The organism is Marinifilum fragile JCM 15579, from assembly GCF_001310955.1.
In the GTDB taxonomy this organism is placed as follows: domain Bacteria; phylum Bacteroidota; class Bacteroidia; order Bacteroidales; family Marinifilaceae; genus Marinifilum; species Marinifilum fragile.
Genome location: NZ_BAZX01000014.1, coordinates 1 through 57,671, shown reverse-complemented (window position 1 = coordinate 57,671; position 57,671 = coordinate 1). Strand labels below are relative to the sequence as shown.

The following is a 57,671-nucleotide window of genomic DNA, read 5'->3' as shown; positions in this document are numbered from 1 at the left end:
CAATTTTGTACTGGAATGTAGTATCCTTTTCAGTAACAACTTCTTTTACACCATGGTGAGTTTCACTCCACCAGCGGTTGTAAATGTTGTTATCGTGGTTACCTGCAGCTGATACAGCAACTTTAAAGAAATCAGGATATACAAGCATTGCAGCAGTAGACATGAATCCACCTCCTGAGTGACCGAAAATACCAACTCTGTTGATATCAATGAAATCATGGCGATTTGCCAAACGTTCCAATGCAACCTTCTTGTCAAGAAGAGGGTAGTCTCTCATGTTCTGATATCCGTAGTTGTGGTACCATTTTGAACGATCTGGGTGACCTCCTCTGTGTCCTACGGTAACTACAATGAAACCGAACTGCGCCATACGATCTGCACGATCCATGCGAGAAGAGAAGCTTTTGTAAACCGCTTCGGTTTGTGGACCAGGATATACGTAGGTTAAGATTGGATATTTCTTGTTCTCATCAAAATCGAATGGCTTGTACATTACACCGTATAGATCAGTTACGCCATCACCAGCTTTCACGGTAAAGATTTCCGGAAACTTGTAGCCAGCTTCGAATAGTAATGAAAGGTCAGCAGTTTCCAAATCCATAATCTTGTTGCCACGTGTATCGTACAATTTCGATTCAGGAGTTGTATTTACTCTTGAAGAGTTGTTTACAAAGTAATGGTTTTGATCATTCAGGCTTACTTCATGGTTGAAATCTCCTTTGTTCAGCAATTTCAAGCCAGTACCATCAAAGTTTACTCTATACAGGTGAGCATAGTAAGGATCTTCGCCTTTTTCATGACCATTGGCTGTGAAATAAAGCACTCTGTTCTTTTCATCAACACCCTGTACTGCATCGGCATGCCAAGGACCTGATGTAATTTGATTTTTTACATTTCCTTCCGCATCGTAAAGGTAGAAGTGAGCCCAACCATCACGTTCCGACCAGTGAATGAACTCTTTGCCATCGTTAATGCTAACCAGGTTACGCGTTTCGATATAAGTATTTAATCTTTCCTCGATAATTACTTTCACTTCACCTGTTGTGGTATTTGCCGAACAGATGTCAACTCGTTTCATATCACGACTTTGGCGTTGGAAATAAATCAAATCGCTGTTTTTTGAAAGCCATTTAGAGAATTTCAAATCGTCATCCGCATTTGCCTTTTTGCGTGGAGCTCTTAAAATACGAAGAGTTTGATCTTTCCATGCATCAGTTTTAACAACAACAGACTTTTTGCTTTCCCAGTCGAATACTTGCATTTCATATTGAGGAGCTTCTTTTTCTCCTGCCATATGATACTTGTAGGTTTCCAAAGTAGGACGACCTTTGGCAACCGCATTCAATACCCAAAGATCTTTCACTTTTCTTTCATCTTCGCGAATAATTGCAAATTTCTTTGAATCGTGTGAGAAAGTTACATAAGCCGCTTTTCTGTCATCTTTTTCTTTCTCTTTTTCGGTATTGGTCTTACCATATCCAGTATCACCATAAGCATAATCCTTAAGACCATCACTTGTTAATTGATGCTCTACAATGGTAGTGTCTTTCTCGTTTTTCTGAGCTTTTTTGTAATTCTCAGCATCCATCCAATACAGGTTGTGGTGTTTGGCAAAAATTACATACTCCTGGTTAGGAGCAACCGAAGCCCATTTTTTTTGTTCCAATGGCTTTTCAAAATCATCCCAAAGACGCAGTTTTCTGCTTGCTAGTTCGTATTCGAAATGCCAAACTTTAGCAACCATTTTTTTCTTTTTGTCTTTCTTCTTGTCGTCTTTTTCTTCCTCCTGTTTGTCGCCGTTTTCTTCATCTTTTTCTTCTTCTTCGGCCAATTTACTTTTCACTTCGAACTGCAAAACCTTTTCATTCTTAATGAATTTCATTTTTTTAATGTCCATGTGCTTTGCATCGAAAGGATCACCAGTCAAGCGACTCATGTCAGCAGCCATTTTTACAGGATCAAAAAGCTTGCTTTTCATGTTTCTTGCAGGATCTACCAAATAATAGTTCAATCCTTCGGAAGTTTGGTACGAATACCAAAACTTTTCCCCGTTCTTAAGCCAGTGTGGATAAACTTTGGTTGAAAATACCATAGATCTCAACTTGCTAGGAGAGAATCTTGCAGGCAATTCATAATTTGCCTTTGTAACAGGTGTTTTCTGTGCAAAAACACCAATTCCTATTAAAAGAAACAGGAATGTTAGTAAATGTTTTTTCATCTGGTTGAAATTTTTGTGTTTGTCATCCCGATTGTTATCGGGAGGAACTCTCGATGAATTTTAATCATACTTTTTTGAAAAGTTTAGTATGCTAAAATTCATGTTCGTTTCATGATTGGTATTGTTGTTTGTATGCACTAATGCAATTAAGACAATAAAAATAGGGAAGTGAATGACAAAATAGGTGGAAATTTTCACAAATTCGATAAGGATGGGAATTTTCGCGATGTAAAATAAAGAGACACAATATAGAACTGACATTCGTCATATGAAAAAACGATACTAAGCCAGTTCTATTTGTCTTAAAAAGTAGGATTTTTAAGAATGTGCGGACAGTTATATTGTGTATATCTTAACTGAGAAGTTTTATTTTTTGCTAAAATATCCTGTATCATCTGATTTAAAATGAACATCCATCTGTGGAAATGGAATGGAAATGTTGTTCTCGATAAATTTTTTATTTATCAGCATTCTGATATCTGATTTAAGATTTTCTATCCTGAATATATTTCTACTGAAAAACAACAATTCAAAATCAAGGGAAGAGTTTCCAAAGTTAACAAATCTCACCAAGATGGATTCTTTATCAGTAATATCTTTGCTTTCCAGCGCGCTTTCTCTTAATACTTTGGTAACCAATTCTACATCGCTTCCATATGCTACGCCAACACAAATTTTAAATCGTGTTTTTTCTGATTGATGACTCCAATTGATCACCTTATTGCTTGTAATTAGTGAATTGGGTATGATAATGACGATGTCGTCTCGGTTTTTTGCAGATGAAGTTCTCAAACCAATTCTCTCCATCTTAACAACATCACCATCTATTTCCAAAATATCCCCAACCCTAATTGATCTCTCGAAAAGTAAAATGATTCCTGAAACAAAATTATTGAATGTAGTCTGTAAGCCCAATCCAACACCTACGAGTAAGGCAGCCGATCCAGCCAAAAGCACATTCAGTTTAAATCCCAATGTTTCCAGGATAATTAATGATGAAATGATCCATACCAAGTATTTGATAATTTGAAACAATGAATAAAGGTTTCCTTTATCGATACTTAAAAATGATTTTTTTCGGAACAGTGCTTTCTTAATTAGCCAGAGTAAAAAAATGGTGATTAATACTGTGATAAGTGTACTGGTGATTTTTCCAAATGTGAACGAAAAATTTCCAATTTTAAATATCTCGTATTCTAAAAACTCAATTACTTTGTCCATAATCATCTTTTGTTTATTCAAGCATCTTACTTTGTTTCTAATGGCCATATCTCTGTTTATGCCACTTTGAACTTGCAAAATAATAATCCTTTGTAAAAATTACATCAAGTTTTTCTTTTTTTTATGAATGCAATTGGCCTGATGCCCATGATATTCTTCTTTTCTCGTTTTCCCTGATTTTTGTATTTTTAATCATCATGTTAAATCCACAATCAGAATTTATGGAAATACTTGGAATTGATATAGGAGGTTCGGGAATTAAAGGAGCACCGGTTAATGTAGAAACGGGAAAGCAATTGGAGGAACGATTTCGAATCCCAACACCCCAGCCATCTACACCAAAAGCTGTTGCTAATGTGATAAAGAAAATTGTTGAGCATTTCAATTGGCATGGTCCTGTTGGTTGTGGTTTTCCAAGCATCATTTCTCACGGAAAAGCCATGGCCCACGGCAATATGGATAAGTCCTGGGTAGGTGTTCAGGTGGATGAACTTTTCAGCAAGAAAACCGGATTGGATGTTACTGTTGTGAATGATGCAGATGCAGCAGGTTTGGCAGAAATGAAATATGGAGTGGGGAGAGGTAAATCAGGCCTGGTGGTAATGATCACCATAGGCACAGGAATTGGTTCTGGAGTTTTCTATAATGGACAATTGTTACCCAATTTTGAATTGGGCCAATTGAAATACAAGAATGGCAAGAAAATTGAAAAATATGCTGCCGATTCGGTTCGAAAAAAGCAAGACTTGAGTTTTACCGCCTGGGGAAAACGATTCAACGAATTTCTTCATCATGTGAATGTAATATGTGCCCCCGATTACTTTATTCTTGGAGGAGGAGTAAGCAAGAAATTGGATAAGTTCGAAAGCGAAATTGATGTAGAGGTGCCTGTATTGCTTGCCGAATTTCAAAATGGAGCGGGAATTATTGGGGCTGCGGTTAGTGCGAATGGAATAGCTTAAAATGTTCTTCTATTTATAAACAAAAGGATGGCAGAAATTAATCTGCCATCCTTTTGCTTTTCAGAAGTACTTGTAATTATACAGGTTCTTCCTCTGTTTTCTTGCTTACTTCATCGATTATGAATCCCCATGCACCCAGCTTTTTGATGTCATTTGGGTAATGAGCTTTCAACAAATCACGAATTTGCTTGATATCATTAATGATTTCTTTAGCCATCTTCGTTTTTTGTTCATTCATTTCTTCTTTTAATCGATTTGCATCATCTGCTTTTTTCTGATAATCGATCATGTTGTTTACCTTTCCTTCAATTGCGGTAATGTCGATTACTGGATTTAATAAGCTAGCTTCACCATCTGCATCATTTTTTCGTTTAATGTCAGCGAATAAACTAGCTAATGAATTAGCATTGCCTTTGATTTTTATACGTGCCATCTTATTTTAATTTTTATTTAGACAATCTAATTTAACAAAAATTAATACCGATTAATTATAATCATATTGTTTTTATGAAATTTAAAATCGATTTAAATTAATAAACTTATGAATATTTATATGCTGTTTGTGTTGTAATTGTGATTGTATTGTAGGTCTGGTGGGAGCTTGCTATATTGTGTGGTTTGAAATTGCATAGCTAAAATTTAATTGAAATATGAGAAAAATGTAGAGTGAATGTTTAATGATTCGCGTTAAAAGCTGAAGATTTAACGTAAAAACATGAACTTTTAATGTTAAAAGTTGACATATTAAGGTTGAAAATAGAGCTTGCAACGTTAAAAGCTGAGGTTTTAATGTTGAAAACTCAAGTTTTAATGGTTTTGGTAGTTGTTTTTATGCCTAAGGGGTATGCTTTTTCATTGAAAAGTCAACTTTTAACGTTGAAAGCTGAACTTTTAATATTGAAACCTCAGCTTGCAATGTTGCAGACTCAGCTTTCAACATTGAAAACACAAGAATTAAGATTAAAAGAACAGGATTTAAGGTTGAAAGCTCAGGAAATAACATTAAAAGTTCAGCTTTTAATGGGAGCGTAGCCATGCGTTGCGAAGAAAAACGATCCTATTATAATGTCTGTAAATTAATCATAGGAATACTTTGTTGAAGGATTATTGTTTTGTACTTTCATTGGCGGAAAGTAATTAGTGCATCTTATACACCATTTTGGGAGGGGTAAAGTGCATTAATGCACGTTATATGGAATAAAAATAAACTAAGTGGGGATATTTAAAGATGTTAATGAGTGTATTCGATTTGCTAAATTAGCAATATTTAGATTTCCTAATTTAAGGGAACTTATAAGTAATACAGATTTCGAGAAGTGGGAATTAAAAATGAAAAGTTTTGATGATTTTCAAGAATTCCTTTTAGGAGAAAATACCAAATTGAATATTTTGAATACTTCTGTAATGCATGGATTTGGAATTGAAAAATCAAGAAAAGACTCTTTATTTGAACACTACAATAGACTGCTTAATAAAACAGAAAAATTTCTAACCATATTTCCAGAATTAAAGAATAATAGAAGTTTTAAGAATAAATTGATAAATCTTGAAACATTCAATTTTCTTGCGACCTTAAGCGAATTATCATTAGCATCAGAACTTAAAAACAATGGATATTCTGTTGGTTTTGAAAGTAAGTTTATACAGCAAAATAATGGAAAGAAAAAAGATATTGATATTTCTATTAGTGACGCCGAGGAAAATAAAATCCATATAGAGGTATATATGCCAAATAAGCAATTTGATATCTCTGAATTTTTCGACCCAAATCAAGATGATGATATTTTTATAAGCAAGATTAAGTATAAATTATTTGATAAGTTTGGTACAAATGGAGTCTCAGGACTAGATGGGCGAGTATTACTGGCAATTAACAAAGTGTTTTTTGATGCAATTCATATGAAAACAATAATACCATTTTTAAATAATGATGGTTCATTTTCTGAATTAACTAAGATTCTACCTATTGGCATTGATGGACTTTTATTATTTGAAGATGATTTCGGAAGTGATAATTCATTTGCATTCGATAAGATTTTATTAAAGAGTAATTAAAAAAGAACAAATTGATGAGTATCAGTAGAAAGAAAAAAGCTTTGGTGCAAAAAGCATTAGACCATGAATATTACAGATGCATGGATGCATATATTTCATTTAATTATTACTTAAGTAATCCATCAGGTAAAGACATTAAAAGAAACCGAATACTTTGCTACAATTCATATTCAGATTTTTTGGCTCATTTATATGAGTTTTATATTAAAATGATTGAAAGGAGTTCAATATTTCAAGAAACAGGGATATACGAGAATTATGAATCATTTAAATGCAAAGGTTCCTTAAAAAAGACGGATATAATAATAAAAGAGGAAGTCGAAAAATTATTAAGAAATAGAAAGAATAGAATAGAAAATGGATACAAAGATAATTTAGGATTTGATATTGTGTTCTATGACCAGAAAGTACCTAAAGAAATTGGACAACATTTAAGTTATATGAGACATAGAAGAAATCATGTTGACTCTAAAAGAATTTCTGATGATAAAATGTCGTTAGCAACTTTTTATCGGAAATATCATAATTTCATGGTCATTCTTTTTGAAGAATTAAGATGGATTTGGCAAGTTGATGAAGAAAGTTTTTACTGGGTAGATATTGAGGAGTTTGCTAAAGAGATTAAGAATTAAAGCAGTTTTCACGCGGTCATAAAACATCGGACTGATAGTGAGTGATTTGGACGAAATAATATTTAATAAACGGCTTAGCAGCTTGATAAGTTTGTGCTTCAAAATGCGCAACGTTTTATATACCCATCCGTTATGGGCAATAAAAAACAAAGAAGTGATACATAAATTAAGTTTAGAACTATCAAAAGAGCACCCATCCTATTTATGGGCGAAAAGACAATCAGATTCTGTAAATGCTTTAGGACATATTGGAACACATATTGATTGTTATACAGTTTCACCCAAAGAATCAGAATATGAATTAGAAGTGGAATTGATTAGATGCTTTAACTGTATGCCTGAAATTAATGAAATAGAAAAGAGGAATATTCGAGGTAAAGCATTAATTCTATATACAGACGTCTTAAATAAATTTGAATATGGTACAAAAGAATACGGTGAAGCAAATACTTTTCTATCAGAAACAGTTCTTGATTATATTTTGTCTTTAGAACCAAAATTTATTTTAATAGATTCTTGTGGTATTGGAAATCATGGCGATGAGCATATCAGGTTTGATAAGAAATGTGAAACAAATGGCTGTTTTGTTGTAGAAAACATTTTCATGAATCAGACTATTGCTGAATTAATAACCAATATCAGAATCAAAATAGACATTAGTAATCCTTCTACAGGAAAACCATGTCAAGTGTATGCAATTGCTAAATCATAAAAAGCGTATAGCATTGGATACATATCGCATGCAGCAGCCCCTGAGAATTGATAAGGAAAGGGAGAATTTTAACGATAGAACACTAAAGAACAAACCAATGGTTAAAGCGGCACGACGCTATACCCGCGAAACGTTACAGGCAATTATGAAAAAACTCATAATTTATACATTTTTAGTTATTTGTAGCACCTTCTCTTTTGGCCAAAGTTCAGAAAAAGTTAAACTTCAAGAGTGGATTAAAACAAACAATATTGTTTTTAACTCTCCGTCTAGTCCAGAAGGGTTTGAGCATTTCATTAATTGTAATGACATGCATGCTTATAGAAAAACGATAGGAGACACAATTATCATTTATTCACGAGGAAGTTCTGTAGCAGAGAACATCAAAACCTTAAAGAAAACCATAAAAAAAGAAAATTTCAATGTATTATGCTATCCTACACGGACCCAGAATAATGGGACCATAATTATTCAATACATGAGAAAGTGGACATTTCTTAAAAAAAATGAGGCTCTATATCTACTGGATGATTATGATAAGAGAAAAGATGATGAATTTGGAAAAATATTGACTGCTTGGATAGACAAAAAAATAACGGATTCCGAATTTCAAAAGCAAGTCAAAGAAAATGAAAACAAAGACTTTGGCTTCGTACCTCAATTTAAAATGATCTATTTCAAAGGGATATTCGATAATTCTAATGTGTATAAATTCAAAAAAAATCAAAATTTCAAAGAAGAAAAGGTGACACTATTAAGAACTTGGAATCACAGAAACAAAAAGTATTATAAAATAAACTTGAAGACATGGACTGCAGGTAAGTACGTTATTTCAGAGGATTTTGAATTTATTAACACTGAAATTTGTGAAGAATAACTGCCTGTAACAGCGGGTGCTATGTAATGCAGAAACCCACCGCTGCCGCAAGAATCCTTTCTTGTGGCTTACTGATAGGAAATAAATATCATGTAATATACTGCGATAAATAGAACGGTTGCCAACAAAAGTAACCATTTCACAACCAAGTAATATTTCAAAAAAATACGATAAAAGCCTTAAAAGTATGTGAGTTCACAAGCATTTAAGGCTTTATTTTTGATTTTGTTATTTCATCAGAATACACTATTTCATCCTCACAAAATTGCCTTTGGCAAATCCGCTTCCTTGCACAATGGAACATTTGGAAGCTTTTCCATTTCCTACGCTGGCATCGGTAATTTTGATTTCACCAATTTTGGTATCAACACTTCCCAACGAAATGCCTGTGTCAGGATCAATCAGATCTTCTCCTTTGCTGTAAACGGCAAATACATCACCAACTTGCAAACCATCTGCTTCTCCTGAGTTGATAAACACAACACCCCCTTTTTCGGTGATAACTTTGGCTTGCCAAGGAATGTTATTGGCGTTGTTATCTATCATGGCTACTACATCCTCAATGGCTTCGCGTGCTGCTTTTCCAACCAATGATTCATCAAAATCCTTTTGGTCCTTAAAAGCGAGTTTATTGGTTCTCAACTTTAGGCCTTTTGCCGATTTCTTTTTGCGAACGTTCTCAGCAGTAATAATTTCTCCTGTGTTTGTATTTACCATGCGAACATCAACACCAACAACAGCTTGCTGGTTCGATACACCAATTCCTAAACCTTTAACAGCACCGCCGGTTTCTCCTTTTTTGTAACCAAATTCTGATACCGATCCGATTACAGCAATCTCAACACCCAAAACCTGACCCATTTTTGCTGCACTTTGTTGGGTAACTCTACCAGACTGACCAAAATCTTGCTCATTCAGGATCCGATCAATTTCGGCACGTTCCATTACCCTGTAATTGCCTGATTTTACCAGTGCGGTGGTCAGCATATCACTTACTCCATCGCCAACTCCTTTGTTGTTCCACCATCTCCAACTTTTATCAGTTTTATCTTCAAACACAAAGACTGCAATTCGCTTTTTGATTTGTGGTTGTTGCGCTGATATTTTAAAAGCCATGAAAGAAAACAAGATCAGCAGAGCACCTATCTTGATTAGATTTCCGAATTTTTTCATTTTGGTTTAAGTTTAGTTAATATCTTAAAAATCAATAGATAAAGTAAGTTACGGAAATTTGAGGAGCTTGTAAAGGGGCTTCTTTTCGAATGTGGATTTGCCTATACATATGAATGGCATTTTTGAAGCAGATGTTTCTTTGCCGGGTATGAGCCTAAAAAGTAGGGTAATCCCTATGTAAGGAATGGGGATGCCCCTGTTTTAAGGACTTTCTTTTTCATATACTTTCATCAAGTCAAAAATTCAAAGGAATAAGAACAAAACTATTGATGTAAAAAAGATCTGTAAGTCTTGTATTTGCTGGCCTTTTCAAATGTTCTTGATAAGCAAGAAGATGTGTCTTGTTTTGGCTTCGGATAACTTGATCCTATAAATTTTATACAGAAAGAATATCTGTTGGTGAATTTGATCTTGTCCGATAGTTAATGATGACATGAAGTGTGCAACTATAAACTAATACATTATGAGTACAAACGATAAAATAAAGCAATTAACAGATAAGATTTATCTGGAAGGTATTGAAGAGGCAAAGAAAGAAGCAGAGGTAATTATCAGCAAAGCAAAAAAAGAAGCTGAGGGAATTATTGCATCTGCGAAAAAGATGGAAACAGAGCTTAGCAAGCAAATGCAAGAGAAAGCATCAGAAGTAAGAAAGAATACAGAATCGGAATTAAAATTGGCCGCTCGACAATTTACAAGCTCTTTAAAGCATCAAATCTCAAATGAAATTGTAAATGCCCAGGTTGAAACTACGGTACAGGAGGCATTTAAGGATAAAGATTTTGTGCAAAATATGATTCTTAGCATGCTTAACAAATGGAATCCCGAAAGTGCAGAATCAATGAGCGTTAATCTATTGCTTTCTAAGGATGATGAAGCAGACTTGACTAAGTTTTTTAATGAGAAGGCAAAAGAGATATTAAATGCCGGTTTGGAAATCAACTTTATACCAACCATAAAAAATGGATTTAAGATTGCGCCTAAAGACAGTAGTTACCACATTAACTTCACGGATGAGAGTTTTGAAAACTACTTTAAAAGCTATTTGAAAGACAAGACCAAGAAGTTGATTTTTGACTAATCTGTAGGAGTAGAATGTATATGGATTTTACATTATTTAAAAGAAGTTACTACTGCTTGATATCCGGACTTCCTGATTTGGTTCTTGAAAGAAAAAAGGCAGGGGATGGTGATTTAAGTCTGCAGTTTAAAAATGAAATTACAGAACAGCTTCATTCAAAGGATTATGATTTAGCGAAATTGTTGTACTTGCAATACGACAATAAGAACTTCCAGAATCTGCTTTTTAATGAAGAAGATGAATTTATTCCACTGGGGAATTATACCCAGGAATATTTAGAGCAGCAGATCAATGAGCCTACAAGTCTGCTTGAGTACATGCGTGATTTACTTAAGGAATTTAATAGGGAGATTGATCAGCAAAATGATTTGAATAAGCTACAGGAATTCTATTATGAGTATGTGCTGAAGACGAAGAACAAATTTCTGAAAGGGTGGTTTCTGTTTGATCTGAATATGAAGAATATTCTAACGGCTGTGAATTGTAAAAAGTACAATTACGAACTAAGGAAACATTTGATTTTCACTTTCCACAACCAATCATTGCTAAGCTATCTTTTGACAGATTATTCAAATTCGGAAGATTTATTGGAGCATGTTCCATATGCTGATGAAATCCTTCAGATTGCTGAATCTGATATGGACATCACTGAAAAGGAGAAGGAGTTGGATTTAATCAGATGGAAGTTTCTTGATGAGCAAACGCTGTTCAATTATTTTACGATTGAGAATATACTGGCCTATATCATCAAATGTGAGATGGTTGATCGTTGGATGAAAATTGATGACGAATCAGGCAAGGAGCTGTTTACCAAATTGATTCATAATCTTAAAAGTACTTATGAATCTCCGAAGAGTTTAGCTTGAGAAATAGCAGAACAGCTGAAAATTAGGAAGGTTTAAAAAATACAACTTACAATGAATACAAAAGGAAAGGTGGTTGGAATTATTGCCAATCTTGTGACGGTTAAGGTTGATGGACCAGTTTCGCAAAATGAGATTTGCTATATCCACACAAACGAGGTAAAACTAATGGCAGAGGTCATTAGAATCAGTAAGGAAAATACATATATACAGGTTTTTGAAAGCACCAGGGGACTTAAACCTGGAACCGAAGTGGTTTTTACCGGCCATATGCTGGAAGCGACTCTAGGACCGGGAATCCTATCTAAAATATATGATGGATTGCAGCACGATTTGAATAAAATGGATGGTGTGATGCTTCAGAAGGGAGATTACACCGCTGCTTTGGATGATGATAAACTTTGGGAGTTTACTCCTATTGCAAAAGAAGGCGATGCTGTTGTTGCTGCTTCATGGTTGGGTGAAGTTAAGGAAAACTGGATGCCGCATAAAATAATGGTTCCCTTTAAGTTTGAAGGCTCTTACACTGTAAAAAGCATTGTAGCGCAAGGGGAATATAAAATATATGATACCATTGCGGTATTGATAGACGCAGATGGGAATGAGATTCCGGTTTGTATGGTTCAGAAATGGCCTGTGAAACTGCCTATTAAATCTTATAGCGAAAAACCGCGTCCTTTCAAATTGATGGAAACAGGAGTTCGTGTAATCGATAGTTTAAATCCAATTGTAGAAGGTGGTACAGGCTTTATTCCAGGTCCTTTTGGAACAGGAAAAACTGTATTGCAGCATGCCCTTTCGAAACAAGCTGATGCTGATATGATTATTGTTGCAGCTTGTGGCGAACGTGCAAATGAGGTGGTTGAGATTTTTGCTGAATTCCCGGAATTAGAGGATCCAAGAACCGGAAGAAAGTTAATGGAGCGAACCACAATTATTGCAAATACTTCGAATATGCCTGTTGCTGCTCGTGAAGCTTCGGTTTATACGGCAATGACCATTGCAGAATATTATCGTTCCATGGGTTTAAAAATACTTTTACTTGCTGACTCTACTTCTCGTTGGGCTCAGGCTTTACGTGAAATGTCGAACAGGATGGAAGAGTTGCCTGGTCCGGATGCATTCCCTATGGATTTGCCTGCTATCATCTCTAATTTTTATGCACGTGCCGGTTTCGTGTTTTTAAATAATGGCAATTCGGGTTCGGTAACATTTGTAGGAACGGTTTCACCTGCTGGTGGTAACCTGAAAGAACCTGTGACCGAATCAACCAAAAAAGCAGCAAGATGTTTTTATGCCCTATCTCAGGAGAGAGCAGATAGAAAAAGATATCCGGCAATTGATGCTGTTGACAGTTATTCGAAATATATTGAATACCCGGAATTACAGGATTTTATAAAGGAAAATGTTTCTCCTGAGTGGGTTGATAATATACTTCAGGCTAAGAATATTTTGATTAAGGGGAGAGAAGCTTATGAGCAGATCAATATTCTTGGTGATGATGGTGTGCCAGTTGATTATCATGAGGAATTCTGGAAATCAGAAGTTATCGATTTTGTAATTCTACAGCAAGATGCATTTGATAAGATTGATGCTTCTTCTTCAATAGAAAGGCAGCAGTATATGATGAAGAAAGTTCTTGGAGTATACCATGCAAAATTCAATTTTGAGACCTTCGAAGAAGTTAATCCATACTTCAAGAGAATCATCAATGTTTGCAAACAGATGAACTACTCTGAATTTAAATCAGAATCATTTCAGAAATCCGAAAAAGAGCTTGAGGAAATCATCAGCGAGAAGATCATGATGAACTAATTAAGGTTGTGAATAAGTAACATTAATACAAGAAAATGGGAACAACAGCATTTCAAAAAATACACACAAAAATTGAACACATTACGAAAGCAACTTGTTCGTTACGCGCAGAAGGTGTTGGGTACGAGGAAATGGCTTCGGTTGATGGTCGGTTGGCTCAGGTAGTTAAAATTGAAGGAGATTTAATCACACTACAGATTTTTTCGGGAACGGAAGGAATTTCAACGGATGCAGAAGTAATATTTTTAGGGCATGCACCAAAATTAACCGTAGGTGAGGAATTGAGTGGAAGATTCTTTAACGCATATGGAGAACCAATAGACGGTGGCCCTGAAGTTGATGGGAAAGAAATTGAAATTGGAGGTCCTTCGGTTAATCCGGTTAGAAGAGAGCAACCTTCAGAATTGATTGCTACAGGAATTGCAGGTATCGATTTGAATAACACGTTAGTAACAGGACAGAAGATTCCATTCTTTGCAGATCCTGATCAGCCTTTTAATCAAGTTATGGCAATGGTAGCTTTGCGTGCCAAAGCGATAAGATTGTACTTGGAGGTATGGGACTAACCAATGATGATTACCTGTTCTTCAAGAATGTTTTTGAAAATGCAGGAGCACTGGATCGAATCACAAGTTTTGTAAATACTACTGATGATCCTCCTGTAGAGCGTTTGTTGGTGCCGGATATGGCCTTAACTGCTGCTGAATATTTTGCAGTTGAAGAAAACAAGAATGTACTGGTACTTTTAACGGATATGACTCTTTATGCAGATGCTTTAAGTATCGTATCCAACCGAATGGACCAAATTCCATCCAAGGATAGTATGCCTGGTTCGCTTTATAGTGACTTGGCAAGATTGTACGAGAAAGCAGTACAATTTCCTGAGGGAGGTTCCATTACCATTATTGCAGTAACTACCTTATCAGGCGGTGATATTACTCATGCAATTCCTGATAATACGGGATATATTACTGAAGGACAATTGTTCTTGAGAAGAGATACGGATATTGGAAAGGTAATCATTGATCCGTTCCGAAGCTTGTCAAGATTAAAGCAACTTGTTATTGGAAAAAAGACAAGAGAAGATCATCCTCAGGTAATGAATGCATCTATTCGTTTATATGCCGATGCCGCTAATGCAAAAACAAAGTTGGAAAATGGTTTTGATTTAACGGATTATGATGAGAGAACCATAAAGTTTGCAAAGAATTATTCAGAGAAACTCTTGGCTATAGATATTAACATTGATATAGACGAAATGACCAATACAGCATGGGATCTTTTAAACAGTCATTTTTCTGTTTCGGAGATTGGTATTAAAGCTGAGTTGGTAGAAAAATACGGAAATAGAAATGGCAATTAAATTTCAATACAATAAAACAGCTCTCCAAGGTCTTGATAAGCAACTTAAAATGAGAGAGAAGGCTCTTCCTGTGATAAAAAATAAGGAAACAGCCTTGCGTATTGAGGTGAAAAGAGCAAAAGCAAAGGTTAAAGATTTGGATGAGCAACTGTTGCATAAAATGGACGCTTACTCCATATCTCCAGGAATTTGGAACGAGTTCAATTCCAATTTGATTTCGATTGCAGATATCAAAACAAGTACAAAAAAAATAGCTGGGGTTAAAACTCCTGTTCTAGAGAAGGTAGATTTTCATATCGAGGATTACAGCTTGTTTGAAAACCCAAAGTGGTATGCCGAAGGAATCTGTATCCTGAAGAAATTAGGTGAAATTGTCTTGGAGCGAGAGTTTTATAATCGGAAAATGGAGTTGCTGAACTATGCCAGAAGAAAAACTACACAGAAAGTTAATCTTTACGAAAAGGTTCAAATTCCTGGTTATAATGATGCAATCAGAAAGATAAAACGATTTTTGGAGGATGAGGAAAACCTTTCAAAATCTTCGCAGAAAATAGTTAAGAATCGTCAACAAAAACAGGAGGCTGAATCATGATTGTTCCAATGCAAAAATACTCATTCCTTATTTATCACAAGGAATACAAAGATTTCTTGAAGGAACTGCAGGAGCTTGGAGTACTGCATGTAGTTGAAAAGGATAATATTAAAAAGGCAGAAGACGATGTTAAGCATCAATTCGTATCTGATATTGATTCTTTGATTCAATTCCTGCAAAAAAGAGAAATAGCTCAAGGAGTTGATTCCAATGATAAAGATGTACTTAAACTTGTTGAGGATGTAAAGCAGAAACAAAAGGATTTGGCTGCATTGCAACAAGAAATGGATGCTGCAAACAAAGAACTTGAAATTGCAAAACCATGGGGAGAGTTTTCTATGGAGAGCATTCAAAAGCTTAAGGAGCAGGATATTTATCTCAGATTTTACATCGGATCCAAGAAGAAGTTCGAGGAGATACTTCAAAGTAATCTTCCGGTAGAAATGATTTCTGAAAACAATGGTAAGGTTTACTTTATTCTTGTGCAGGAAGGAGTCGAGGAAATTACAATTGATGCTGAAGAGGTGAATATTCCTGGTTTTGGGATGACTGAAATAGAGAATACCATTAAGGAATTGGAATGCAAAATTGATCAAATCAATGAAGCTTTTGATGCTTATGCAGCAAGTTCTATTCCTCGTCTTGAAAAGAGTGAACAGGAGAATCTTCAATTGTTAAAAATCAATGAAGTAGTAAGTAATACATCTTTCGAGCTTGAAGAAAAATTAATGGTGCTGGAAGGTTGGGTTCCGGAAACATGCAAGACCGAGGTTGATGAATTTATAAAGAGAACAAAGGTCTTGCATTATTTAGATCAGGCAAGGTTAAAGGATAAAGTTCCAATACTATTAAAGAACAATCGCTTTAGTAAATTATTTGAGCCGGTAGGTGCAATGTTTTCTTTGCCATCCTATTCAGAATTGGATTTAACTGTATTCTTTGCACCATTTTTTATGTTGTTTTTTGGGTTTTGCCTGGGAGATGCAGGTTATGGACTTTTGTTTGTAATTGGTGCAGGATTGTACAAGTTCAAAGCCAAGAAAGAGGTAAAGCCATTTTTGTCTTTGATTCAGTTATTAGGCCTTGCCACCATAGTTTTTGGAACCATTTCAGGAACCTTATTTGGAGTCAACTTAATCGAAACAGAAATACCGCTAATTGCAGAATACAAATCATTATTTCTGAATCCTGATAAAATGTTTAATCTGGCACTCGGGTTGGGTGGAATACAAATCATTTACGGGTTATTTATTAAAGCAGCGAATCAGATCAAACAATATGGATTTGTTTATTCTTTAGCAACTTTTGGATGGTTAATTACTATTCTGGGAGGACTTGCCTATGCAGTTTTAACAGGTACAGACATCATATCTGAGAATAGTGTGCTCTTGTATTCTATTTTATCGATAGGAGGCTTCTTTATCTTGTTTTTTAGTGATCCTGAAGTAAATGTTTTCTCAAGAATAGGAAAAGGAGTTTGGGATGTATACTCAACGGTAACAGGCGTTTTTGGAGATCTTTTGTCGTATATCAGGCTTTTTGCATTAGGATTATCAAGTGCGATTCTTGGTTTTGTGATTAATGATATTGCGATGCAAATTTTAGGATCGTCTAAAATTTTAGGACCTGTGTTCTTTGTCATTTTCCTATTGATAGGCCATACTTTAAACATACTGATTTCCTCGCTTGGATCATTTGTTCACCCAATGCGTTTAACATTTGTAGAATTCTATAAGAATGCAGGATTTCAGGGTGGTGGTGAAGGGTATAAACCCTTTTCAAATAAACTGTAACAATCAAAATTAAAACGAATAATAATTAATATTTAAAAAGGAGAGATTTATTATGACTACAGCAATTATTCTAGCGTATGTTGGATTAGCTATAATGCTTATTTTTTCAGGAGTAGGAAGCGCAATTGGTGTTTCAAAAGGGGGAAATGCAACGGTTGGAGCATTGAAGAAAAAACCGGAAGGTTTTGGTAGTTTCCTGCTTTTAAGTGCATTACCAGGTACTCAAGGCTTGTACGGTTTTGCTGGTTTCTTTATCATTAATAGTTCAGGTGTAATTTCCGCTGACATGACAATGCTTCAAGCGGTTGCTATTTTAGCTGCGGGTTTAACTTTAGGCTTTGTAGGATTCTTTTCAGCTTTAAACCAAGGTGGTGTTACTTCTAATGGTATTGCAGGAATCGGATCAGGACATGACATTTTTGGTAAAACAATGGTATTGGCTGTATTCCCGGAATTGTATGCGATTATTGCATTTGCTGCAACATTCCTTATCAGTGCAGGATTGTAATCAAGTCTTACACAATAATATTCAGGCATTAATTTTTGGATCATTTAATTAACGCGCATATGCCTGTTGTGAGCCCGGACTATCATCCGGGCTCCTTAATTTTATAGAAACTGCTTGATTTCATGCTAAGGCTACAAAAAAAGAGACACCCAAAGGCATCTCTTTTCATTGATTGAAACATAGGTCTTATATAACATGCAGTGACCTATTGTACCAACAATTATGTATCGGTATTATCTTCTAGCTTGATCGATCAGTTTTAAGTCTGCCAATGCAATGGCAGTAGCAGCTTCAATAATCACTGGGATGCGAAGCGCAATACAGGCATCGTGGCGACCTTCAATCAGCAGTTCTTCTACCTTTCCTTTGGCAAAGTTCATGGTGTTCTGAGTTTTCCCAATTGATGAGGTTGGCTTGATGGCTACACGGAAAACCAATTCATTGCCATTGGTAATTCCACCATTGATACCACCTGCGTGATTGGTTTCTGTTTTTCCAGTTTCATCGATAAAGTTATCGTTGTGCTGGGAGCCTTTCATTTTAGCCGCTTCGAAACCCGAACCAAACTCAATGCCCTTGGTTGCTGGAATGGCAAAAATCAGATGGGAAATCATTGATTCAACCGAATCGAAAAATGGTTCTCCGTATCCGATAGGAAGATGGTTTGCTTTACACTCCACAATTCCTCCAATGGAATCATGTTCCAATAAAGCTTCCTCAATTGCAGCATCAAAATCGGTTCTACCACCTATTTCGGTAAGTTTGGCATCAATGCTAACATCTCCCAATATCTTTTTCGCTACTACACCAGCAGCTACAATTCCCAGGGTAATTCTACCCGAAAAGTGACCGCCTCCTGTGTAGTCGTTGTTCTTTCCAAATTTATGCTGCGCCACAAAATCGGCATGTCCCGGACGTGGACTATCCAATAAATTGCTGTAATCCTTCGATTGGGTATTCTTGTTTCTAAACAGGATGATTAATGGAGCTCCAGTAGTTTTCCCCTCAAAAGTTCCACTTAAAATGGCTGGTAAATCCTTCTCTATACGTGGTGTTGTTCCTCTTGCTCCAGATTTTCTGCGACCTAAATCGTGCATTAAATCTTCTTCTGTAAGAGGAATTCCTGCCGGACAACCGTCAATGGTAATTCCAACCCCTTTACCATGTGATTCACCAAATATGCTTAATCTGAATATTCTTCCGAAATTGTTCATGTTCTATGCTTCTTATGCTATGTGTGCTCTAAATTAATGTTTTTGTCATGATAACATTGTCAATATATTCGCCATCATGTGTTTTTATGAATTTTTCTTGCCTGCCATTCTCTTCAAAACCAAATTTGCGGTACATGTGTAAGCCCGATAGATTGGTACCAAATACCTGTAACCATAAAAGTTCTATATCATCATTCTTTTGGTAGCTATCAATCATTTTCTGAAACAGAAGAGAACCAACGCCATTGTTTTGCCAAGCTTCATGAACACCCATGCCGATGTATCCTGTGTGCTGAAGCATGCTTCTTCGGCTGGATGTTACATCAATATTGCCAATAATTTTACCTTCATATTCCGCAATTAGCAATAAACTGTTTGGAGCAGAATTTAGCTCATTAATCCAGTTTTCAATTTCTGTATCCGACTTATCAAATTCCTCTCTTGTAAAAGGAATGGTAACTCCATTGATATAGGAAAGAATACAATTTCTAAGTGAATGAGCATCCGAAATACTTGCCTCACGAAGTGTAATTTCTTTGCCAGATTTGCTTGTGTGTATAGAAGGCTCGACTTTCATCGTTAGTGTATTATTTTATTCTTTAAAATTCATTTCATTTTTGATTTGAACTCCTTGCTTTGATAATAGTTCGGCAGTCAATCCATTTCCTTTGGTTTTATTTCCCGTAAAGCTGCCATCGTAGATCATTCCAAATCCACAAGATGGACTATTGGCTTTTAAAATGGCTTGTTTGCAATCCAGAATTTTTGCAATCTCGGCTACCTTTTCAGCTCCCAGAAGGAATTGTGCTGTGCAATCAACTCGATCTTTTGTCATCACCTTTAATTGATTGTTCTCTTTCACAATTTCGCAAGGAGTTCGTGGGGTAGACAAGCCTCCTAATTCTTCAGGACACAATGCAATGGCTTTTCCCGATAAAACCAGTTCTTTGATTTCAGCTACCAGGTTGTCATTGCCATCGTATCTGCATTTTACTCCTGCCAAACAGGAACTAACTATGATCATTGATATTGATTTTTATACAAATTGACTTTTGAAATAGAATTCGGCAACGCCGCCACCAATCTTTCTCAAATCCGTGAAAAAATCAGGGTAAGACTTTGCAACACAATCATGATCACCAATTTCGACTGGATATTTGGAATTTAATCCGGCAACAGCTAAAGCCATTGCAATCCTGTGATCGTTATTACTGTTTGTAATGCCGCCAATTAATCTTCCTCCCGGGATTACCATTTCATCGCCTTCAATTCTGATAGGTACAGCAAGTTTTCCAAATTCTTTCTGAAGTACAATACCTCTGTTGCTTTCCTTGTGCTCCAGTCGGTGTACCCCTTTAATTCTTGTATCGCCATTACAATGAACGGCTAAAGCTACCAAAGGAGGGAAAAGATCCGGACAATGAGTTGCATCAAATTCAAAGGCGTTCAATCCTTTCTTTTCAACCGTCAGGCTATTGCCATTCCAATGTAAACTTGCTCCGCATTTTTTCAAAGCATCCAAAATGGCAATGTCGGCCTGGTACGAATATGGATTCAAATTTTCAAGGGTAAGTTTACCTTTCAATGCTCCGGCTACCAGAAGTGGTGCCGCTGAACTCCAATCGGCTTCCACTGTGTATTCTATGGCTTTGTATTGCTGATTTCCTTTGATGGTAAAGCGCTTGTAATTCTCATGACTAATTTCAATCCCAAAATCCTTTAACAAATCAATGGTCATGTTGATATAAGGAATGCTCTTGAGGTTGCTTACCTCCAGAATCGTATCTTCTTTTCTGCAAGGCAATGCCATTAAAAGACCCGTTAAGAACTGAGAACCCAATGCACCATTAATCACAGCTTTATTATTTTTATATCCACCTTCCAACTGGATTGGAAGTAATCCTTTGCCAGGATTTTTACATTCTATGCCCAGTGCTTCCAGTCCTTCAAGAATATTGTGAACCGGACGTTTTAGAATACTTCCACGACCATTAATGCTTACTGGTTCGGGATTTAAAGCCAAAATAGGGGAGAACATTCTTAATGATAATCCTGATTCTCCTACCATTACTGATTTCGGAGCGTTTACTTCATTGCTTTTTACAATGATTTTGTGTCCCAAATCCGTAACATCGGCACCCATTTTTCGAATGATATCTCTTGCTGCTGCTGCATCATCGCATCTGCATGGATTTAGAATGATTGTTTCACCTTTTGCCAAAGCGGCTGCCGCTAATGCTCTTTGCATCATGCTTTTGGAACTGGGAGGAGTGATGCTCCCTTTTACATTTGAATTTTGAATTCGAACTCTCATTGTTTTGTGGTTATTGTATTGGTTTTGGGTCCTTGCAAAGTTGAATGACCTTGCTTTTTAAATCTTCAATTGGAATTGACTTGATGCAAGCTTCTCCAATTTTTGTTAATAAGATAAAGTCAATAGAAGAGCGATTCTTTTTCTTGTCTTTGATCAGAAAATCATTGATGGTTTTCGCTGAAACTTCATGAGTTACTGGTAGCTCAAATTTTCTAAGAAGAGAAAGAACTTCTGAGCTTTCTTCAGTATTCAATCCACACATTTCTTCTGATAATTTTGTGGCTAAAGCCATTCCTACGGATACGGCCTCGCCATGCGTTAAATCAGAATTGTTTTCGATAGCATGACCAATGGTGTGACCAAAATTCAACTTTTTACGCTCACCTCTTTCAAATGGATCGTTGTTTACAACATCAGTTTTGATAGAGACTGCTCTGTAAATCAAATCTTCCATTAGTTCTGGTTCCAACTTCAACAGTGCATCCTTATTGTCTTTCAAAAACTCGAAAAGATCTTTATCCTTAATGAAAGCATGCTTAATCACCTCTCCAAAACCGCTTCTTACTTCGCGTTCAGGCAATGTTTTTAGCAGTTGCGGATCGCAAATTACAAACTGAGGAGGATTGAAAACACCAATCATATTTTTGAGCTTGCCAAAATTGATTCCGTTTTTTCCGCCAACACTTGCATCTACTTGCGATAAAAGGGAAGTAGAGATGAATCCAAACTCTAATCCTCGCATAAAGATAGAAGCAACAAAGCCTGTAACATCACAGACCAATCCGCCACCCATTCCCAATAGGTAGCTGTTTCTATCGGCTCCGGATTCAAGCAATTTTTCTACAATCTTTTCTACCGATGACCAGGTTTTAATCCCTTCGCCACAGCCAATTATGATGTGATCAAAATCATCGATAAAACTTTTGTAATGAGCGTATATATTTTCATCGCAAATTAAAAAGCACTTCTTCTCTGGTAAGTATTTTTTAATGTTAAGATAGGATTCACCAATTAAGATTGTACTGTTCTGATTTTCGATGTGTATGCTTTTCATTTTTTAATAGATGTTAGATTTTAGAGGATAGATATGAGAATTAAATACCTTAACTCTCATATCTAAATTCTTTTATCTCAAGTTACGAATTCATGATGTCTTCCTGCTGGTTGATAGATTCCTGGTGAATTGCTTTGAACAAATTATTAATGAATTGTTCGCTGAATCCTTTTTTCTTACCGTTTTCAAGGCTCTTTTCAAGAATCTGTCCCCAACGTTTATTCTGTAATACTGTAATATTATTCTCTTTTTTGTAATGTCCGATTGTTTTGGCTACCTGCATTCTGTTTTCAAGTAATTCCAAAAGTTTCTGATCGAAATCATCAATCAGGTGTCTCAACTCACCCAATGTATTATTGATTACTTCGTTGTTTGCTTCAGGATCACGAAGTACTAAGTTAGCTAAAAGTTCTTCAAGAGACTTAGGAGTTAGCTGTTGTTTTGCATCACTCCAGGCTTCTTCAGGTTTACAGTGCGATTCAATAATCAAACCTTCGTAGTTCAAGTCCATCGATTTTTGAGTTACTTCTTCCAGGTAAGCTCTGTCACCAGTAATGTGGCTAGGATCACAGAACATAGGTAAATTAGGCAATCTTCTTTTCATCTCAATTGGAATCTGCCACTGAGGATCGTTTCTGTATTTTAACTTTTGGTAAGTTGAGAATCCACGGTGAATTGCAGCCAATTTTGTAATTCCTACTGCACTAAGTCTTTCAATTGCACCAATCCATAATTCCAAATCAGGATTAATTGGATTTTTTACCAACACAGGAATATCTTTACCTCTTAATGCATCAGCAATTTCCTGAACTGCGAAAGGGTTTACAGTGGTTCTTGCGCCAATCCAAAGAATATCAACACCTGCACCAAGAGCCAATTCAACATGTTTTGCGTTGGCAACTTCGGTTGCAGTTAACATTCCTGTTTCTGCTTTAACCTTTTGTAACCAGATTAATCCTTGTGCACCAATTCCTTCGAAACTGTTTGGACGGGTTCTTGGTTTCCAGATACCTGCACGGAAAATAGGAATTCCTGCGGCTTTGATTCCTCTTGCTGTTTCCAACACTTGTTCTTCTGTTTCAGCACTACAAGGACCACCAATAATTAATGGTCTGTCTATATTTTCGATTGGCCAACTACTTAGTTCTGCTATTTCAATTTTTTTGCTCATGCGATTTTGATATTTACTCTTTTTCCGAGTGATTAAAAATTTGGTTTATTTCTTTATACTTATTCCTTTTCAGGCTCTTCTTATTCTTTTTGCGTTCTTGATGGTTTCTGCTTCAGTTCTTTCTTTTTTATCTAAAACTCTGCGAATGTCATTGGCTTCGTTTATTAAATCATCAACTCCACCTAAATCATCGTTTTCAATTCTGTCTTTAAATTCCTGCAGAGTATCAATGTATTTTTGAAGAACCTTTCCAATGTTCTTTTTGTTCTGATGAAAAATTGGAGTCCACATTGCAGCCGAACTTTTTGCCAATCGAACAGTAGAGTCGAAACCACCACTTGCCAATTCAAAAATGTGTTTGTCTTTTTTCTCTTTTTGCAAAACAGTTAGCGACAAGGCGAATGCACTGATATGTGAAAGGTGAGAAACATAGGCAGTTTGTCTGTCGTGTACCTCTGCATCCATGTAAACACATCGCATTTGTAATGTGTGAAACATGTCGCTAATCATGTTAACCGCTTCTTTGTTCGAATCTTCAGGATTACAAATAATAGAGCATTTGCCATCGAACAATCCTGAGTGTGCAGCTTGTGGACCAGAGAATTCGGTACCTGCCATTGGGTGTGCAGGAACATATTGCTTTCTCTTTGGATGATTTGTTATGGATTCTATCAATTGTTCTTTGGTCGATCCTAAATCGGTTACAATCTGCTGATCTACCATGTCCATTATTTGCGGAAGAGATTTAAGACATGCACTTACCGGAATGGCAAGAATTACCAGATGAGATGATTCAACCGCAGTTCTTAAATCCTGTATTTCATCTGCAATACCCAACTTTTTGGCTTGATGTGCATGCATAGGATTATTGTCCACCCCAATCACCTTGTCAGCAAATCCTCTTTGCTTTAAATCCAAAGCAATAGAGCCACCAATTAATCCTAATCCTATAACTGAAACTATCATTTTTTAGTTTTTTCTTGATTTTTCGATACGTTGAATTGCTTCATTGATTACAGATTCGCTGCTGCATAAAGAAATTCTGATGTATCTTTTTCCCTGTTCTCCAAAAATTCCTCCTGGAGTAATAAATACTTTAGCCTGTTTTAAAATCTCATCACTTAATTCGTAACAATCCTTGTATTGATCAGGAATAGATGCCCAAACAAACATTCCACTTTGATCCTGGCTTGGCGTACAATTGATTAGCTTCATTAATGAAAAAACCAATTCTCTTCTGGTTCTGTATACCTGGTTAATTGATTCATACCAGCTTTTATCATGACTTAGTGCTTTAATGGCAGCTTGTTGTACCGGATAGAACATTCCTGAATCCATATTGGTTTTTACTTTTAAAACCGGTTCTAGAAGTTCTTTGCTTCCGCAGATCATTCCAACTCTCCAGCCTGGCATATTGTGCGATTTACTTAATGAATTCAACTCCAGACAACAATCTTTTGCACCTTCAATGTTCATAATGCTCATTGGCTGATCATTCAGGATAAAGCTGTAAGGATTATCATTCACAATCAATATTTTGTGCTTTCTGCCAAATGTAACAATCTTCTTCAACAAATCTTTGCTTGCTCTTGCTCCTGTTGGCATGTGTGGATAATTGATCCACATGATTTTCACCTTTGATAAATCTCCTTTTTCCAGTTCATCAAGATCAGGCTGCCAATTTTGATCTTCGCAAAGCGGATAAGAAATGATTTTACCTCCCAGTAAATTGGTTACCGACCTGTAAGTAGGATAGGATGGATCTGGAATTAAAACTTCGTCACCTTCATTTAAGTAAGCCAAAGAAGTTATCATGATGCCTTCCTTTGATCCCATTAGCGGAAGAACTTCATTATCAGGATTGATATCCACATCAAAATAGGTTTTGTACCAGTTTGAAAATCCTTGGCGCAAGGCAGGAATTCCTTGATAACTCTGATATCCATGACTTTTTGGATGTATACATGCTTCCTTAAGAGAGTTCCATGTGTCTTCGGAAGGAGTTATGTCCGGATCTCCAATCCCAAGGTTTAGAACTTTTACTTCACCCTCGTTCATGCGAGCAATCTCCTTCAGTTTTACTGAGAAGTAGTACTCCTTAATTACCTGGGTTCTGTTAGCTGGTTGAATCATTTCTATGTTTGTTAAAAATTGTGGTTTTGGTTTTGTTCAAAAAAAAATCCTGCTCTTTTCAGGCAGGATCGTTTATACTTTTTACTTGAGTTAATGTATAAGGCATCCCGCCCGATTTGTGTTAAACCAGAAATAATAAAAGTAAAATCGGTATGTAAATGCTCTGTTACTCATGCTTCAATTTATTCATAAAAAAAGGTCTTACCTGTTGGGCAAGACCTTTGATTTATATTCTTCGTATTACTACACATCAATTCTCGCCCTTATCTTATTGGATAAAAGTAAAACCAGAAATAATAAAAGTTAGAAATGTATGTAGATACTGTTTTCATCGCTGTTTTGTGCGTTAATTCTGTGTCAAATGTATGAATTAATTTTTTACTTGCAAATTTAAATTGCTTTACTTAATGAAATGTTAACGTTTGAGTAGGTAAAATTAGATCCCTCTTTTGCCAGTAAAATCAGGTTTTTCAGAGCTTTTTTTAAGAAAATTAAATTTTCTGTTAATATCATTAGATTATGGGGGTGAATTTTGAAAGCAATCGCTTTTTTTAATACTACCCCTTTACAAAGGGGTGTGTCTGAAATAATCTTAGTGTAAAATCTGGATTTTAAAAATTAATAAAAAATATACAATCGCTTTGAAGTGTAATGTTTATAAGGGATACATAGCATTTAAGGGATGAAAAATTAAGAGGTATTGAAAAATTGTATTTGGAATTTGAAAAAATAATTCTTTAGATTTGTAAAGACAAAAAACGAAAAAAATGTTCGGATTGAATAGCAAATATTGGTGGTGGCACAACTGTAATCTCTCAAATACCATGAGCGGAAGTGTCCTCCCTATGTGCTAAAATCAGACGAAAGAAAAGATAAAGCAAGCGGCCTACTGAAACTCAGTAGGCCGTTTTTTTTGTACCAAACTTGGAAAATAACTATTAGTCATGATAAAATTTAAATACCTGAAAAAAGAGATGCTTGCCGATGTGATTACACCAGTGAGTATGTACCTAAAACTTCGAGATCGATTCCCTGGTGCGATTCTATTGGAGAGTTCGGATTATCACAGTCCTGAAAATGCAAGTTCATTTATAGCCTTGGAGCCAATTGCCAGTATTCAGTTAAAGGATGGTGATTTGATTGAGGAAGTTTTTGGAAACAAGCAACATATTGATGCAAGAGGAAAAGGCAAGAGATTTGTTTCGGATCGATTGAAAGCATTTGTAAATCAATTCGATTTGGAAGATAAAGAGAATGTGACCAAGGCCAATGCCTTATTTGGATATACAGCCTATGATGCAGTTCCTTTCTTCGAGGATTTAGAGTTTAATACAAACAAAAAACAGTCAGGAATTCCACAAATGCGCTATTCACTTTATCGCTTTATCATTGAGGTAAACCACTTCAACAATACCTTGAAGATAATTGAGTTGGTGGAGAATGGAAATGAATCCAGAATTCGTGAAGTTTCTGATTTGTTGAGAAACAGAACTTTGCCAGCCTTTACTTTTTCACTGGAAGGACAAGAGCAATCCAATATGGATGACCAGACCTATATGGATATGGTAAGCAAAGGCAAACATCATTGCAGAAGAGGAGATGTTTTTCAGATAGTTTTGTCAAGACAATTTTCACATGATTATAAGGGTGATGATTTTAACTTGTATCGTGCTCTACGATCAATTAATCCATCGCCTTATTTATTCTATTTCGATTATGGATCGTACAGAATTATGGGCTCTTCACCGGAAGCTCAGATCGAAATCAAGAATAAGAAAGCATACATTCATCCAATTGCAGGAACTTTCAAGCGTACGGGTGATTCTGTAAAAGATGCAGCATTAGCCGAGGAATTGCTAAAGGATGAAAAAGAGCAGAGCGAGCATGTGATGTTAGTGGATTTGGCAAGAAACGATTTGAGTCGTGATGCACAAAATATAAAAGTAGAAACCTTCCGCGAGGTACAATACTTCTCGCATGTGATTCATCTGGTGTCGAAAGTGTCAGGAGAATTGCCTGATGATTACAATCCATTCCAGTTGATGGGAGATACTTTTCCTGCAGGAACTTTATCGGGAGCACCAAAATACAGAGCCATGCAATTGATTGATGAATATGAACCAACTGCACGTGGTTTTTATGGTGGTTGTATTGGAGCTTTAGGCTTTAATGGTGAAGTAAACCAAGCCATTATGATTCGTAGTTTCCTGAGTAAGAACAACAGATTGTATTATCAGGCAGGAGCAGGAGTGGTAGAAAAATCGAGTGAAGAGAGTGAATTAAACGAGGTAAGTAACAAGCTGGCAGCTTTGCGTAAAGCAATGGAATTGGCACAAAATATTTAAACGATGAAAATTTTAGTATTAGATAATTACGATTCGTTCACCTATAATTTGGTTGAATATCTTCGAAAGCTGGGAGCTAATGATATTGATGTTTACAGAAACAAAGAAATAGAACTGAAAGATGTAGCCAAATACGATAAGATTTTACTGTCGCCTGGCCCTGGAATTCCTGATGAGGCTGGAATTCTAAAAGACTTGATTAAAGAATATGCAGCTACAAAATCAATCTTGGGTGTTTGTTTGGGAGAGCAGGCCATTGCAGAGGTTTTTGGTGGTAGCATCGAGAATTTGAATAAGGTATATCATGGTGTGGCGACTTCTATTTTTAGAACTGAATCCGATCAAGGAGTTTTAAAAGGAATTGACCAGGAATTTAAGGCAGCAAGATATCACTCATGGAATGTAGTGGAGCAGGATTTGCCTGATTGCCTTGAAATTACTTGTCGTGATTCGGAAGGTGCAATTATGGGAATTCGCCACAAAGTGTATGATGTAGAAGGTGTTCAATTTCATCCTGAATCAGTTTTAACTCCTGAAGGAATGAAGATGATTGAGAATTGGTTGAAAGCTTAAAACCCAAAAGCCAAAAGCCAATTAAAATATCTCAATAGTAAAAATCAAAGATCAAGAAATAAAATGAAAAATATATTACAGCACCTATTCGAACACAAAAGCCTGAAACAAGAGGAAGCCAAGGAGGTTCTGATACAAATTACCAAAGGGGAATTCAATGAATTCCAGATTACTTCTTTTCTAACGGTTTTCATGATGCGTAGTATTACGGTAGAAGAGTTGACAGGTTTTCGTGAGGCATTATTGGAACTTGGAATTCCTGTCGATTTATCGGAATACAATGGAGTTGATTTGTGCGGAACAGGAGGCGATGGAAAAAATACCTTTAATATATCAACCTTAGCATCATTTGTTGTAGCTGGGGCAGGAGAAATGGTTACCAAACATGGGAATTATGGTGTTTCTTCATTAAGTGGTTCTTCAAATGTGATGGAAGAATTGGGTTACCAGTTTAAAAGCAAGGAAGAAGATCTGAAAAGAGATTTGGACAAAGCTGGAATCTGCTTTTTACATGCGCCATTATTCAATCCTGCCATGAAGAATATTGCTCCAATTCGTCGTAACTTGGGAGTGCGAACTTTCTTTAACATGCTGGGTCCTTTAGTGAATCCTTCGAGACCAAAACATCAGATTGTTGGCGTGTTTGATTTGGAATTGGCACGATTGTATCAGTATTTGCTGCAGCAAACCGATTCAAAATATACCATTATTCATGGTGTTGATGGTTACGATGAGGTTTCATTAACCGATAAGGTAAAACTGATTGGAAATGGCATGGAAGAATTGTTGGAACCTGAAGAATTGGGGTATAGAAAACTAGATCCAAGCGAATTGTACGGTGGAGAAAGTGTAGCGCAGGCAGCTAAGATATTTACTGATATCCTAAAAGGAGAAGGAACTGATGCGCAAAATGCTGTGGTGACCAGAAATGCAGGTTTGGCGATTCACTGTTTGCATCCTGAAATTAGCAGGGGTGATGCAATTGCAAGAGCGGTTGAGTCTTTAGAATCTGGGAAAGCATATGAGGTGTTGAAGAAATTAACGAACTAGAGGATGAGTGCAAAAGCAAATATATTAGATCAAATCGTTCAAAAGAAGTTGTCTGAAGTTGCAATTCAGAAGATGAAGCAGCCTATTTACCAGGTGATGAGTGAGGAGAATTTCAAGAGAAAGTGTTATTCTGCCAAGGAGTCGATCACAAAAACAGGTGCTTCTGGTGTGATTGCAGAATTCAAACGTCAATCTCCTTCTAAAGGTGTGATTAACGGCAATGCTACTCCGGACGAGGTGGTTGGAAAGTACCAGCAAGCAGGTGCATCAATGGTTTCGGTCTTGACAGATGAGAGCTTTTTTGGGGCAAAGGCTGAAGATTTTGATAAAGCAAGGAAAACATTGCAAATTCCACTTCTGCGCAAAGAATTCATTGTCGACCCTTACCAGATATACCAATCAAAAGCCATGGGAGCTGATGTAATTCTGCTGATTGCAGCAATTCTAGCGCCACAACGATGCAAAGATTTTGCATTTCTGGCAAAGGAATTGGGTATGGAAGTACTTCTTGAACTGCACGATGAATCGGAACTTGAACATGTAAACAAGTTTGTGGATTTGGTGGGCATTAATAACCGAAACCTAAAGACTTTTTCGGTTGATACCGATAAATCGATTCAACTGGCCAGTAAGTTACCTGAAGATATGATTCGCGTGGCTGAAAGTGGTTTAAGCAGTTCAGGTATCGTGAAAGAAATGAGAGATAAAGGATTTCAGGCATTCCTGATGGGAGAGTATTTTATGAAACAAGAATCCCCAGGAGACGCATGTAACGAATTCATTAAAGAAATATCGTAGGGACACGACATGTCGTGTCCATTAATTAAGTGAGACCTTTCAAAACCCAAAACAATGAAAATCAAAGTTTGTGGATTAAAATATAGCAAGAACATCAAGGAGTTGTTACAGTTGCCAATTGACTACGCGGGATTTATTTTCTATCCAAAATCACCAAGATATGTAGGAGATGAGTTCGATACTGAGATTCCAGCTCTATTTCCCAAAAATACACGTAAAGTTGGGGTTTTTGTAAATGAAGAATTGGATGTTTTATTGGCAACAGGAGAGAAATACAAGTTGAATGCCATGCAGTTGCATGGTGGCGAATCAGCAGAATACTGCCAAAAAGTAAAAGAAGCAGGTTTTGAGGTGATTAAAGCCTTTCAGATGAATGACAACTTTCAATTTGAGAGCTTGGAAGAATATGAAAATATTTGTGATTTTTTCCTATTCGATACCAAAACTGAAAACTACGGTGGTAGCGGCAGAAAATTTAACTGGAAGCTATTGGAAAACTACAAAGGATCGATCCCATTTTTCCTGAGCGGTGGTATCGGAGCTCAAGATGCAGAACAGATTAAGCAATTGTCACATGATAAGTTTTATGCTCTAGATCTGAACTCAGGATTTGAATTACAACCAGCGAAGAAAAATGCAAATCAATTAGAGATCTTCCTAAACAAATTAGAATTGAATACAATGAACAAAGATAAATATGCAGTGGACGAAAGAGGTTACTATGGAGAGTTCGGTGGGGCTTATATTCCTGAATTACTTCGTAAGAATGTTGATGAACTGCAAGAGAATTACCTAAAAATATTGGCTTCAGAGCAATTCAAGAAAGATTATGCTCGTTTATTGGATAACTACGTAGGTCGTCCAACACCATTGACCAAAGCGGGGAATCTATCGAAGAGATATGGAACCAATATCTACCTGAAACGTGAGGATTTAACCCATACGGGAGCTCATAAAATCAACAATACCATTGGGCAAATTCTATTGGCCAAGTATATGGGCAAGAAGAGAATTATTGCCGAAACAGGAGCAGGTCAGCATGGTGTAGCAACTGCTACGGTTTGTGCTTTGTTTGGTTTGGAGTGTGTGGTGTATATGGGAGCATTAGATGTTAAACGACAAGCACCAAATGTAGCTCGTATGAAAATGTTGGGTGCGAAGGTAGTTCCTGCAATCTCTGGAAATCAAACCCTGAAAGATGCCACCAATGAAGCGATTCGTGATTGGATTGCAAACCCGGAATCATTTTACTTGATTGGATCGGTCGTTGGCCCACATCCTTATCCTGATTTGGTAACCCGCTTACAATCGATTATTTCAGAAGAAATTCGTGAGCAGTTGGCAAAAGAAACAGGAAATCCAAATCCGAACTATGTAATTGCATGTGTTGGTGGAGGAAGTAATGCTGCTGGTGCATTTTATCATTACCTGAATGAGAAAGATGTGAATCTGGTAGCAGTTGAAGCCTCTGGATTGGGAGTTGACAGTGGAGAAACTGCAGCAACCATTACCATTGGTGATATCGGTTTTATCCACGGAAGTAAAACCATGCTAATGCAGGATGAGGACGGACAAATTACCGAACCTTATTCCATTTCGGCAGGTTTGGATTACCCTGGAGTTGGGCCATTGCATGCTCATTTGGCTGTTTCGGGAAGAGCGCAATTCCTGTCGGCTACTGATGAAGAGGCACTGAATGCGGCAAAAGTGCTGGCAGAATCAGAAGGCATTATTCCGGCACTTGAATCATCACATGCATTGGCTATTCTGGAAAAAATGCAGTTCAAGAAAGATGATGTAGTGGTGGTCAACCTATCAGGACGTGGCGATAAGGATATGGAAACCTACATGAAACACTTTGCTTAATAACGAATTGAATTTTGTACGGACTCAATACCGTTAAGTACAGACACATTGCTATGCATCTCTACAAAATGTACAGACGCACGGCCGTTTAACTCGGAAAAATGTACAGACGCACGGCAGTGCGTCTCTAACAAATGAAATTATGAACAGAATCGATCAATTATTTCAAAATAAACAAAAGGATATCTTATCAATCTACTTTCCTGCGGGATATCCTAAACTGGAAGATACGCTTCCAACCTTACAACTATTGCAAGATAAAGGTGTCGACTTGGTAGAAATTGGCATCCCTTTTTCTGATCCTTTGGCAGATGGACCAGTAATTCAATCCGCAGCCAAACAGGCTTTGGACAATGGCATGAGCTTGCAGCTTTTGTTTAATCAGCTAAAAGATGTACGAAAAAGCATTACAATACCTTTGATATTAATGGGCTACTGGAATACCGTTTACAAATTTGGGGTAGATGCTTTTCTCACAGAATGCCAAAATGTAGGAATTGATGGGGTGATCTTACCTGATTTGCCTTTGGAGGAGTACCAGGAAGAATACAAAGAAAAATTCGAGGCAGCAGGTGTGCACAATGTCTTGTTGGTAACACCGCAAACTACCGATAAGCGTTTGACCATTATCGAGAAAGCTGCCAGTGGATTTTTATATATGGTTTCTACAGCTGCCACAACGGGTGGGGCATTGCAAGCCAGCAAAGAGCGTGAGGCTTACTTCAAGAAAATTGCAGGTCTTGATATTCCATCATTAATCGGCTTCGGAATACACGACAAAACTAGTTTCCAACATGCAGCCAGCTTTTCAAATGGTGCCATAATTGGAACTGCATTTATTAAGGCATTGGAAAAAGGAAATGCTGCAGAATTTCTGGAATCCTTACAATAAAGAATAACTCCCGTCAGCGTTTTCTACAGCCTGATGGAAGTTTCAAATAGCATTTAAAAATAAAGCCAAGGCAATCCCTTGACTCTAACTATCAACCATTTTATGAATTACCGCACGTGTTTTCTCGTGCGGTATTTTTTTAGAGTAAGTTCCAATTCGTAACACCAAAATTAAAGGGGAATTCGATAGAATAGATGACTATTCAAAAACTTGTACTCCTCTGGTTGTGTACGAAAGACCTTGTTGACCAGAAGTAGAAATCATTACAGCTTCAAATAATGGGGGATTTTTATCATTGTTCATGGCCCAATCAAAAATAAAATTTGCACCTGAACCGCCCTCATTATCCTGTTCTTCAATTATAATTTCTAAGGTTTCGAGCGGTTTTAGATAAATGGGCTTTTTAATGTATTGCCTGATATTCTCACCAATTGTATTGTAATAATTTGCCTTCAAGAGAAAAACAGAATCACGTTCAGATACATTTCGGATGCTTACCGTAGTGGTAAGATCAAATGTTTTGTGTTCGTGATGATGATAGATATGAGAGTAAACAGGAAGGTAAGTTTTTCCATGAAAATACTTCTCATTGCTATCCATCGTAATTTGTTTGCTTTCCCAATTTGCCTGCTTTATAGGGTATTTATTTGAATCATCGTTGCAAGCCGTTACAATCAGGAGTAGAATCAGTATTTCAATTGCTTTTCTCATATTCACAATTATTTATTTTTGGTTAAGTAATTCCAATTTTGAAGATACAGTTTTTTTTGGTGCTGTGTTATGTGATTGGCTTTGTATGTTGATGATTTTCCAAAACGGGAGAGTAGAGGGCGTTTATTTTGTGACTATTTTATAATGCTTTGATTCTATCTGTTTAAGCGTATATATGGGTTCAACGATTTCATTTCCACTTTTGTCAACATATCCATAAGTGCCAACAATCGATTTGACCAATGCCAATCCTTCTTCAATTTCATTAAATCTTCCAATTTTTGAATAATTTGCTGGGATCACTTCTTTACCACTTTTATCAATCATCCCATATTCACCGGTAATCGATTTTACCAATGCCAAATTCCCATTATCTCTGGTGAATTTTTCTATTTTCTTGTAAATCGCAGGAACAATTAGTCTTCCACTTCGGTCTATCATTCCATAAGTGCCGGTAATCGATTTTACTTTTGCCCAATTCTCCTGGTATTCACCATACTCATATACTTTTCTATAGTCTGCTTGAGAATAAACGGTTATTGAGCTTAGAACCAACAATATAAAATTTAATAATTTTTTCATAAATAGTATGTTTTAAGGTCATTTGTTAAAACTACCACACGAGAAGATGTGTTGAGTACATTTATATTTAATAATCATCGAATCTACACATCTTACTCTATCATTCCAAAGAAAGCATTATTGTTTAGTCTGCAAAAGTATAATTTTTAAGCTTTATAAATTATGAATTATATTTTGAGAGAGGATTTTGAATTGGGTGTGAGATCCTGTTTTTGATTGCTGTTTGGAATGGTGTCAGGAAGCTTTGTTTTTGCTTTTTTAGGAATGGCAGAATATTATGAATTTACTTTCGTGTTTAGGGAGGATTAAATGTTAATGTTTGTAAATATTAGAAAAATAGACATGTGAAAAAATAATTCTCAAAAATTAAACTTTGCATAAAAATTAAATTTTTTCGATTTGTCTTAAATGTGCATGAACATTGGATTAGATGTGTAAATTGAACATAGAAAATGATTTTTAATAAATAAAAAATCAATGAAATGGTTTTTTTAGAAATAAATTATTTATAGCTTAGTTGTTGTTATGGTAAAATTGAGACCTGACTCATCTCACTTACTTAAATTTATCTATTTGGGAACGGATTTGTGGAGAGGGATAATATTAATTTTTTAAAAAGTTTTATTATGTCAGATCAACAAGATTTATTAGATCACCTGGAAGAGATCAATGCAGTACCTGAAGAAAATATCAAGTATTGTGACATTCCGTACTGGATTTTTATTGGAGAGGTAGAATCCTTGCATTCTCGTGCCAAGCAAGATTTGCCTATGTTGCTGGCCTTTAATTTCGATGCCACCAAGCTCGAACGTATGCTAAGTCTTACGGGAGCCATGCGTACGGCACAGGCCAATTGGGAAACCAAGCAAACCCTGAAGCAAGTAGCTGTTGAAAATTGGAGAAAAGAGGCTCCGATCATGTATGAACTTCATGACGAACTGATCGATTTTATGGAGTTTGCCTTCCGAAATTATGAAGATTTGCTAAATCGCCTGTCGGCCATTAAAGAAGGTGATTCGAAAGCCGATACCATTCAGGATATGGCAAGTTTAGCAGTATTGGGAAAAGACAATGTTGAATTGCTAACGGCCGTTAATTTTGAAGTGGAAAAATTGGATACAGCAGCCGCAATTGCGGATAGAATGGGAACTCTATTGGGCGAGGTGAATGGTAAAATGTATTTCGAGGATGACATTAAACTGACCCGCGATAGATGCTATACACTCTTGCGTGAGGTAGTAGATGAGGTTCGAAATTACGGGAAGTTTGTATTCCGTAAAAATCATGAAAAGCGCCAGGGATACATCAGCAAATACAAGCGCCAGCGCATGACGGCTTACCGCAAGACCAAAACAGAAGAGGCCAGTCTGTAAACCACTTAAGTATGAAATAATTTTGTGATTTTTTTTATTAATAATTTGTAGTTATAGTTGTGATGGAGAGTAGTAGTACTCTCCATTTTTATTGGTCCGCACAGCGAGAAGTGCTTCCGCACGCAGAGGTACCCCTTCCGCACAGGAGGAATTGCTTCCGCACACCCAGGTACCCTTTCCGCTCGCAAGAAAAGTTGTTCCGCACACCCAGGTACCCCTTCAGCACACAAGGGGAGTGCTTCCGCACGCAGGTTTTCTTCTTCCGCACACCTAGGTACCTCTTCCGCACGCAAGGGAAGTGTTTCCGCACACAAGGGTGATCCTTCCGCACACATAAAGAGATGTTGTTGATCTGTGCGGAAGTACTCAAATTGGTTGCAGAATTAGCGATTTTACTTTAAGGCTTGCAATCTTTGTTTTCGGTAGCTCCGAATTTAATAGCGGAAAGTACTCCATGTGAAGAGGAAAGACTTTACTAATTTTTGACATCAGTTCATTCCAAGTCTTTAGCATGTAAATACTCAATTTCAACTAATAGGTAATTCTAGCTCCAAATAAAACCATTAAATTAGGGTAAACATCAAAAAAGAAAGAAATATGATTTTAGGAGTATCAGAGTGGTTAAGCGAAAAATTAGGCTGGGATGTAACATTTATTAGAGTAGCCTTTGTAGTATCGGTATTGGTTTTCGGAGTGGGGATTGGTTTGTACTTAATTTTGTGGCTGGTAAAAATGTTCTCGAATTAGAGAAAACAAATTTACAATTCTGTACTATAGAAATACAAAAGACATTGTTTATCAGTGTCTTTTTTTTTGTGTAAAAGCGTTTGTGTATAGCATTGATCATCTTACTGTTTAAGAAAAATTAATCTATCAATAGGTAATTTACAAATGAAATAATGTAACTTTTATCAGGAAAATTCATCATTTAGTCGTATAATTGTATCGATTCATCAATTCTAAAGGGTTTTTTACTATTAACATCAGTGGGCCATAAAATAAACATGAACAAGCTGAGTTTATGACTGAAGTTATAGGAAAAAAAGTATTGCTTGTGGAATGAGATTTTCGGTAGAATTAAAATAGATGTAGGGGATAATATCATTTATTCGGTGTAGTAATGATGATTAAAAAAAAATGATCAACTACACTCATGAAATTGAATTTTAGAAAAGATAAAAGCAATATACCATTACGAATAATTAAAAATTAAAAAGAACTATGAAGAAAAATGTATTGTTGATTTTGGCAGCATTTGTGTTTGGAGTGTTTGTTACAGCATGTGACGATTCAACAAGTAAAGATGCTACAGGAAAATTGAAGCTCGAGTTAACTGATGCTCCGTTTCCAACCGACTTGGTAGCCGAGGCAAATGTTACAATCAATAAAATTGAAATTCGTAAAAGCGGCGAATCAGAAGAAAATCCGTTTGTTCTTTTAAGCGAAGAAGAAAGAACGTTTAACTTGCTTACTTTAAGCAATGGGGTAACAGCTAATTTGGTAGATATGGATATTCCGGTTGGTTCTTATGATTTAATCAGATTGTATGTTGACCAAGCTGAAATCGTATTGAAAGATGGTACCAAATATGATTTAAAAGTTCCAAGTGGAGCACAAACTGGTATTAAAATTTTCATTGATCCATCTGTTGAGGTTGCTGGCGGTTTAACTGCTGAATTGTTATTGGATTTCAATGTAAGCAAATCTTTTGTTGTACAGGGTAATATGAATACTCCTGCAGGAATTAAAGGATTCATTTTTAAGCCTACCATTAAAGCTTCTAACATGTCTACTGCAGGTAGATTGGTTGGTACTGTATTTAATGCTGAGCAAGTAGGAATTGAAGGTGTTGAGGTAGCGATTATTGCTGCTGATACTGTTTATACTACTTCATTTACGGGTGAGAATGGTGAATATGCTGTTTTGGGTATTGATGCAGGTACTTATAATGTTGAGTATGCCAAAGAAGGTTTTGAGTCTGCTCTTGTAGAAGGTATTGTTATTACTGCTGCTAATCAAACAGTGCAGGATGCAACTCTACAAGCTGTAGTGGAAGATACCACAGGTGGTACCGAAGGTGAATAAAATTTAGGGTCGAATAATAAGTCAAAATCCCCGTCAGGAATTTCCTTTCCTGATGGGGATTTTTATTTGAAAGTCTTGAATAGTTGAAATGTATGGGATTACATGCATGTAGTAATACTAATTGTGAAAATTGGAACTTTTAAGATTTAATCACAGCCAATGTAACATCGAACAAAGCATGGCATAAGCAATACCAATTGCCAAGTTAATTAGTCTAAAAGTGCGGCAATTCATGCCAAGACGAATCATATTCCAATTCATATAAAATAACAAAGGAGCTGCTAATATTTTAAGAATGTTAATGTAAGGACCACCTATCATCTCATACATTTGTTGTAGTTCTACCGGGTTATAAGTAAATGGTCTGGTATTAAAAATAAAGGAATAAAATAGTAATAGATAAATGATGATTTGGGAAATTCCAGCACCCAGATGCCTTCGTTTTGGAAATACGGTTCGCCTGCGATTCATGAACCAAATTAGCAAAACCACTCCTGAAGCATAGGCTGTTATCCCAAAGTAATGAACAAAAACCAGAATCAGTTCTTCATAAGATAAGTAATGGTTGATATAAACCCCATTTTTTATATTTAAAATGCTACTCCAGAATGTTCCAAACAAAATGATAAATCCAATTGAAAGACCAGTATAAAATCTTGTTCTTCCAATTATATTGATACTTAATACTTCTTTAAACTGTATTGATTGAATGTTAGTTTGATATTCATTACTCATACATAGGAATGTTGTTAGGTTCAAGTTATTTGTATTCTTGGTATATATGTCAAGCATCTTTGAGATGCTAGACATGTTTATAGAACTTACAGGATTTTATAAGGATTTGGCCCTATAGGCGGCGAATTATACCGGATCAATATGTGTTTAAACATTTGAATTCTATGGATTCTTTATCCTTGTATTAGGAGTTTCATCACAAGATGAATATGATCTTATTGGTTTGTAGTTTTTTCATATTTGATCATATCACCTTCCTCAATGCCAAACTTATCGCAAAATCCTCCAATCACCTCAACTACATATTTTGCCTTTTTAACGGATGGGATGTTTTGTTCCGATAAAGGCACGGCACGTTCATGAATTCGTACAATTTCAAAATTGCTGTTCACGTAGATGATATCCAAAGAAATATAAGTTTCTTTCATCCAGAAATTCTGTGCTTCTTCATTGTCCATAATGAACAACATTCCTTGCTGATCGCTCATGGAGTAACGATACATTAATCCTTGGGCTGTTTCGGCTAAACCTTCCGCAATTTCAAGATCTATGGTTCTGATTGTTGAATTGTCCTGCTTGCTAATAAAGGATAGTTCTCCTTCTTTTGTGAAAGGAATTTCTATTTTATGATTGCTTTCATCTGAAGATTGTTTGGAAAAATTTGGTTGTACCGCCAAGAAAACTAAAGCGATTCCTATTGTGATGAGAGCAATAATTTGGAATGATGAAGTTTTCCTTTTTGCTGATTTTCTTTTTCTATTCTTTTTGTTTGCTTGTTTCATAGTGTAAAATTCGTTATTTCTTATCAAGCATTCCTGCTGTGTTAATAAAGTTCTCTGCTTTTTCTTGTTCCTTTTTAGTGACAAGGCTTACAATAATAAATATTAGGGCCGAACCAATCATTCCATACGCAGCCTGTTGCACTGAGGCAATTTCCCAGGCGGTTGGCAAGTCAACACCAAGCGCAACCAACAGATTGTAAGTTGAAAATACCAATCCAAAGATAATGGAAAGGGTAGCGGCCATAGAATTTCCTTTTTTCCAGATAAAGGCTAATACCAATGGCACGAAAGCTCCTGTAGCTAGAAAATCGGAACCAATCCATGTGATTTTTAGGATAGAGCGAATTTCGATGGCAATTAGTAAGCCAAGTACAGCAATTACCAGTGTAGCAATTTTTCCTACCCATACCATTTCGTGGTTTTGGGCGCTTGGCTTGAATCGGTTCTTAAAAACATCAACACTTAAAACCAAGGCACCGGTATTGATCATGGAATCCATGGTTGACATGATGGCTGAGCAAAGACCTACAAATAGCAATGCAGCCAAACCCAAGGGCATATAATCTTGGATTATGGCAGGCACAATTCCTCCTTCGGGAACCGATTCATATATACCCAGACTAAGCATACCAGTTAAGGTCACCATTAAATACAATGGAATAAATACAACGAATGCCAAACCCATCATTTTCCTGGCATCGGTAGGTTGTTTTGCAGCTGAGATTCTTTGCCAGATATTGGCCTGTATCATCCATGAGCATCCAAAAGTGATGATAAACACAAAGTTGTTCGATAAATTGTGGAAGAAAGAAAAGAACTCAGGTTTGTTTCTGCTTAAGGCGATTTCCTGCACTTTTTCGAATCCACCCGAATGATTGTACGCAAATATGAAAAGCACAACGGCTGCTATTAACAGAAATACAAACTGAATGATATCGGTAACTACAACACCTTTAAATCCGCCAAAGAAAGAATAAAGCACTACAATGCCAGTTCCGATGAATGCTGCAAGCTTATAATCTATATCGAAAAAGGATTGGAAAAATTTCCCGATAACAACCGCCTGTGTGGCTACGCCCAAAATCATGAATATCAAAATGAGAATAGATAGGAGCAAGGCAACCGTTTTGTTGTAGCGCATCTCCATGATTTGTGGTTGTGTTATGGTTCCAATTTTTCGAATGGCTTTCGAAAACAGGTACATCAGAAAGGTGGAAAAAAGAACAGGCATGCCATAAATCCAGAAGGAGGAAAGGCCTTGATTGAATCCATGATCGACCAAATCGATGGAAGAACCACCTCCCCACCAGGATGCAATGAATGTGATTGCCAATGCCCAAAAGGGTAGTTGACGACCGGCTAAAAAATAATCTTCGGTATCTTTACTTGCCTTCGATCGCAAAACAATAAACATGATTCCTGCGAAATAAGCAATCAATAGAAGTATTGAAATATTTTGAAGTTGATTCATATTTGCATTTTAAAATTAATAATGCTGTTTGCCGCAACATTTCTTAAATTTCAATCCGCTTCCGCAAGGGCAAGGATTGTTTCTGCTGATACTTTGTTTGGCACGAAGCAATTTTCTTTGCGACATATTCTGATTGAAAATTTCTTCCAACAATTTATAAAGCTCTGGGTGTGCACTCTCCAATAGTTTAGGTCTTTCGAAAAAGTACTCGCTGATTACTGCAAAAAACTCTGCTTTATTGGTTGCTCCATAAGGGTTGATGTCTGATCTTTCTTCGTAGATTTCTTCAATTTTCTTACTGATTAAGTCCAGCCAGGGAATGGAGTACTGCTTTTCCATCAATATAGACGGAAGGCCATCAATCTTGCCATCCATTTTATCGATAAGGTGTACAAATTCGTGAATAGCCGTGTTTTTCTTATCCGATTCGTTCGAGAATCCATGCAGCAAAGCTGGTTTTGAAAGAATCATTTTGCCTTCCATATAACCAGACCCAACCATGCCCAATATTCTGGCATCTTCACCTTGTGTTTCAAATTGGTCGTTAAAGCTGTTGGGGTAAAGCAGCACCTCAAACAGGTTGGTGTATTTCCAATTGGGAAATTCGAACACTGGAATTATGGCACTGGCTGCAACCAAAACTCTATCGGTATCGTCAACTTCGGTATGAATTCCGGTAATTCTACAATTCAATAAGAACTCTTGAACCTTATACTCAAATCTTGTTTTTTCTTCAGCCGTAAGGCTATTGTAGAAACTAACTTTTTGAGTCAGAATATTTCTCCAATTGTTTGGAAAAGGTTTTTTTGGCGATATCCAGTTTTTGTTGGACCATAATCTTTTAAACAGAAGATAGGCCAATATGCCTATAGAGAGGATTGCAATGTACTTCATGAAAAATGATTTTCTTACTAGTCGAATGGACTGTTGATAAAATAAAAAACTAAAGATAATAAAGTATGCTGAATATGATTATTCCATTCGATATCGTGCGAATGATCCAAATTCTTAGATAAATCCACTAAAAGAGCCAGCGAATTTGATGATTATTTTTGAAATCCTGCTAAATTTGTAGCTTGTATAATCTCAAAACGTTTATGGAGTACATCGAATATATTGAAAGAGAGAGTGGAGAAGTAAAAAAAGAAGTAGTGCCTGGTGAGGGTATGCTTAAATGGCTTTATGGATCTTTCTTTGGAAAAGCTTCGTTGCATGTACTTGTAAAAAGAAAAGTGGTTTCGGCTGTTGGAGGTAGATTTATGAATAGCCGATTGTCAAAGGGACAAATCAAGCGTTTTGTGAAAAAAAATGGAATAGATCTTTCCATTTATCATGAACCTGACAAGAAATCGTATAAACATTTTAACGATTTTTTCTATCGTAAAATCCAAGATCAACAGCGCCCTATTGGCGATGCTATAGTTTCTCCTGCGGATGGAAAAATTCTTGTATTCCCTTCGCTTAACGATGTAGACTCCTTCTTTATAAAGGGATCTGAATTTTCGGTGAAAAGCTTTTTAGGTGACGACAAGTTAGCAGATCAGTATACAGATGGGGCAATGGCTATTGTTCGATTGGCTCCGGCAGATTACCATCGTTATCATTTTCCAGCAGGAGGAATAGTTACAGAATCAAAAAAAATTAAAGGAAAGTATTTTTCGGTTTCGCCTTTGGCTTTAAAGAAGAGTTTGGAAATATTTTGTCAGAATCAAAGAGCTTATAGTATTCTAAAAACAAAGGAATATGGCGATATTTTGATTTCTGAGGTTGGAGCAACTATGGTAGGTAGTATTATTCAAACCTACGAGAAAGATACATTTGTAGAGAAGGGAAGTGAGAAAGGGTATTTTGCTTTTGGTGGATCTACAGTTGTTTTGTTTTTCGAGAAAGACAAAATTGTTTTCGATGAAGATATTGTTGAGAATACTCGACATGGCTACGAAACCTCAATAAAAATGGGCGAAAATATTGCCAGAAAACATCAATAATTAGAGCTTTGTTTTGAAGCCGTATCACCATTATAAGTAGATTAACTTGTAGTGGATTTTTTTCTATAATAAATCACTTCATAACTTTATAGATAAGTTGAAACCAGTATGACTGGGAATGCTTTTTTTATTTCAATTGCCTAATGCAGTTCATCAGGGTATCCCTAAAGTTCAACGTATGCTAATGCAAGCCGTTTAAAATCCATGCTAAGTTTTTTGTTTTCTCCTATAAATTAAAGGGTTTACCAAAATGAAATTGTTTTGGGAGAGAAAAATATGTAACTTAAGTATTATTCACTAAATACTTGCTGAAATGAGAAAGATATTGCTATTGGTTACGTTTGCTCTGTTATGCAGTATTGGCATGGCACAGCAGGAAAGATATTTGGTCTTTGATTTTATGAAGGTTGCCGATGATATGGAGAATGATTATTGGGAAACAGAAACTTTCTTTGAAAAAATACATGAACAACGCCTAAAAGATGGAGAAATCCTGGGCTGGGATCTTTGGTCGCTTAAGCCAGGAGGAAGCGAGCAAGGGTATCAGTACCTCACCGTTACCATTTACGATGATCCGGTTAAAGCTATGGCAAATGGTGATGTTTTTGCTGCTGCAAAAAAGGCATATCCAAACATGTCGGATGCAGAATTGAAAGCAGAGTTGAAGGAATCGGTTGGTTCGCGAGAGTTAAGCAAAAGAATTTTCATGAAAGTAATTGCTGCTACCAAGGATAATTTTAAAATGGATGTGGGTACGGTAATGCGAATGAATTTTATGGAAGCTGTAGAAGGTAAATTCGATGAGTATGAGAAGGCTGAGATGGAGTTATTCCTACCCATTCATCAGAAAAGTTGATGCAAAAACGATGAGTCATTGGAGCTTAACGAGAGTGTTGATGCCATCGGGCAGTAGTGTGCGAATGACGCATATGACTTTTGATATGTTTGAGGGCTATTTGCACTATTTTGATGCTTATGGTAGAAATGAGGTGTTTAATGTAGATGAAGAAACACAACGCAAAATTGATGAAGCCATAAAATTGAGAGATCTGAATTGGTCGTATATTGGAATCATGAAGAAAACTGTGAAATGATCAGTTGTCAGTTGGAGTTTGATGTATATGACTAAATGATATAATTAAAAAAGGCGCAAGGTGTTGCGCCTTTTTCTTTTCTACAAGGTGACAAATGTGTGTTAAAGTAAAAAGGAGACAAACGCAAAAGTTCATCTCCTTTTCTTTCATAGTTAGTGGTTAGTCGGGTACTGTGTTCATAATCACATACCAACTCCATTCATCGGGATTGCCTTCGCCAACGCTTGGTGTATATCTGAAAATCCCAATGTTTTTTCCTCCTTTTAAATACCGATTTACTATGGCCAAATCATTAATCGAATTCCAAATAGACTCTAGAGGGTAGTCAACTCCTTCTTCGGGGAAAATGATTTGAAACCTTTCATCAGCAGGTTTTTCGATTTCTTCATCCAAATACAGGAAATTATCAGGATGATAAAGTCTTTTGGGAAATTTTCTATAGCCAGTGCCATCCCAAATTATGGAACCATCAAAAATAAGCTCTTCCCTGGGTTCGTAAAAAAGTGAAATGCTCCCAAAATCTCCAGGTGATACATACTCTACACTTATAGGAATCGTATCTGAACTGTTAAACTCTGAGTGAAGAAATAGTTCAATTCCTCCCTCAAATTCAAAATCGGTATAGTTTATCTTTAGCAAAACTACAGAGTTGTCGTGGGTGTGATAGATGTAGTTATTGTCATCATCGTCTAAACAACCTGTTAGTATACCCATTAGTAAAATCAATATCCACTTCTTCATCGTATCTTTTCTTTAGAGTTATACCAGTTTGATTGTAACAAAAATAGTACCCAAATTACAGACATAGCGAGTCTTTTATTGGTCCATTTATACAATTAAAAGATGAAGAAATGCGAAATGGGTTGCGTGTAAATATTCTTAATATTTGCATTTGAGTTATCATTTCTGCGATAAAATTCCTTTTTATTGCAGGCATGAATTATTCTTTTAAAATTTAGTTGAAATACAATTAGAGGCTTTACAATGAATCCAATTTGACTTTGGTGGTGTAGTGAAGGCCATAAGAATGTGGTAGATCACGAAGAAAAAATAAGGCCCCTTCGCTATCGCACGAAACGAAGTTCGATGAAATCCAAACTTTCGTGCAGTAGTGCAGGGGCAGGCATAAAAAATACCATTACGAATTACTCATCGCATACTCTTAATCAAACTTCTTTTCGAAAGGATCCATATTTGAAATTTTAAGATTCACTTCTTTTACTTCCTCAAGAAGTTGATCGGGATAAATGATTGTATTTTTAAAAATGACCAGTTCTATGTTACGTGTGTTTTGAATGTTTTCAAGAGGATTGGCATTCAACAGTACCAAATCAGCCAATTTGTTTTCATCAACACTTCCCATTCCTTTTTCCTTGTGCATATAAGTAGCTGCATTTATGGTGGCAGTTTGAAGGGCTTCGGTATTCGAAAATCCGGCATTCACAAAATACTCAAGCTCATCATGTAAATTAAAACCAGCACATCCCTGATCGGAACCCGCTATAATTTTTATTCCTTCCCTTTGCATTTGATAAAGTAATTTCTCCTGCAGCTTTAACTCTCGCTCAAAAGGCTTCATTTTTTTCAGCTTTTCCGCATCGGGGCGATATCTTTTCTGAACCGGAGGAGGAAAAAAATCATATCGATTGTCGGTATATACCCAATCCAATTCGTTGTATTGAAAGCGATGTTTCACGCCAAGAGTAGGACACTGGTACATCTTGTATTTGCTTAGTTCATGAATGACAGAATCAGCCTTTGTCTGATCGAAAGACCGAAGTGCTTTGGTTGTACACCCCATGATTTGTATTTTTATAATCCGTGATAACTTTTCCTCTTTCGAAGCAATACCAAGCAAGCTATCCAGTCTTGTATGTAAAAATCTCTCTTGTTTAGAGCAAGCCAGGAGTAAACCGTTTAGGTGTTCATTCGATTTTTGTCCCAGGCTAGCTGCTTCTATTAGTCCTATGCTGTAAGGAACATGTCCTGCAAAGTCAAAATTTAATCGATTACATTCATTAGCAATGGCCATGTATTGATCTCTGGGCACCAAACTAAGCAACTTGATAAATTCACTTTTGCTTTTCTTTGCCTCTTGAACAATTTGCATGGCCTGCTTACAACTTTTAACCGGAATCTCATTTTCGAACCATGGAGTAGGACCATCTATAATCTGGCTGGAAAACATGATTCTCGGCACATTGCTATTTTGCTCCGTGCTATCTTGCCATTCCATACGATATCCAGTCATTTCACGGACGCCAACAACGCCCTTGGCCAGGTACATTTTCAGATATTCTTTATCAGGAAAATAAAAATGCACATGCATATCCCAGAGCCCAGGGATTAAATACTTGCCATTCCCATTAATCACTTGAGTAGAATCATTTGCTGACAGCTGATTTCCAGTCGTTATTTTTTTTATGACTTGTTGTTGAATGCCAACATCTTTATTTTTTACGATACTGCCTGTTTCAACATCAACGATACTTACATTTTGAATGATGATATCGTATTTTTCACTTCTTGATGGAAAAATAAATAGGGTGCATAAGAGTAAGCATAAGCTTATTTGTTTCATTTTTAGGTGTTTTTATTATTAGTTAAAGGTTTGTAAAAGCTTGTCTAAAAAAGTACCAACGATGTGAAACATTTAATTTTCAAATCTGTATACCCCTCTGCCGAAACTTCCGGATCAGAATACCAATTATTATTGGACTTTGAGACAGCCTTTAGGCTTATACTGTGACGAATGAAAACAGCATTTGACTACAGAGAAATTAATTAATATTATTATTTATTTGTAAGGTGCTTATAGATAGGAGGGTGGTGAAGTGAATAAATGATATTAAAGGTTTTGTTTATTTCTCTTCGTTGCCGAACTTTGTTTTGTGCGGCAGCATTGAGGAAATTACAAATTGAAAAAACACCAATCAAAAATGCAAAGAAACAGACTCCACTACTTCTCTTTAATCGTACTTACCATCATTATCGGTTTGGCTTCTCGACATTTTTCCAACTATTTACCCGAAATCATCAATTTGGGATTGGGAGATGCCTTATGGGCATTGATGATGTATTGGATGCTTGCCTTTGTTTTTCCTGCAGCAAGTATTAGGAACTTGACTGCAATGGCTTTGACTGTATGTTTTCTGGTTGAATTTAGCCAACTGATACAGGTCGATTGGCTCAATACATTGCGTAGCAATAGGTTTGCCGCATTGGTTTTGGGACAAGGCTTTTTATGGTCGGATCTATTGGCTTATACCATTGGAGTGGTAAGCGGCATGCTCATTGAGCTGAACTTGATGAAAAGGAAAGTAGCTGCTTAGCTGATCATGTGAATCAAGAAATGAAAATCTTTAGAGTTTTCCATTTGCCTGAAGGGCAAACAGCAACAGCTTAGGGCAAGGGAGAGAAAACGATCGCCGCCCTGGGTTAATAGCACCGTCTTGAAATCGTCGCAACTGCAAACCTCAATAGGTCTGGAATTAAAAATGCGACGAAATATATGGCATTACGTTCCAAGATAAATGTTTCCCTTTTAGGGAACCGTAGCGGAGCGAAGCTCGTGAACACAATTGAAAATTGAGTTTAATGTGAACAAACTGTCGACAGACCAAAGGGTGAAGTAGTATAAAATATAAGCAACAGCACCCCTCTGGCTTTCGTGGACCCGACAGGGAGAGGGGTGTAATGATAGAGATTTTTATCTTCAATGAGAACACCCTCACAAATAAACTGATCAAACAAACTTCAAATCTTTGCACAACTTCCTCTCCTCGAGGAGAGGATAGAGGTGAGGTGGAATTACAAGCGGCAGTACCATTGAACTAAATTTGCTAAACAAGAAGAGAAGTAGACTAATTTCTTACTGAACAAAACACAATATCAATCTTCCTGCCTCATTATCCAATAAAGATATTAATCGTCGATTACGCAAGTAATTGTGATGAAAATAATATTTTATAAAAAAAATCACATCTGGCTAAATTCATCTCCTTGCATTGAAAACACTAGGATTTGTTTTGTTGTGAATACCTGTATTTGTTTGATAAACAAATGATATTTTAATATTAATTACATTTTTGTTTGGAAATTAAAGAAATAATTCTCTAACTTTATGTAACAATTCAACCAAACAACTACTAGAGTAATAGATCATAAGTAGAAATTACACTCTGCTTCATACTTTAAATACATAAAAGACCATCAGGTTGATGTATTTTACATTTGCTGAATCACTCCCTCGATTCCGATAAGTATCGGTACTTCGCTGTTCGCAAAATTTAAGCTCATAATTATTGGATCTGCATGATCTGAAGATTGAAATGAATTCTCTGCAAATGGAAGAAAATACTTCCAGAGAGCATGGAAATCAAAAAATAATGGAAATAAATCCATTCAGAATGCAAGTAAATCAATTTGGAATGGAAACAAAGCAATTTGGAGTGGAAGTGAATTGATTTGGAATGGAAGTAAATCCTTCCCGTCTCCTGCTAAATCAAAAAATAAAGAGGGTAAATCGAATTGCAGATACTGTCTTTGAATTTGTATTAGGGATAAAAACGAAATTATTCATTGTCATTTTAATATTCAATAACTACTTAAAATTCAAGAATATGAATACAGAAAGTAATTTAAAATTAGATTCTTTTGTGCAAACCAATACGGCTTTGACTGAGAATGCAAGTATTTATGAAACCAATGTGAGCACCAAAGCTCAGGCAGATCAGTTTGCTTCGGATCTGGATCATCTTTTGAACTTGAAAGAGGAAGCGGATCAGCCCATAAAATGGCTGATTGGTGAAAAAAATGCAATTAAGAATGTTTTGGTAGACAAGCTCTATCCTTTATCCAATGCATTGGTTTGCTATGCCAACTCAGTACCAAGTACCGAGATTTTGGAAAAGGCAAGTATTTCAAAAAACACATTAAGGCTTCTCAGCGAGTTGGACCTGATTGCTTTTAACAAGCAAATTGTTAGCATGGCCAGACAGCATGTGGCCGATTTGCCTGCCTTTGGCATTAGCGAAGAAAATATTGTGGCTGTAGAGACCGATGGCAAAGCCTTTGAACAAAAACGTTCCGATCTGATTGTCTTAAAAGAAGACAAGGCCAATGCCAAAAATGAATACAGGCTTTTGCAGAAAAAGATCAATAATCTTTTAAACAGCAAATTGGATTATAGCATAGAAAATTTGCGTGCTACCCATCCCGATTTTGTGAATTACTATTTTGCAGCCCGACAAAAGGCCAAAGGAGCACAACGCCATTACGATCTGTTGGGCTATTTGAAAGACAAGGCTACCGGCCAAGCCATTGCCCTGGGTAAGGTTTCGGTAGAAGGTTTGGATCTAACGACACACATTACCGAGAACGGTACCTTTAGGTTCAAGCATTTCCCGGAAGGGGAGCACCGACTCATTATCGAAAATATCAATTACAAAACTTTATACGTTCCAATTCGTCGCTACGCTTCGGAACGAAGCAAACTGTATTTGGAAATGGAAGCCATTCCTTTAGAAGTAATTTAAGTATTGAAAAACTTTGTTTGTTCCATACTCTGGTATAGGTTGAATTGTATTGGAAAGGAGCAGGCAAAACCAAGCTGTGGTAGGAGTGCCACAGCTTTTTAAAAGAATCTATATGATTTTAAGTGAATAAATATTTTAAAGTATTTAGAATGTTTGCACTATCTCAAAGTATAATATAAAAAGTATTGTGTGAAAATATATAATGAACTGCTCAGTTCGATCTGGCTTTGTGGGCATTGGAAGGTCAAGCTTCTTATGCGCAGAAAACTTTTAGAAAGAAGGGGAAGTTGAGAACTTTGTTCGAAAATCACCCCGCCGCACTTAAAGTTTTCAAGTAGAAGGAGATTGGACTTACCCCGCCCTAGATCTTTTGCTTCTTTTCCAGCGATGGGAAAAGAAGAGCCATGCGGCTTGAGCAATTTAAAATAGAATTGAGCAGCCTAAACGATATGAAATCAGCAATCGAACTATTATCTATTAATAGCAATGATTTCTAAAACTCAATGATTGACTCTATTTCATATAGGATCTCTTTTTAATAACAGGATGTGTAGTAATTACCAATAAAACGTAAAAGCATGAAAATTATAAAATGGATAGCAGCATTGCTGGTAGTAATAGCAGGAATTGCCGTATTGTATAATTGTGAAGGAAGAAAAAACAAAGAGCAGATAGGATTGGCAGGTTTGAAAAAGATCGTAAAAAAAAGAGAATTGCATTTGATTGAGTACAAATACAACGATATGATATTCTTATACAAGAATGATGATGCAAGGAAAAAATTACTGATGCTCGTAAAGTATCCTACTTCTGTTTCGGCTACAATTGATTTGCAGAAGCTAAAGATTGATACTGTTTCAAAAAAGATCATTATCCCAATTCCAAACGTAAATCAGCCAATTGTGAGTTTCGAAAAAGCTGAGTTCATTAAAGTAAGAGATGGTTTTTTTATAAGCTTTGGAGGCTCCAGAGAGAAATTGTTGACTGCCTTAAAAAATCGAGTAGCAGAGAGTCAAAAACGAATAAAGAAAGAAGCCATTGATCTTGGTATTATTGAACAAACCAAAACCGAGGCAGTACATTTTGTTGAAGACATCTTGTTGGGCTTTAACCTGGATGAAATCTATAAGGTGAGCTTTGAAGAAGAAAAGGATGCTCCAATGATCAACAAAGAGATATTGAGTACCGATGCAGACAAAGCCATAAAAGAGAAAGGAACAAAAGCTTTACCGACTATGAATGCCTTAGATCACTTTGGTGTAAATAATATGACATTATCCAACTCCTCAATTGAAGTAGACTCGGAACTTGAGGCCATCATCAATTAGGTGTTTGCAAGAATAGAAAGAAATTGTTTGTTCCATACTCTGGTATAGGTTGAATTGTATTAGAAAAGAGCAGGCAAAACCAAGCTGTGGTAGGAGTGCCACAGCTTTTTTTATACCCAATCATAATTATGTAGATTTATTCTATTTTATGTGTACAGGTTATTTTACTCCTGTAATATTATTGTTTGCTATAGCTTTTTCATAAATTTGATAGGCCTGATATTCAAGTTGCGTTTATAACACTCATATGGGTGTATAAACACAATAAGATGAATAAATAATGGAGAAATAAACGCAATTGTGTTTATTTATAAGTTAAGCCCAATTTTAAATTAAAACCGAAAAAGCATGATAGATTTGCTCAAACAATTAGGAATTCCGACAATAGGTCTGTTAATAATTTCTGTTCTGCTTTTCCTGGCTAAAGAGTTATGGAGTATTACAAAAGCCAAGAGAGCAAATGTTTTTCAACTCATGCTATCTAAAGCTATTGAAGAAAGAGATAAACAATTACAAGATTTCTATTTGCCTATTCGTGCAAGACTTGAGGTTACAAAGCATCTCTTTAATATCTCTCAAAAGTGGAAAAATCCTGAGACCCAAAAATTTGACCATAAGATTATTGAAATCGAGAGTAAAGATAAAAGAGCATTATCTAAGATTGTTATTAACCGAATGTTTCTCCCTTTAAACAAAGACATTGAAGACATTATCATTAACAAGGCTAGTTTGAGACATCCTGAGGATAAAACGGATTACCAAACGTTGTTGTCACACTTTATACTTTGGCGAGTTTTTGAAGAATCAGCTTCAGAGAATGAGATTGATTCATACAATGGAGCATCTTTTTTACAATTTCCCAATGAAGAAGCTGTTAAATTCTACAAGGTCTGTGAGCAACTCATAAATGAACGTGATAATTTATATCACAAACTTCTAAAACTTGAATCTACCTCCCTTTATTCATATAAAATAAAAAAATAGGTATGGATAAAATAAGAATAAAGAAAGAATTTTTTGGTGCGATTGGGATTGACCCTACAGACCGAATTCCATTTTATATTGAAAATCAAGATTTAAAACATCTTGACGATGTCAATTTTGAGTTAATTAACAGGGAAAGACCTAATGAGTATTCAAGTCCGATATATTTGACAGTATTCACAACAATGTCATGTAATAAAAATTGTGAATTTTGTTGCTACAAAGAAAAACTTTCAGAGAAAGACCAAACCCTATCTCTTTCTCTTGCGAATAAAATAATAGAACTTGAAAAGAATTATAATATCTTACTTCTAAACATTCTTGGCGGGGAACCAATTCAGGAACATTCATGGGAAATAACTCATCTCTTGATTGAATCGTTTCTTGAAAAGAATATCTGCGTAAACCTTACAACCAACGGACTAAATCTTCATAAATTCAAAGGAGATATAGATAACTTATTTCAAACGTATGGCGCACTATTTCAATTACGAATATCAATAAACTTAGATGGCGGCATAGGCGAAAAAAAATCAATTAAAAGGTTATTTGAAACCTTATCAAATTCGATATTTCCAATACATATAAATACTGTTGCAACTCAAGACAATTACGAAAGTTATACTCATTTTTTTGATTTTGTCACAAAAGCAGTTCAACGAGATATTAAAAGTTGGTCAATCCTATTTCCTAAAGTAAATCCACCGTTAATAGACTTAAAAAGCTATAATGCCATATGTAAAAAACTGGAATTGAAATATAGCTCACTGATAACATTTAATTCAGAAAATTTTACAGCAAATAGCACTACTGGTACAATTGAAGATTATTCAACAGGTTGTGGTATAGGAAAAAGAACATTGTCCATTTTACCGAATGGAGACATTTATCCATGCAGAAATTTTATTGTAAACAACGAGTTTAAAATTGGGACAGTAAACGATGACTACTCTTTAATATGGGAAAAGGCAATTCTATTTAGAGAAAAGACTTTAAAAAAAATAATGATTGATAAATGTAATGAAGAATGCAAATTTATTAATCTGTGTAAACCATGCCCATCTGATATTTATAATAACACATATCCATTGTGTAATTTTTCTAATTAATAATTAAATTTTAAAGATTATGAAATCAAAACAAAATGCTTTAGAAGCTTTGAAAAAGCTTAAAGATGAAAAAATCATCAAAAAAGTATCGAAAAGTGTAAATTCTAGTAGGATGTATAACTGCTAGAAAAAAACTGGGCTTAACAATGTGTATAAGTAATGGCGGGGCTTAATGTTAATTCGAATCTTTCTACCCGTCATTAGGCTAATCTATATATGACAGGTAGACGCTTCGAAATCCGCCACTACTCATACACGCACCGTTGTATGCAAGGCTAAGACCGAGATACAGATTAAACCTTAATGAAAAATTGAAAAAACATTTTGAAATATATACTCTTTGAATGAAGGTTGGTGCAAGAAAAAATTAGTTTTCGCCCTCCCGCTTCTGCCCTTCGGGACAGTTGGGGAAGCCCACGCACATTGCACACATTTGCAAATCGCACAGGCTGCCACTCAAACCAAAATTTGCAAAAGAGTGCAATTTTCTAACCGCAATAATACCTCAAAATTATGGGAGAATTTCCAAAACGTATAGGTGAAATTGGAGAAGAGATTGTCGGAGAATTTCTATCTCTAATTGGCTGGCACAATCCAGCAAAAAATTTTGACATACCTAGCATTGACCCTGAAAAACATAAGAAGAAAACACATGGGATTGATGCTTATTTTAATTACAAGAGTCCTTTGATTTCCAAAACACTTGAGAATATTATCATTTCTGTAAAATACAGTAAAGACAAATACCCAAATTCTCCAGTTGCAAAATTTAAAGATTACTATGTCGATTTAGGTAAAGCAATAGAATCCTTTAAAAAATCAGATTTAAGAGCTGATAATATTATTAATCGTACTGACATTGAAGGAGTATTTGATAGAGGTGTTCTTTTTTGGTTAAATAATGTTGATGGAGATTCAACAGACTTAACCTCTAAATTATCTAGCTTGAAGCACCAAAGGACTTTAATCATGATGGGATTTTTCTTGTAGACAACAATAAAATTGAGTTTATTTTTAGTGTGATTGAATTTGTAAAAAAAGTATTTGTTAATAAAGAAATCGAATTTACATATTTTAATACAGGTTTAAATGGTGACAATGACACACTGAAAAATGGAACAATAATGCCTGTTCAGTACTTGGCATCTAATATTATTCCAATAAGAATACAAATTGAAGAAGAAAAGAATGCTTTAGTACTCTGTTCAAGAGAAAAGTTTGAACAGGATGAACTGATTAAATTAATTGGATTAGCAAAAAATATTACTGCAAATTACCAAGCTAAAACAATTATAGCATTTCCTGATTATGATAGAGTTTACCATGAGCAATTGGTTAATAATGCGATAAGAATCTTTGAAGAGGATTCATTCACAAAAACAATAACCGTTTTAAATTTTAACCAAAACTTTAGGAACTAATGGAAAAAATTAATGATAACATAGATAGATTTCTACCATTTGGTGAATCATTACGTGCAGTATTGCAATATGAATCAATAAAAGATAGAGAAAGAAGAACCTTATTGAGAATGAAAGGTGTGTTTGTAAATAACACAGATGAAGATAGTACATTTCCAATATTACTCACTTCCTTATTGAGCCTATCGAGTTCGAATATTTAAAAGAGAGTTTACAAGCGAAAGAAGATAGAGAAAAAACAATAAACAGAACTCTTGACTGGGAGTCTACCAAAACCTTGATTTCAGCAATTCCAGATAATTTTAACATTCAGGAAGTCATCAAAACTAACTTTCCTAAATATAAGGTTATAGGTACTCCAAATTTCAAAATGGTTGATAAAAATCCCGATAAGATTACTCTAGATTTCAAATGCGAAACTAATAATTATAGTAAACCTTGGTTTAGAGGTCAGAATGAGTTTAAAGGGCAAGTAACATTTGAAAAGGTAGTAACTAAGGATAATAAAGTTCAGCTTCAAATTGTCCATACTTCTCCTGAAACAACAGAGATTGCAGAGAAAGTTTCAAAAAGTTTAGAGCGCCATTTTAAAGCAAACAACTATATGAACCCTAATAAGGAGGTTCAAAGAATATTATTTAAGGACTTTACAAATAAAGAACGTATTAACTTCTTTCTCAATATGACAGATGGAAATGAAGTGTTTGATTTTACAAAAGCCACTTTCCTTGATATTGGTCCTGACCTAAACGAAAATTTACCACAAGAGATTAATTGGTTAGAATTAGCCAAAGTACGTGAATTAAATATAAACGGTGAAGTTTTGCACAATTTACCATTCCTCAGAGATAAAGGTCTACATAAATACATGGTTCTTTCAGAAATGGAAATTATTTATGACTTTTCTCTTCCAACAGTTGAAGGTAATTGTATTATCAAGTTTGGTTTTCCAAACTACTTTAAAAAGAAAATTGGAAATATTGAACTTGTTGTTGATATAGTTAGAGTTAATATAAAGGATGAATATGGCTATGTGCCATTTGGAGCAGTCAAGAAACAATTGTTTAAAGAATTTGAGAAATTAAAGACTGAAAAATTTGAGTGGAGTAAAATGCAGAATTTACATAAACAACACACACCAGAATTATGACAAATATTGACTTTACTGAAATTGAAATAGCTAACCTTGTCACTCATCTAGTTGGCAATAAACTTCGAGATGAAGATTTAGACTTGTCTGATAATGAATCTCAGATTAACGAAGAAACAAAATCACTTTTACTGAAATATTTCCTATTGCCAATAAAAATTGAAGAGCTATATTCATTTTCCCATCCGATTAAACTGGAAATGAATGAAATTTATACATTGGTTAATGAATTATTCTCAGATTCAATTCCATTTATTGAATTTTCAGAAGGAATTGCAAAGTTACTATATGAAAATTCAATGCATCCGAAAATAAAAGAAGGTAAATTGAATGTTGCTTTTTTTTCGAATATTATTTTGGAAGATGAAGTGGTTGAGGCAATCGGTATTTTTAAATCAGAAAAAGATGTTCCATTTCTGAAAATGTTAAAAGGTCAAAAAAACTTTAATATTTCTCATGAATATGGTTTTGAAATTAAGGGTATTGATAAAGGTTGTTTAATACTAAATACTGACAAACCGAGTGGTTATAAAATACTAATTATTGATAATGCTAATAAATCTATTGAAGCTCAATATTGGAAAGATGATTTTCTTCAAGTAAAACCTATTAGCAATGAGTATAATCAAACAAACAATTTCTTAGGACTAACTAAACAATTTCTAACAAAACAATTAAGTAGCAATAATGAGATTTCTAAATCTGAACAGATAGATTTACTAAATCGCTCTGTCGAATATTTTAAATCACATGATTCTTTTGAAAAAGAAGAATTTGAGAAGAATGTATTTAAGGATGAAGGGATTATTAAATCCTTTAGAGCTTTCGATGAAACCTATTGTTCAGAGAATAATATTGAAATGAATGATAAATTTGACATTTCAACAAAAGCTGTTAAAAAGCAAGCAAGAGCTTTTAAACGAGTTCTTAAACTTGACGAAAACTTTGATATTCTTATTAAAGGAGATAAAGAACTTATTGAAAAAGGAATAGATGAAAATGGGCGAAAGTTTTATAAGATATATTATAATGAGGAAAAATAGCAACCCGCACAGCCAAGCACATTTGCAATTCGCACAAGTCAACATGTTACACCTTCGCTGGTGCGCGATTCTATCGCGTTCCATATCTAAAACAGAACCACAAGAGAACTCGTGTGGTAACAGGAGGCTAATTATTCTCAAATGAACCAATATCAAACTTGATGAAAAAATTATTTATAATACTATCCATTATTACCCTAAGCTTTTCTGGTTACAGTCAGGAAAGTGTAAGAAATTTTAAAAATGTAAGAGGAGAGGTCACTTGGCAAAAAGTATTTGAAAGTGAACTTCAAAAGAGTGCCATTAAAGAGTATTTTCGAAACTCAGGTATTTTTAAAGAAATTGAAATCACAGAAAATGGTTTAAGGGGCGAATTACGACTGTTCGAACCAGACCATAGAGGTGCAGGCTATTCTGTATTCAAAGCTTCTGATTTAATTCAGGAATATTATCATACTGCTTTTGTTTCAATACAGTTTAAAGAATCAAGATATCGCGTTACCATCAATAAAATTACTTTGACTAAAAAAATTGATAACTCATCGGGAAGTCAAGGAAGTATAGTGCTTTTGAATAAGCATGCAATTACCAATAAAGGTCTCTTTGGAAGATTATTCATTAAAAATTCAGTACCGATTTACGATTATACTTTCCTGAAAATGTTTGAGCCTAAAAACATTGAGAGTGATGATGATTGGTAGATTTGAATCGCCTGCTAGAGACAGATCAATGTCATTAAATTAAGGGTGAATCCTTTTGATAAACATTGCCAAAATTACCCCAAACCCCTAAAGGGGCTTACCCAGCGCGCTGTTCCCTTTAGGGTACAAAGCAAAGCGTCTCATGATTAAAAGGAATAATAAAAGGGTGAGCGTGGGGCGAATTTTGCTAACTTAATAACATTGAACGAGAGCTTGTAGCTTGTGTTTTTATACAAATTGTCTACTATATACTCCACAGAATATGAAAATTTTGAGTTTAATCTTTATATTATTCTTTCTTA

At 35.7% G+C, this 57,671-nt stretch carries 58 protein-coding genes (1 of these 58 running past the window's edge); 38 read left to right on the top strand and 20 right to left on the bottom strand.

Annotated features, from left to right (window positions below; translation table 11 throughout):
* Together JCM15579_RS11660 and JCM15579_RS11655 are read right to left on the bottom strand one after the other, a co-directional pair.
* Nucleotides 1-2,218: the 5' portion of a S9 family peptidase gene (locus JCM15579_RS11660; protein ID WP_054720283.1), read on the bottom strand. Its footprint begins 290 nt before the window's first position; the window shows 2,218 of its 2,508 coding nt (coding positions 1-2,218); its start codon is at nt 2,216-2,218; its stop codon lies beyond the left edge, outside the window.
* Between the two features lie 366 nt (nt 2,219-2,584).
* Complete coding sequence (locus tag JCM15579_RS11655) at nt 2,585-3,439, bottom strand: mechanosensitive ion channel family protein (protein WP_054720428.1); 855 nt, start codon at nt 3,437-3,439, stop codon at nt 2,585-2,587.
* Between the two features lie 221 nt (nt 3,440-3,660).
* Between JCM15579_RS11655 and ppgK the strand changes: the two genes are divergently transcribed.
* Nucleotides 3,661-4,401 carry a polyphosphate--glucose phosphotransferase gene (gene ppgK / locus JCM15579_RS11650; RefSeq protein ID WP_054720426.1) on the top strand — a complete coding sequence of 247 codons (741 nt, stop codon included), beginning with the start codon at nt 3,661-3,663 and terminating at the stop codon, nt 4,399-4,401.
* A 76-nt stretch (nt 4,402-4,477) separates the two neighbouring features.
* On the opposite strand, the gene JCM15579_RS11645 is transcribed toward ppgK, so the two are convergent.
* Entirely contained in the window at nt 4,478-4,834 is a 357-nt protein-coding gene (locus JCM15579_RS11645) for a hypothetical protein (RefSeq protein WP_054720281.1), read from the bottom strand.
* 293 nt (nt 4,835-5,127) lie between these two features.
* Here JCM15579_RS11645 and JCM15579_RS11640 point away from each other — a divergent pair, with 293 nt between their 5' ends.
* The 5 genes from JCM15579_RS11640 to JCM15579_RS11620 all read left to right on the top strand — a co-directional run bounded on the left by JCM15579_RS11640 (nt 5,128) and on the right by JCM15579_RS11620 (nt 8,677).
* Nucleotides 5,128-5,433, top strand: coding sequence for a hypothetical protein (locus JCM15579_RS11640; RefSeq protein ID WP_054720278.1), 306 nt, complete (start codon nt 5,128-5,130; stop codon nt 5,431-5,433).
* A gap of 180 nt (nt 5,434-5,613) precedes the next feature.
* The gene (locus JCM15579_RS11635; RefSeq protein WP_054720276.1) at nt 5,614-6,456 is read left to right on the top strand and encodes a hypothetical protein; all 843 of its coding nucleotides are present in this window, start codon (nt 5,614-5,616) and stop codon (nt 6,454-6,456) included.
* Between the two features lie 14 nt (nt 6,457-6,470).
* Nucleotides 6,471-7,088 (top strand): hypothetical protein, encoded by a 618-nt coding sequence (locus JCM15579_RS11630; RefSeq protein WP_054720273.1) that lies wholly within the window; start codon nt 6,471-6,473, stop codon nt 7,086-7,088.
* Between the two features lie 37 nt (nt 7,089-7,125).
* Complete coding sequence (locus tag JCM15579_RS11625) at nt 7,126-7,800, top strand: hypothetical protein (protein ID WP_218186149.1); 675 nt, start codon at nt 7,126-7,128, stop codon at nt 7,798-7,800.
* Between the two features lie 13 nt (nt 7,801-7,813).
* Nucleotides 7,814-8,677 (top strand): hypothetical protein, encoded by an 864-nt coding sequence (locus JCM15579_RS11620; protein WP_157471446.1) that lies wholly within the window; start codon nt 7,814-7,816, stop codon nt 8,675-8,677.
* 246 nt (nt 8,678-8,923) lie between these two features.
* Here the strand turns inward: JCM15579_RS11620 and JCM15579_RS11615 are convergent, their stop codons facing one another.
* Entirely contained in the window at nt 8,924-9,850 is a 927-nt protein-coding gene (locus tag JCM15579_RS11615) for a CsgG/HfaB family protein (protein ID WP_054720270.1), read from the bottom strand.
* A 463-nt stretch (nt 9,851-10,313) separates the two neighbouring features.
* On the opposite strand from JCM15579_RS11615, the gene JCM15579_RS11610 reads away from it, so the two are divergent.
* From JCM15579_RS11610 to JCM15579_RS11580, 8 genes are read left to right on the top strand one after another with little or no spacing between them, the layout of a single operon-like run.
* A complete protein-coding gene (locus JCM15579_RS11610; RefSeq protein WP_054720268.1) occupies nt 10,314-10,931 on the top strand; it encodes a hypothetical protein in 618 nt (205 codons plus the stop codon).
* Nucleotides 10,932-10,951: 20 nt separating this feature from the next.
* A complete protein-coding gene (locus tag JCM15579_RS11605; RefSeq protein WP_172677421.1) occupies nt 10,952-11,797 on the top strand; it encodes a DUF2764 family protein in 846 nt (281 codons plus the stop codon).
* A 51-nt stretch (nt 11,798-11,848) separates the two neighbouring features.
* On the top strand, nt 11,849-13,609 hold the full coding sequence (locus tag JCM15579_RS11600; protein ID WP_054720264.1) for a V-type ATP synthase subunit A: 1,761 nt from the start codon (nt 11,849-11,851) through the stop codon (nt 13,607-13,609).
* Between the two features lie 35 nt (nt 13,610-13,644).
* A complete protein-coding gene (locus tag JCM15579_RS21470; RefSeq protein ID WP_245625881.1) occupies nt 13,645-14,175 on the top strand; it encodes a hypothetical protein in 531 nt (176 codons plus the stop codon).
* On the top strand, nt 14,166-14,972 hold the full coding sequence (locus JCM15579_RS21465; protein ID WP_245625880.1) for a V-type ATP synthase subunit B: 807 nt from the start codon (nt 14,166-14,168) through the stop codon (nt 14,970-14,972). The genes JCM15579_RS21470 and JCM15579_RS21465 overlap by 10 nt, the downstream gene beginning before the upstream one ends.
* On the top strand, nt 14,962-15,564 hold the full coding sequence (locus tag JCM15579_RS11590; RefSeq protein ID WP_054720262.1) for a V-type ATP synthase subunit D: 603 nt from the start codon (nt 14,962-14,964) through the stop codon (nt 15,562-15,564). Before JCM15579_RS21465 ends, JCM15579_RS11590 begins: the two co-directional genes overlap by 11 nt.
* Nucleotides 15,561-17,357, top strand: coding sequence for a V-type ATP synthase subunit I (locus JCM15579_RS11585; protein ID WP_054720259.1), 1,797 nt, complete (start codon nt 15,561-15,563; stop codon nt 17,355-17,357). Before JCM15579_RS11590 ends, JCM15579_RS11585 begins: the two co-directional genes overlap by 4 nt.
* A 52-nt stretch (nt 17,358-17,409) precedes the next feature.
* Nucleotides 17,410-17,865, top strand: coding sequence for an ATP synthase subunit C-like protein (locus JCM15579_RS11580; RefSeq protein ID WP_054720257.1), 456 nt, complete (start codon nt 17,410-17,412; stop codon nt 17,863-17,865).
* 233 nt (nt 17,866-18,098) lie between these two features.
* On the opposite strand, the gene JCM15579_RS11575 is transcribed toward JCM15579_RS11580, so the two are convergent.
* The 8 genes from JCM15579_RS11575 to JCM15579_RS11540 all read right to left on the bottom strand — a co-directional run bounded on the left by JCM15579_RS11575 (nt 18,099) and on the right by JCM15579_RS11540 (nt 25,751).
* On the bottom strand, nt 18,099-19,079 hold the full coding sequence (locus JCM15579_RS11575; RefSeq protein ID WP_054720255.1) for a chorismate synthase: 981 nt from the start codon (nt 19,077-19,079) through the stop codon (nt 18,099-18,101).
* Nucleotides 19,080-19,107: 28 nt separating this feature from the next.
* Complete coding sequence (locus tag JCM15579_RS11570) at nt 19,108-19,656, bottom strand: GNAT family N-acetyltransferase (protein WP_054720253.1); 549 nt, start codon at nt 19,654-19,656, stop codon at nt 19,108-19,110.
* Nucleotides 19,657-19,671: 15 nt separating this feature from the next.
* Nucleotides 19,672-20,103, bottom strand: coding sequence for a 2-thiouracil desulfurase family protein (locus tag JCM15579_RS11565; RefSeq protein WP_054720252.1), 432 nt, complete (start codon nt 20,101-20,103; stop codon nt 19,672-19,674).
* 12 nt (nt 20,104-20,115) lie between these two features.
* A complete protein-coding gene (aroA, locus tag JCM15579_RS11560; RefSeq protein ID WP_054720250.1) occupies nt 20,116-21,393 on the bottom strand; it encodes a 3-phosphoshikimate 1-carboxyvinyltransferase in 1,278 nt (425 codons plus the stop codon).
* A gap of 10 nt (nt 21,394-21,403) precedes the next feature.
* Nucleotides 21,404-22,447, bottom strand: a complete 1,044-nt coding sequence (aroB, locus tag JCM15579_RS11555) for a 3-dehydroquinate synthase (protein WP_054720248.1) — start codon at nt 22,445-22,447, stop codon at nt 21,404-21,406.
* Nucleotides 22,448-22,529: 82 nt separating this feature from the next.
* Entirely contained in the window at nt 22,530-23,618 is a 1,089-nt protein-coding gene (locus JCM15579_RS11550) for a bifunctional 3-deoxy-7-phosphoheptulonate synthase/chorismate mutase type II (RefSeq protein ID WP_054720246.1), read from the bottom strand.
* A gap of 69 nt (nt 23,619-23,687) precedes the next feature.
* Nucleotides 23,688-24,584, bottom strand: a complete 897-nt coding sequence (locus tag JCM15579_RS11545; protein WP_054720245.1) for a prephenate dehydrogenase — start codon at nt 24,582-24,584, stop codon at nt 23,688-23,690.
* A 3-nt stretch (nt 24,585-24,587) separates the two neighbouring features.
* The gene (locus JCM15579_RS11540) at nt 24,588-25,751 is read right to left on the bottom strand and encodes a pyridoxal phosphate-dependent aminotransferase (protein ID WP_054720243.1); all 1,164 of its coding nucleotides are present in this window, start codon (nt 25,749-25,751) and stop codon (nt 24,588-24,590) included.
* 944 nt (nt 25,752-26,695) lie between these two features.
* Between JCM15579_RS11540 and JCM15579_RS11535 the strand changes: the two genes are divergently transcribed.
* The 6 genes from JCM15579_RS11535 (at nt 26,696) to trpA (ending at nt 33,275) form a co-directional block, all read left to right on the top strand.
* The gene (locus tag JCM15579_RS11535; protein WP_054720241.1) at nt 26,696-28,096 is read left to right on the top strand and encodes an anthranilate synthase component I family protein; all 1,401 of its coding nucleotides are present in this window, start codon (nt 26,696-26,698) and stop codon (nt 28,094-28,096) included.
* Between the two features lie 3 nt (nt 28,097-28,099).
* Entirely contained in the window at nt 28,100-28,669 is a 570-nt protein-coding gene (locus JCM15579_RS11530) for an anthranilate synthase component II (protein WP_054720239.1), read from the top strand.
* Between the two features lie 63 nt (nt 28,670-28,732).
* Nucleotides 28,733-29,719: an anthranilate phosphoribosyltransferase gene (gene trpD, locus JCM15579_RS11525; RefSeq protein WP_054720237.1), complete on the top strand. Its 987-nt coding sequence runs from the start codon at nt 28,733-28,735 to the stop codon at nt 29,717-29,719.
* Nucleotides 29,720-29,722: 3 nt separating this feature from the next.
* Nucleotides 29,723-30,517 carry an indole-3-glycerol phosphate synthase TrpC gene (gene trpC / locus JCM15579_RS11520; RefSeq protein ID WP_054720236.1) on the top strand — a complete coding sequence of 265 codons (795 nt, stop codon included), beginning with the start codon at nt 29,723-29,725 and terminating at the stop codon, nt 30,515-30,517.
* Between the two features lie 54 nt (nt 30,518-30,571).
* Entirely contained in the window at nt 30,572-32,383 is a 1,812-nt protein-coding gene (locus JCM15579_RS11515) for a bifunctional phosphoribosylanthranilate isomerase/tryptophan synthase subunit beta (protein ID WP_083464653.1), read from the top strand.
* A gap of 142 nt (nt 32,384-32,525) precedes the next feature.
* On the top strand, nt 32,526-33,275 hold the full coding sequence (trpA, locus tag JCM15579_RS11510) for a tryptophan synthase subunit alpha (RefSeq protein WP_054720233.1): 750 nt from the start codon (nt 32,526-32,528) through the stop codon (nt 33,273-33,275).
* Between the two features lie 198 nt (nt 33,276-33,473).
* On the opposite strand, the gene JCM15579_RS11505 is transcribed toward trpA, so the two are convergent.
* Nucleotides 33,474-33,986, bottom strand: a complete 513-nt coding sequence (locus JCM15579_RS11505; RefSeq protein ID WP_054720231.1) for a DUF3124 domain-containing protein — start codon at nt 33,984-33,986, stop codon at nt 33,474-33,476.
* Between the two features lie 123 nt (nt 33,987-34,109).
* Nucleotides 34,110-34,568 (bottom strand): WG repeat-containing protein, encoded by a 459-nt coding sequence (locus JCM15579_RS11500; RefSeq protein WP_054720228.1) that lies wholly within the window; start codon nt 34,566-34,568, stop codon nt 34,110-34,112.
* Between the two features lie 626 nt (nt 34,569-35,194).
* Here JCM15579_RS11500 and JCM15579_RS11495 point away from each other — a divergent pair.
* The 3 genes from JCM15579_RS11495 to JCM15579_RS11485 all read left to right on the top strand — a co-directional run bounded on the left by JCM15579_RS11495 (nt 35,195) and on the right by JCM15579_RS11485 (nt 38,026).
* Complete coding sequence (locus tag JCM15579_RS11495; RefSeq protein ID WP_054720227.1) at nt 35,195-35,941, top strand: hypothetical protein; 747 nt, start codon at nt 35,195-35,197, stop codon at nt 35,939-35,941.
* A gap of 597 nt (nt 35,942-36,538) precedes the next feature.
* Nucleotides 36,539-36,688 (top strand): PspC domain-containing protein, encoded by a 150-nt coding sequence (locus tag JCM15579_RS20050; RefSeq protein WP_083464652.1) that lies wholly within the window; start codon nt 36,539-36,541, stop codon nt 36,686-36,688.
* 474 nt (nt 36,689-37,162) lie between these two features.
* Nucleotides 37,163-38,026: a DUF4382 domain-containing protein gene (locus JCM15579_RS11485; RefSeq protein ID WP_054720221.1), complete on the top strand. Its 864-nt coding sequence runs from the start codon at nt 37,163-37,165 to the stop codon at nt 38,024-38,026.
* Nucleotides 38,027-38,176: 150 nt separating this feature from the next.
* Here JCM15579_RS11485 and JCM15579_RS11480 read toward each other — a convergent pair whose 3' ends face one another.
* The 4 genes from JCM15579_RS11480 to JCM15579_RS11465 form a co-directional block, all read right to left on the bottom strand.
* On the bottom strand, nt 38,177-38,761 hold the full coding sequence (locus JCM15579_RS11480; RefSeq protein WP_054720218.1) for a hypothetical protein: 585 nt from the start codon (nt 38,759-38,761) through the stop codon (nt 38,177-38,179).
* Between the two features lie 215 nt (nt 38,762-38,976).
* The gene (locus JCM15579_RS11475) at nt 38,977-39,543 is read right to left on the bottom strand and encodes a DUF192 domain-containing protein (RefSeq protein ID WP_157471444.1); all 567 of its coding nucleotides are present in this window, start codon (nt 39,541-39,543) and stop codon (nt 38,977-38,979) included.
* A 13-nt stretch (nt 39,544-39,556) separates the two neighbouring features.
* Nucleotides 39,557-41,014 carry a sodium:solute symporter family protein gene (locus JCM15579_RS11470; protein ID WP_054720212.1) on the bottom strand — a complete coding sequence of 486 codons (1,458 nt, stop codon included), beginning with the start codon at nt 41,012-41,014 and terminating at the stop codon, nt 39,557-39,559.
* Nucleotides 41,015-41,029: 15 nt separating this feature from the next.
* The gene (locus tag JCM15579_RS11465) at nt 41,030-41,908 is read right to left on the bottom strand and encodes a zinc-dependent peptidase (RefSeq protein WP_054720209.1); all 879 of its coding nucleotides are present in this window, start codon (nt 41,906-41,908) and stop codon (nt 41,030-41,032) included.
* A 203-nt stretch (nt 41,909-42,111) separates the two neighbouring features.
* Here JCM15579_RS11465 and JCM15579_RS11460 point away from each other — a divergent pair, with 203 nt between their 5' ends.
* From JCM15579_RS11460 to JCM15579_RS20245, 3 genes are all read left to right on the top strand, one after another.
* Nucleotides 42,112-43,002, top strand: a complete 891-nt coding sequence (locus JCM15579_RS11460; protein ID WP_054720206.1) for a phosphatidylserine decarboxylase — start codon at nt 42,112-42,114, stop codon at nt 43,000-43,002.
* Between the two features lie 313 nt (nt 43,003-43,315).
* Nucleotides 43,316-43,858 carry a hypothetical protein gene (locus JCM15579_RS11455; RefSeq protein ID WP_054720203.1) on the top strand — a complete coding sequence of 181 codons (543 nt, stop codon included), beginning with the start codon at nt 43,316-43,318 and terminating at the stop codon, nt 43,856-43,858.
* The gene (locus JCM15579_RS20245) at nt 43,809-44,096 is read left to right on the top strand and encodes a hypothetical protein (RefSeq protein ID WP_157471443.1); all 288 of its coding nucleotides are present in this window, start codon (nt 43,809-43,811) and stop codon (nt 44,094-44,096) included. Before JCM15579_RS11455 ends, JCM15579_RS20245 begins: the two co-directional genes overlap by 50 nt.
* A gap of 159 nt (nt 44,097-44,255) precedes the next feature.
* Here the strand turns inward: JCM15579_RS20245 and JCM15579_RS11450 are convergent, their stop codons facing one another.
* Both JCM15579_RS11450 and JCM15579_RS11445 read right to left on the bottom strand, forming a co-directional pair.
* A complete protein-coding gene (locus JCM15579_RS11450; protein ID WP_054720200.1) occupies nt 44,256-44,837 on the bottom strand; it encodes a hypothetical protein in 582 nt (193 codons plus the stop codon).
* A gap of 421 nt (nt 44,838-45,258) precedes the next feature.
* Nucleotides 45,259-46,677 (bottom strand): amidohydrolase family protein, encoded by a 1,419-nt coding sequence (locus JCM15579_RS11445; RefSeq protein WP_054720197.1) that lies wholly within the window; start codon nt 46,675-46,677, stop codon nt 45,259-45,261.
* 358 nt (nt 46,678-47,035) lie between these two features.
* Between JCM15579_RS11445 and JCM15579_RS11440 the strand changes: the two genes are divergently transcribed.
* The 12 genes from JCM15579_RS11440 (at nt 47,036) to JCM15579_RS11390 (ending at nt 57,369) form a co-directional block, all read left to right on the top strand.
* Nucleotides 47,036-47,428 (top strand): ribosomal maturation YjgA family protein, encoded by a 393-nt coding sequence (locus JCM15579_RS11440; protein WP_054720195.1) that lies wholly within the window; start codon nt 47,036-47,038, stop codon nt 47,426-47,428.
* A 972-nt stretch (nt 47,429-48,400) separates the two neighbouring features.
* Nucleotides 48,401-48,562 carry a hypothetical protein gene (locus JCM15579_RS20435; RefSeq protein ID WP_172677420.1) on the top strand — a complete coding sequence of 54 codons (162 nt, stop codon included), beginning with the start codon at nt 48,401-48,403 and terminating at the stop codon, nt 48,560-48,562.
* 156 nt (nt 48,563-48,718) lie between these two features.
* The gene (locus JCM15579_RS11435; RefSeq protein ID WP_054720192.1) at nt 48,719-49,633 is read left to right on the top strand and encodes a peptidase associated/transthyretin-like domain-containing protein; all 915 of its coding nucleotides are present in this window, start codon (nt 48,719-48,721) and stop codon (nt 49,631-49,633) included.
* A 578-nt stretch (nt 49,634-50,211) separates the two neighbouring features.
* Nucleotides 50,212-50,961 (top strand): DUF4230 domain-containing protein, encoded by a 750-nt coding sequence (locus JCM15579_RS11430; protein WP_054720189.1) that lies wholly within the window; start codon nt 50,212-50,214, stop codon nt 50,959-50,961.
* Between the two features lie 348 nt (nt 50,962-51,309).
* Complete coding sequence (locus JCM15579_RS11425) at nt 51,310-51,945, top strand: hypothetical protein (RefSeq protein ID WP_054720186.1); 636 nt, start codon at nt 51,310-51,312, stop codon at nt 51,943-51,945.
* A gap of 2 nt (nt 51,946-51,947) precedes the next feature.
* Complete coding sequence (locus JCM15579_RS11420) at nt 51,948-53,054, top strand: SPASM domain-containing protein (protein ID WP_054720181.1); 1,107 nt, start codon at nt 51,948-51,950, stop codon at nt 53,052-53,054.
* Nucleotides 53,055-53,567: 513 nt separating this feature from the next.
* Complete coding sequence (locus JCM15579_RS11415; RefSeq protein WP_054720178.1) at nt 53,568-54,044, top strand: PD-(D/E)XK nuclease domain-containing protein; 477 nt, start codon at nt 53,568-53,570, stop codon at nt 54,042-54,044.
* A 29-nt stretch (nt 54,045-54,073) separates the two neighbouring features.
* Nucleotides 54,074-54,475 carry a hypothetical protein gene (locus JCM15579_RS11410; protein WP_054720175.1) on the top strand — a complete coding sequence of 134 codons (402 nt, stop codon included), beginning with the start codon at nt 54,074-54,076 and terminating at the stop codon, nt 54,473-54,475.
* Nucleotides 54,475-54,678 (top strand): hypothetical protein, encoded by a 204-nt coding sequence (locus JCM15579_RS11405; protein WP_054720173.1) that lies wholly within the window; start codon nt 54,475-54,477, stop codon nt 54,676-54,678. Before JCM15579_RS11410 ends, JCM15579_RS11405 begins: the two co-directional genes overlap by 1 nt.
* Nucleotides 54,627-55,625, top strand: coding sequence for a GapS4b family protein (gapS4b, locus tag JCM15579_RS11400; RefSeq protein ID WP_444543002.1), 999 nt, complete (start codon nt 54,627-54,629; stop codon nt 55,623-55,625). Before JCM15579_RS11405 ends, gapS4b begins: the two co-directional genes overlap by 52 nt.
* On the top strand, nt 55,622-56,668 hold the full coding sequence (locus JCM15579_RS11395; protein WP_054720168.1) for a nucleoid-associated protein: 1,047 nt from the start codon (nt 55,622-55,624) through the stop codon (nt 56,666-56,668). Before gapS4b ends, JCM15579_RS11395 begins: the two co-directional genes overlap by 4 nt.
* A gap of 161 nt (nt 56,669-56,829) precedes the next feature.
* Nucleotides 56,830-57,369 carry a hypothetical protein gene (locus JCM15579_RS11390; protein ID WP_054720165.1) on the top strand — a complete coding sequence of 180 codons (540 nt, stop codon included), beginning with the start codon at nt 56,830-56,832 and terminating at the stop codon, nt 57,367-57,369.
* The last annotated feature ends 302 nt before the right edge of the window (nt 57,370-57,671 follow it).

Bases quoted from the DNA above. Each gene is read 5' to 3' on its own strand.
- JCM15579_RS11655 (WP_054720428.1), bottom strand. From the start codon at position 3,439: ATGGACAAAGTAATTGAGTTTTTAGAATACGAGATATTTAAAATTGGA.
- ppgK (WP_054720426.1), top strand. From the start codon at position 3,661: ATGGAAATACTTGGAATTGATATAGGAGGTTCGGGAATTAAAGGAGCA.
- JCM15579_RS11645 (WP_054720281.1), bottom strand. From the start codon at position 4,834: ATGGCACGTATAAAAATCAAAGGCAATGCTAATTCATTAGCTAGTTTA.
- JCM15579_RS11640 (WP_054720278.1), top strand. From the start codon at position 5,128: ATGTTAAAAGTTGACATATTAAGGTTGAAAATAGAGCTTGCAACGTTA.
- JCM15579_RS11630 (WP_054720273.1), top strand. From the start codon at position 6,471: ATGAGTATCAGTAGAAAGAAAAAAGCTTTGGTGCAAAAAGCATTAGAC.
- JCM15579_RS11615 (WP_054720270.1), bottom strand. From the start codon at position 9,850: ATGAAAAAATTCGGAAATCTAATCAAGATAGGTGCTCTGCTGATCTTG.
- JCM15579_RS11610 (WP_054720268.1), top strand. From the start codon at position 10,314: ATGAGTACAAACGATAAAATAAAGCAATTAACAGATAAGATTTATCTG.
- JCM15579_RS11605 (WP_172677421.1), top strand. From the start codon at position 10,952: ATGGATTTTACATTATTTAAAAGAAGTTACTACTGCTTGATATCCGGA.
- JCM15579_RS11600 (WP_054720264.1), top strand. From the start codon at position 11,849: ATGAATACAAAAGGAAAGGTGGTTGGAATTATTGCCAATCTTGTGACG.
- JCM15579_RS21470 (WP_245625881.1), top strand. From the start codon at position 13,645: ATGGGAACAACAGCATTTCAAAAAATACACACAAAAATTGAACACATT.
- JCM15579_RS21465 (WP_245625880.1), top strand. From the start codon at position 14,166: ATGGGACTAACCAATGATGATTACCTGTTCTTCAAGAATGTTTTTGAA.
- JCM15579_RS11590 (WP_054720262.1), top strand. From the start codon at position 14,962: ATGGCAATTAAATTTCAATACAATAAAACAGCTCTCCAAGGTCTTGAT.
- JCM15579_RS11585 (WP_054720259.1), top strand. From the start codon at position 15,561: ATGATTGTTCCAATGCAAAAATACTCATTCCTTATTTATCACAAGGAA.
- JCM15579_RS11580 (WP_054720257.1), top strand. From the start codon at position 17,410: ATGACTACAGCAATTATTCTAGCGTATGTTGGATTAGCTATAATGCTT.
- JCM15579_RS11575 (WP_054720255.1), bottom strand. From the start codon at position 19,079: ATGAACAATTTCGGAAGAATATTCAGATTAAGCATATTTGGTGAATCA.
- JCM15579_RS11570 (WP_054720253.1), bottom strand. From the start codon at position 19,656: ATGAAAGTCGAGCCTTCTATACACACAAGCAAATCTGGCAAAGAAATT.
- JCM15579_RS11565 (WP_054720252.1), bottom strand. From the start codon at position 20,103: ATGATCATAGTTAGTTCCTGTTTGGCAGGAGTAAAATGCAGATACGAT.
- aroA (WP_054720250.1), bottom strand. From the start codon at position 21,393: ATGAGAGTTCGAATTCAAAATTCAAATGTAAAAGGGAGCATCACTCCT.
- aroB (WP_054720248.1), bottom strand. From the start codon at position 22,447: ATGAAAAGCATACACATCGAAAATCAGAACAGTACAATCTTAATTGGT.
- JCM15579_RS11550 (WP_054720246.1), bottom strand. From the start codon at position 23,618: ATGAGCAAAAAAATTGAAATAGCAGAACTAAGTAGTTGGCCAATCGAA.
- JCM15579_RS11545 (WP_054720245.1), bottom strand. From the start codon at position 24,584: ATGATAGTTTCAGTTATAGGATTAGGATTAATTGGTGGCTCTATTGCT.
- JCM15579_RS11540 (WP_054720243.1), bottom strand. From the start codon at position 25,751: ATGATTCAACCAGCTAACAGAACCCAGGTAATTAAGGAGTACTACTTC.
- JCM15579_RS11535 (WP_054720241.1), top strand. From the start codon at position 26,696: ATGATAAAATTTAAATACCTGAAAAAAGAGATGCTTGCCGATGTGATT.
- JCM15579_RS11530 (WP_054720239.1), top strand. From the start codon at position 28,100: ATGAAAATTTTAGTATTAGATAATTACGATTCGTTCACCTATAATTTG.
- trpD (WP_054720237.1), top strand. From the start codon at position 28,733: ATGAAAAATATATTACAGCACCTATTCGAACACAAAAGCCTGAAACAA.
- trpC (WP_054720236.1), top strand. From the start codon at position 29,723: ATGAGTGCAAAAGCAAATATATTAGATCAAATCGTTCAAAAGAAGTTG.
- JCM15579_RS11515 (WP_083464653.1), top strand. From the start codon at position 30,572: ATGAAAATCAAAGTTTGTGGATTAAAATATAGCAAGAACATCAAGGAG.
- trpA (WP_054720233.1), top strand. From the start codon at position 32,526: ATGAACAGAATCGATCAATTATTTCAAAATAAACAAAAGGATATCTTA.
- JCM15579_RS11505 (WP_054720231.1), bottom strand. From the start codon at position 33,986: ATGAGAAAAGCAATTGAAATACTGATTCTACTCCTGATTGTAACGGCT.
- JCM15579_RS11500 (WP_054720228.1), bottom strand. From the start codon at position 34,568: ATGAAAAAATTATTAAATTTTATATTGTTGGTTCTAAGCTCAATAACC.
- JCM15579_RS11495 (WP_054720227.1), top strand. From the start codon at position 35,195: ATGTCAGATCAACAAGATTTATTAGATCACCTGGAAGAGATCAATGCA.
- JCM15579_RS20050 (WP_083464652.1), top strand. From the start codon at position 36,539: ATGATTTTAGGAGTATCAGAGTGGTTAAGCGAAAAATTAGGCTGGGAT.
- JCM15579_RS11485 (WP_054720221.1), top strand. From the start codon at position 37,163: ATGAAGAAAAATGTATTGTTGATTTTGGCAGCATTTGTGTTTGGAGTG.
- JCM15579_RS11480 (WP_054720218.1), bottom strand. From the start codon at position 38,761: ATGAGTAATGAATATCAAACTAACATTCAATCAATACAGTTTAAAGAA.
- JCM15579_RS11475 (WP_157471444.1), bottom strand. From the start codon at position 39,543: ATGAAACAAGCAAACAAAAAGAATAGAAAAAGAAAATCAGCAAAAAGG.
- JCM15579_RS11470 (WP_054720212.1), bottom strand. From the start codon at position 41,014: ATGAATCAACTTCAAAATATTTCAATACTTCTATTGATTGCTTATTTC.
- JCM15579_RS11465 (WP_054720209.1), bottom strand. From the start codon at position 41,908: ATGAAGTACATTGCAATCCTCTCTATAGGCATATTGGCCTATCTTCTG.
- JCM15579_RS11460 (WP_054720206.1), top strand. From the start codon at position 42,112: ATGGAGTACATCGAATATATTGAAAGAGAGAGTGGAGAAGTAAAAAAA.
- JCM15579_RS11455 (WP_054720203.1), top strand. From the start codon at position 43,316: ATGAGAAAGATATTGCTATTGGTTACGTTTGCTCTGTTATGCAGTATT.
- JCM15579_RS20245 (WP_157471443.1), top strand. From the start codon at position 43,809: ATGAGAAGGCTGAGATGGAGTTATTCCTACCCATTCATCAGAAAAGTT.
- JCM15579_RS11450 (WP_054720200.1), bottom strand. From the start codon at position 44,837: ATGAAGAAGTGGATATTGATTTTACTAATGGGTATACTAACAGGTTGT.
- JCM15579_RS11445 (WP_054720197.1), bottom strand. From the start codon at position 46,677: ATGAAACAAATAAGCTTATGCTTACTCTTATGCACCCTATTTATTTTT.
- JCM15579_RS11440 (WP_054720195.1), top strand. From the start codon at position 47,036: ATGCAAAGAAACAGACTCCACTACTTCTCTTTAATCGTACTTACCATC.
- JCM15579_RS11435 (WP_054720192.1), top strand. From the start codon at position 48,719: ATGAATACAGAAAGTAATTTAAAATTAGATTCTTTTGTGCAAACCAAT.
- JCM15579_RS11430 (WP_054720189.1), top strand. From the start codon at position 50,212: ATGAAAATTATAAAATGGATAGCAGCATTGCTGGTAGTAATAGCAGGA.
- JCM15579_RS11425 (WP_054720186.1), top strand. From the start codon at position 51,310: ATGATAGATTTGCTCAAACAATTAGGAATTCCGACAATAGGTCTGTTA.
- JCM15579_RS11420 (WP_054720181.1), top strand. From the start codon at position 51,948: ATGGATAAAATAAGAATAAAGAAAGAATTTTTTGGTGCGATTGGGATT.
- JCM15579_RS11415 (WP_054720178.1), top strand. From the start codon at position 53,568: ATGGGAGAATTTCCAAAACGTATAGGTGAAATTGGAGAAGAGATTGTC.
- JCM15579_RS11405 (WP_054720173.1), top strand. From the start codon at position 54,475: ATGGAAAAAATTAATGATAACATAGATAGATTTCTACCATTTGGTGAA.
- JCM15579_RS11395 (WP_054720168.1), top strand. From the start codon at position 55,622: ATGACAAATATTGACTTTACTGAAATTGAAATAGCTAACCTTGTCACT.
- JCM15579_RS11390 (WP_054720165.1), top strand. From the start codon at position 56,830: ATGAAAAAATTATTTATAATACTATCCATTATTACCCTAAGCTTTTCT.